The organism is Massilia sp. YIM B02763 (genome assembly GCF_030412015.1).
Taxonomy (GTDB): domain Bacteria; phylum Pseudomonadota; class Gammaproteobacteria; order Burkholderiales; family Burkholderiaceae_D; genus Telluria.
Genome location: NZ_JASNRD010000017.1, coordinates 55,133 through 111,044, shown reverse-complemented (window position 1 = coordinate 111,044; position 55,912 = coordinate 55,133). Strand labels below are relative to the sequence as shown.

Genomic DNA, 55,912 nt, shown 5'->3' with positions numbered 1-55,912 from the left:
TGACAATATTGCCCATGCGGCAGCAAAGCACTAGCGATGCATCGTGTCATTAAGTTACATTCCTCATGTAATCCTTACGCCTGACGCGGCACACGGTCCGGTACGATCAATGTGCGTGCCGGATCCGGAAGTAAGCTCGATGCGCGGTATCCACCGTTACCCATCAGGAGTCATCATGACGAGCATGAAACCGGAAGCAATCCTTTCCCTTGCACCCGTTCCGGCCCAGTGGGTCGATACCTGGTCCGGCGTCGCCTCCCTGTACCGGGACGCCATGCAGGCCAGCGTCCAGCAACTGGTGCTGAGCTCGGCAAGCATCATCCAGGAACAGACGATGCGTGCCTTCATGGCCGCATCGAACGCCTGCGCGGAGGCGCTGGCCAGGAATGCGATGTCGGTGCAGCAGCAATCGATGGTGCGTTTCGCCGACGCGCACCAGCAGGCGCTCGGCCTGATGGGACGGGCATGGACGGCGGGCTGGACGGGCAACGGCAAGAGCTAGCGCGTGCCCAGCTTGCGCGAGTTGGCATCGGTACGGAACAGGATCGGCTGTACGTCCTGAGGCAAGGCTTGCGCGCGTTGCGCATGCAGCACGATGGCGTGCACGTCGCCGTGGCTGGGCGATTTGGCGCAGACAGGATCGGCATTCTCCGCGTCCCCCGTCATCGCATAGGCCTGGCAGCGGCAACCGCCGAAGTCCCGCGCTTTCTCGCTGCAGTCGCGGCAGGGCGGCTTCATCCACGCGTCGCCACGGAAGCGGTTGAATGCGCCGCTGGCATACCAGATGTCCCGCAAGCTCGTGTCGCGCACATTGAGGAAGGCGATGCCCGGCAGCGAACGTGCCGCATGGCAGGGTAGGGCGGTGCCGTCCGGCGCAATGCCCAGGAAGACGGAGCCCCAGCCGTTCATGCAGGCCTTGGGACGCTCCTCGAAATAGTCGGGCACCACGAACAGGATGCGCATCCGGTTGCCGATGCGCGCGCGGCATGCAGCCACGGTGGCCTCGGCGCGCGCCAGCTGTTCGCGCGTCGGCATCAGCTGGGCCCGGTTGACGAGCGCCCAGCCGTAATACTGCGTATTGGCCAGCTCCAGGTATTCCACGCCCATGTCGAGCGCCATCTCGATGATGCGCTCCACGTGATCGAGATTGAAGCGGTGCAGCACGACGTTCAGGACCATCGGGTAGTCGTACTGCTTGATCAGGCGGGCGACGCGCGATTTCAGGTCGAAGGTCTTCGTGCTCGACAGGAAGTCGTTCATCTCCCGGGTCGAGTCCTGGAACGACAGCTGGATGTGGTCGAGGCCCAGTTCCTTCATGCGTGCCAGGCGCGCTTCGGTCAGGCCGATGCCGGACGTCAGCAGGTTCGTATAGAAGCCGAGCCGGCGCCCTTCGCCGATGAGCTCCTCGAGATCGTCGCGCATCAGGGGTTCGCCGCCCGAGAAACCGAGCTGGGCGGCGCCGAGCTGGCGCGCCTGGCGCATCACGTCGAACCATTGTGCCGTGTCCAGCTCGGCGCGCTCGTTCGCATAGCCGACGGGGTTGAAGCAGAACGGGCAGTGCAGCGGACAGCGGTAGGTCAGCTCGGCCAGCAGCCACAGCGGCGGCGCGATGGCCGGAGCGGCGGTCGAAGCGGCGGTCGGCGGCAGCGGTGCATTCATGGCCGCGGGCTCAGCGAATCCAGCCGCGCTCGCCGGCCGCGCGCAGGAATTCCTCGACGTCGCCCTGCAGGCCGCGCTGGTCGAACGCCTGTTCGAGCTCGGCGACCATGTCCGGCACGGAATGCTGGCCGTCGCAGCGCTTGAGGATCTCCGCCGCGCTCTGGTTCAGCTTCACCATGCCTTCGGGATACAGCAGCACGTAGCTGTTCTGCGCTTCTTCCCACTGCATGCGGAACAGGCGGGAAAGAGCGGGTTTGTCTGGGACGGTCATCATGGCATCTTCGGTCAGGGATAGGCGTTGTCGATGGCGTCGAGCATGGCCCACAGGATGTCGAGCTTGAACTGCAGGATCTCGAGTGCCCGCTCCTGCTGGGCGCGCGTGGTGAAATGGTCCAGCGTCACCTGCAGCCCATGTTCGACGTCGCGTTCGGCCAGCGAGATGCGGCTGCGGAAATACTGCAGGCCGGCAGGGTCGATCCAGCCGTAGTGGACGGGCCAGTTGGCCAGGCGGTCCTTGTGGATCTTGGGCGCGAACATTTCCGTCAGCGAGGAACACACGGCTTCCTGCCACGGCACCTGGCGCGCGAAATTCACATAGGCATCGACGGCGAAGCGTACGCCCGGCACCACGTGGCGCTGCGACCAGAGTTCGTCGCGGTCGAGCCCGACGGCCTCGCCGAGCCGCACCCAGGCTTCGATGCCGCCTTCGTCCTCGCCCATGCCGTCGTGGTCGAGGATGCGGCGCACCCACTTGCGCCGCGTCTCGCGGTCCGGGCAATTGGCGATGATGGCGCCATCCTTGCGCGGAATGTTGATCTGGTAATAGAAACGGTTGGCGACCCAGCCGCGAATCTGTTCGGGCCGCAACAGGCCCTCGTTCATCCTGACGTTGAACGGATGGTGGATGTGGTAGCCGGCGCCGCGGGCGCGCAATTGCGCTTCGAATTCCTCGCGGTTCCAGGGTGCTGCAAGCGTCATGGGACGATCTCCATGCCGTCGAACGCGACTTCGATGCCGTGGCGCGCCAGCAGCGCGCGTTCGGGCGAGTCGTTGTCCAGGATCGGATTGGTGTTGTTGATGTGGATAAGGATCTTGCGCCGGTCTCCGATGCGGTCGAGCACCTCGATCATGCCGCCGTCGCCCGACAGCGGCAGGTGGCCCATGTCGGCCGCCATTTTCTTCGACAGGCCCTGCGCGATCATCTCGTCCGCCGTCCACAGCGTGCCGTCGACCAGCACGCAGTCGGCGCGCCGCATCGCCGCTTCCACGTGCGGCTCGATGGCGCCGAGTCCCGGCGCATAGAAGACGGTGCGGCCGCTGTCGATATCCTCGATCAGCAGGCCGATATTGTCGCCCGGCTCGGGCCGCTCGCGGTGCTTCGAATAGGGTGGCGCCTTGCTGCGCAAGGCCAGCGGCGTGAAGCGGATGCCGTCGATGCCGGGCACCTGCGTCGCGGTGCTGCCGTCGATGGGCAAGGCGTGCCAATGCACGCCGCAGTAATGGGACAGGACGGAGGCCAGCGGCAGTCCGTTTTCGAGTTCTTGCCAGACCGGCGCGGTGCAATAGAGCGGCAAGGTTTTCCCCTCGCGCAGCATCAGGAGGCCGGTGACATGGTCGATCTGCGCATCCATCAGCATGACGGCGGCGATGCCGGAATCGCGCACGGCGCGTCCCGGCTGCAGGGCGGGCGTTGCGCGGATCTGGGTCAGGATGTCGGGCGAGGCATTGATCAGCACCCAGTCCTGCCCGTTGGACGACACGGCGATCGACGATTGCGTGCGCGCCGTGGCGCGGATGGTGCCGTTGCGCAGCCCGGCGCAATTACGACAGTTGCAATTCCACTGCGGGAAGCCGCCACCGGCGGCGGAGCCCAGGACGAGAATCTTCATCGGGCGCGCCAGCCGGTGTCGGACACGGCGTCATTGTTGCCGACACCGTGCATGTCAGCGATTCAGGATGTACATCGTGATTTCGAAACCGAAACGCAGGTCGATGAATTCAGGTTTGGCCCAGCTCATGATCGTTCTCCTTAAGCAGTTGATGAAGAATGCATCTACACGCAACTTTACTGGAAAGGCCCGAGCGATGCAGACGATGTGGAACATGCAATAACCATGCCACTTTGGAAGGGGCGTCCAAGGGCAGGGCAAGGCTTCACCTGTGGCAAAACTGAACAGGCAGTCAAGTGTAGTGCCACTTTTCTGGCACAGCTGAACGTGTTGAATGGTGAATTATGTACGCTTACAAACATTCGTGCAAATGTGTTTGATGTATCCTGCATGAAAGAAAAGCGAAAATATTTGCAAGATATGTAATAAATCGTGTTCCAGACGTGTTCCTGGGGCGAGGAGGAGGAGACCCGCTGTCTTGCGACAGTTCCGTCCACTAGCCAGAAGGATACGTATCGATGTCTACCACTACCACGTCGGCCGCCGTGACGGCGCCACCCGACAGCAAGGAAAACCGCTTCGTCTTCAAAGTCGCGATCGCCGCCACCATGGGCGCGCTCGCCTTCGGCTACGACACCGGCGTCATCTCGGGCGCGCTGCCCTTCATGAGCGCCCCCGTCTCCAATGGCGGCCTCGGCCTTACTCCCGTCACGGAAGGCATCGTGACCTCGGCCCTCGTGTTCGGCGCCGCGTTCGGCTCGCTGACGGCCGGCACGCTGTCCGACCGCTATGGCCGCCGCACGACGCTGCTGGGCCTGTCGCTCGTGTTCATGATCGGCGTGCTGGGCACGGCGCTGGCCCCCGTCGGTCGCCGTCATGGTCGCGATGCGCTTCGTGCTGGGCCTGGCCGTCGGCGGCGCCTCGTCGACGGTGCCCGTGTTCATCGGCGAGATGGCCGGCCCCAGCCACCGTGCCCGCCTCGTCAGCCAGAACGAATTGATGATCGTCAGCGGCCAATTGATCGCCTACATCCTCAATGCGCTACTGGCCTACCTGTCCGATTCCCCGCACGTGTGGCGTTACATGCTCGGCATCGCCGCGGTGCCGGCCGTCCTGCTGGGCGTGGGCATGCTGTTCGTGCCGGCGTCGCCGCGCTGGCTGGCCAGCAAGGGCCGCATGGAGGAAGCGCGCGCCGTGCTGGGACAGATCCGCGCGAGCGACAAGCAGATCGACAAGGAAATGGCCGACATGGTCAGGCTGAACGAAATCGAGCACGACCAGGCCGGCTGGTCGGCCGTGCTGGCCACGCCCTGGATCCGCAAGCTGCTGTGGATCGGCATCGGCCTGGGCTTCACGGCCCAGTTCACGGGAGTGAACGCCTTCATGTACTTCACGCCGATCATCCTGCAATCGACGGGCCTCGGCACGAACGCGGCGCTGACGGCCACCATCGGCAACGGTGTCGTGGCCGTGATCGCCACCTTCTTCGGCATCTGGCTGATCGGCAAGCACGGCCGCCGCCCGATGCTGCTGACCGGCCTCGGCTTCGTCGTCGCCTCCCAGGCCGCGCTGGGCGCCGTGCTGCTGTAGATGCCCGATGGCCTGGCGAAAAGCTACACGGCGCTGGCCTGCATCCTGTGCTTCCTGCTGTTCATGCAGATGCTGATCGCGCCCGTGTACTGGCTCTTGATGTCGGAACTGTTCCCGATGCACCTGCGCGGCGTGCTGACCGGCACCGCCGTCGCCTGCCAGTGGATCTTCAACGCCCTGGTGGCGCTGCTCTTCCCCATCGCCATGGCCCAGTTCGGCAGCGCCACGTTCTTTGTGTTCGCCGCCATCAACGTGGGATCGCTGATCTTCGTCGCGACCTGCCTGCCGGAGACCAAGGGGAAGTCGCTGGAGGGGCTGGAAAAATACCTGGAGAAGGAATTGACGGGCGCCTGACCTGCGTCTAGACGGCGGCGGTCCAGTCCCCCGACTTGCCGCCGTGCTTTTCCAGCACCCGCACATTGGTCATGACCATCCCGCGATCCACCGCCTTGCACATGTCGTAAATGGTCAGCAAGCCGACCTGCACGGCCGTCAGCGCTTCCATCTCCACGCCCGTCTTGCCGACCAGCTCGACCTGGGCGCGGCAGTGCACGCTGTCGTTCGCGTCGTCGATCTCGAAGTCGACCGCGACGCGGGTCAGCGCCAGCGGGTGGCACAGGGGGATCAGGTCGCTGGTGCGCTTGGCGGCCATGATGGCGGCGATGCGGGCGACGCCGAGGACGTCGCCCTTCTTGGCGCTGCCGCTCTTGACCAGTTCCAGGGTTGCCGGCTTCATGCGGATGGTGCCGGCGGCGACGGCGACGCGGTGGGTCTCGTTCTTGGCGCCGACATCCACCATATGGGCCTGGCCGGCGGCGTCGAAGTGCGTGAGATGGTCGGAGGCGGGCGTCGTCATGGTGTAGATGGTAGTGAGTGGAGTGTCGTATCAAAGTTTGGCCCGGCGGTAACACCGGCCGGGAAGCGGGTATCATAGCACCGTGAAACCGAACCCGATTCGAGCGATGTTGCAGCAATCACCATCCTGGCGGCGCCTGGCCACGGCCGCCTGCCTGGCCGCCGCCGCCGGCTTCGCCCTGGCCGCGCCCGCCACGTCTCCCACGCCGACGACCCCCGTCCTGCGCGGCGTCACCGATCTCAACAGCCTGCCGACGCTGGGCGATACGGCGCGCGCCGACCTGTCGCCGGTCTTCGAGCGCAAGATCGGCGAGGAGATCATGAACGACATCCGGCGCGACCGCGACTACCTCGACGACGACCCGACCCTCGAGTTCTTGAACAACTTCGGCGAGAACCTCGTGCAGGCGGCGCCCGGCGCGCGCGGCGAGACGAATGCGGATTTCTTCTTCTTCGCCGTGCGCGATCCGATGATCAATGCGTTCGCGCTGCCCGGCGGCTTCATCGGCGTGCACTCCCAGCTCCTGATCGCGGCCCAGAACGAATCCGAGCTCGCCTCCGTGCTGTCGCACGAGATCGGCCACGTGCAGCAGCGCCACATCGCGCGCATGATCGGCCAGCAGAAGCAGGATGCGCTGCTGCCGCTCGCCGCGCTGCTGCTGGCGGCGCTGGTCGGCAAGGCCGGCGGCGGGGCCGATGCGGCGATCGGCGTGGCGATGGGCGGGCAGGGCCTGGCGATCCAGCGCCAGCTCAATTTCAGCCGCGACGCCGAGCGCGAGGCCGACCGGGTCGGCTTCCAGACGATGCGCACGGCGGGCTACGACACGACCGGCATGGTCAATTTCTTCAAGCGCCTGCAGAGTACGACGCGGCTGTACGGCGAGGCGCCGGCCTGGCTGTCCAGCCACCCGCTGACGGGCGAGCGCATCGCCGACATCCAGGCGCGCATCCGCGACAATCCGAAACCGGGCCGCATCAAGCCCGACAGCATCGAATTCCACCTCGTGCGCGCCCGCGCCCGCGTGCTGCAGGACGAGAGCCAGAACGGGCGCGACGAGGCGCGTTCCACGTTCGAGGCCCAGATGGCCGAGCAGAACACCCAGCACCAGACGGCCGGCATGTACGGCATGGCCTTTCTATCGCTCAGGCAGGGCGACCTGAAGGCGGCCCAGTCCTGGCTCGACAAGGCCCGCGCCTCGACGAAGCCGAAGCCCGGCGTGCTGTCGGCGGAGCGTCCCGGGCCGAACGGCGAGGCGATGTTCGCCCAGCTCGACATCGACATCAAGATGGCGCCCGGCCAGCCGCCCGAGGTGGTGGCCCAGGCCGCCCAGGAAGCGGAACAGGTCTACCACCGTTATCCGCTGTCGCGCATGGCGGCGCGCCAGTATGCCGATGCGCTGATCGCGTCCGGCAAGCTGGAGCAGGCCGGCGCCTTCCTGCGCGAGCAGGTGCAGCAGTACCGCGAGGAGCCCAAGCTGTACGACAAGCTGGCCAAGACCTATGCGGCCCAGGGCAAGATCGCGCTGCAGCACATGGCGCTGGCCGAGTCCTACGTGCTGACGGGGGCGGTGCCGGCGGCGGTCGACCAGCTCGACCTGGCGCGCAAGGCGAAGGACGTGTCGTTCTACGACCAGTCGGTGATCGATGCGCGCGAGCGGGAGTTGAAGGAAAAGCAGAAGCAGGACAAGCAGGACAAGAAAGACGAATAGCGGAATAAACGTAATAAACGCGACGTCATCAGCACCGTCGTCCCTGCGCAGGCAGGGACCCAATTTGCGGGCGCAGCCGTAACACGAACAGAGCTTGGGTCCCTGCCTGCGCAGGGACGACGTGGTTTGTCGTTACGTGGTGCGGACAATGCTATTTCGGCGGGTTCAGCCGATCCGGCCTTTGCACGAACCCGAACCGCTGCGCCATCGCGTCCGCCCGGATCCGCTGCACGTTCACCAGCCCGCCCTTCCAGCGCAGCGCCAGTTCCCCGTCGCCGCCTTCCAGCCAGGCCAGCAATTCCTCGTCGCCCACCGTCTTGCCGTCGCGTTCCAGCGCATGCAGGAGGGTCGCCACGTCGCGGTCGTCGACCTGGGCGGTGATGTCTCCCGTGCGCAGCACGATCGCGCCCGTTTCGGTGATGAACACTTCTTCCGGCGCGGGCATGGCCTGGCCTGTCTGCAGCAGGAAGCCCTGGGCCGGGTCGGTGCGCGCGATGAAGGGCGTCGCCTCCAGGTTCACGTAGACCCGTTGCGGGCCGTTCTGGAAATACCAGCAGCCGCGTTCGTCGTGCAGGTAGTTGCGGTTGATAAAGCCGACCAGCGCCTCGTTGGTGAGCTTGTCGCCTGGACTGCCGGCTTGCTGGGCCGCTTCGTCGCGCATGCGCCAGGCGCCGCGTGCGTCGAGGGCCAGCCAGCCGTAACAGTGCGGCACGTTCGGCCACTTGGCCATTGCCTGTATTACGATGTCGTCCATGGGATCAAGCTTGGCATACCTTCGCCGGCACCGGCGCGCGCATCGGCGACCCCGCCAGCGTGTCGAAGAAATGCAGGATGCGTGTTGCCAGCCAGTCTAAGCGGCCGGGAAATGGTCCAGTGGAAAAGCCGACGTGGCCGCCTTGTTCCGGATACTCCAGCGTCACGGCGCGCGACGCCGCGGTCGGCAGGTGGCGGCCCGGCAGGAAGGGATCGTTGCGGGCGTTCAGCACCAGCGTGGGCACCGTGATGTCGGGCAGGACGTGCCTGGCGCTGGCGCGGTGCCAGTAGTCGTCGGTGTCGCGGTAGCCGTGCAGCGGCGCGGTGACGACATTGTCGAAGCTGTACAGGTCGTGCGCAGCCATCAGCCGGTCGCGGTCGAACAGGCCGGGATAGCGCTCCAGCTTGGCCAGCGCCTTGGGCTTCAGGGTTTCCAGGAACATGCACGTGTACAAGCGGTTGAAGCCGGTGGACAGCGCGGCGCCGCCGGCGGCCAGGTCGAGCGGGGCGGAGACGGCCACGGCGGCATCGACGATGGCCGCGCCGTGCCGCTGCTCGCCCAGCCAGCGCAGCAGGACATTGCCGCCCAGCGAGACGCCGGCCGCGTAGAACGGACCCGGATAGCGCGGCCGCAGGCGGCGGATGATCCAGTCGAGCTCCTCGGCGTCGCCGGAATGGTAGAAGCGCGGGGCCAGGTTCGCCTCGCCCGAGCAGCCGCGGAAATGCGGGATGACGCCGTGCCAGCCGCGCGCCTGGACGGCCGCCATGAGCGAGCGTGCGTAATGGCTGTCCGAAGAACCTTCGAGGCCATGGAACAGCAGCACGCAGGGGCTGCCGTCCTCGCCGTCGACATGGTCGACGTCGATGAAATCCTGGCCGCAGGGCGTGTCCCAGCGCTCGCGCCGGAACGCGACCGGCGGCTTGGCGATGCAGGTCGCCGGATAGATCGTCTGCAGGTGGCCGCCCGGCAGCCACCATGGCGCCCGGTATTCCTTCATGGCGCTACAGTAAAGGCCGGCAGGCGGCGGGGAGCTGGATCAGTGGTGGCCGACCGATACGCCTGCCGCCAGCTGGTACTGGGTGCCGCAGTACGGGCACTTGGCATGGCCGTGGTGATCGAAATCCAGGAAGACGCGCGGGTGGGACGACCACAGCGGCATGGCCGGGTTCGGGCAATAGGCCGGCAAATCCTTGGCTTGCAGTTCCACCACGGGGATGGTCTTCTCGTTCATCGACAACTCCATGAGTAATAAAAATCAACAAGGCCATGATTTTAACGGATTCAACCTCATTGGCGGCGGCCTTCGGTAGAATAGCGAGCCGATTACTGTCGAGTAGAGTTTCTATTTAGAAATTCACGCGAACTATCACAACGTTGTATGCCCGATCGCCTCTTGCTTGCCGCGCTGGATCATTGCTTTTGTTGCAGGAATGCGACATGAATTCGGCGCATCCGGACGCAGGCAAGCTCGACATCGCGGCATTCGACCGCCACGACCCCGTCGCCTGGCGCGACGGCTTCCAGACCGGCCTGCCGACGCTGTTCGGCATCGGCGCCTGGGGCCTCGTCATCGGCGTCGCCATGGTCAAGGGCGGCCTGACGGTCTGGCAGGCCACCGTCATGACGCTGACCGTGTTCGCCGGCTCGGCCCAGCTGGCCTCGCTGCCGCTGATCGTCGCCGGCGCGCCGCTGTGGGTGATCTTCGCGACGGCCCTCGTCGTGAACCTGCGCTTCGTGATCTTTTCCGTCCTGCTCGGCCCCCATTTCTCGCACTTGCCCTGGTTCCAGCGCTTTTATCTCGGCTATATCTCCGGCGACATTTCGATCGCCCTGTACCTGCAGCGTTACCCGAACCCGACGCCGGCGCCGGGCAAGCTGTCCTTCCTCAAGGGCCTGATGGTGCCGAACTGGGTGTCGTGGCAGATCGGTTCGCTGGCCGGCATCTTCCTGGGCAGCGCCGTGCCGAGCGAATGGCAGCTCGGCTTTGCCGGCACGCTGGCGATCCTGTGCGTGATGGTGCCCCTGACGGTGAACAGTGCCGCGCTGTGCGGGGTGGTGGTGTCCGGCATCGTCGCCGTGCTGGCCTGCGGCCTGCCGTACAAGCTGGGGCTGCTGCTGGCCGTGCTGGTCGGCATGGTGACCGCGATGGCGGTCGAGGAAAACATCCTGCGCAAGAGGGCAGGCCATGGCTGAGTGGGAAATCTGGCTCGTGATCCCCGTGCTGTGCGCGGCGACGGCGTGCACCCGCAGCGTGTTCTGGCTGGTCGGCCACCGCGTCAATATCCCCCCGCGCGTGCAGGAGATGCTGCGCTATGCGCCGGCCTGCGCGCTGGCGGCCATCGTCGGCCCCGACCTGGTACTCGGTACGCATGGCGAAGCGGAACTGACGCTGGCGAATCCGAAACTGCTGGCCGGCGTCGCATCGCTCCTGTATTACCTGTGGCGCCGTAGCATGCTGCAGACGATCGTGTTCGGCATGCTCGTGTTCACACTCTTGCGCATCTCTCATATTTTTGGCAACGTTAGCTAGAGTAGAATAGCGTTTTTTCACCAGACAAGACTGCTGACAATGGCCGTTCTCAATTTCACCCGCTTGCAAGACCTGATCGACCAAGGCGCGCTGAAAGGCAAGCGCGTCTTCATTCGCGCCGACCTGAACGTTCCGCAGGACGACGCCGGTAACATTACCGAAGACACGCGCGTGCGCGCTTCGGTTCCCGCGATCCGCGCCGCGCTTGATGCCGGTGCGGCCGTGATGGTCACGTCGCACCTGGGCCGTCCGACCGAAGGCGAGTTCAAGCCGGAAGACAGCCTGGCGCCCGTCGCCAAGCGCCTGTCCGAGCTGCTGGGCCAGGCGGTCGAACTGAAACAGGACTGGGTCGATGGCGTCGACGTCGCTCCGGGCCAGGTCGTGCTGCTGGAAAACTGCCGCGTCAACAAGGGTGAAAAGAAGAACGACGATGGCCTGGCCCAGAAGATGGCCAAGCTGTGCGACGTCTACGTGAACGACGCGTTCGGCACCGCCCACCGCGCCGAGGCGACCACCCACGGCATCGCGAAGTTCGCGCCGGTGGTGGCGGCCGGTCCGCTGCTGGCGGCAGAGCTCGACGCGCTGGGCAAGGCGCTGGGCGCGCCCCAGCGTCCGCTGCTGGCCATCGTCGCCGGCTCCAAGGTGTCGACCAAGCTGTCGATCCTGCAGAGCCTGGCCGACAAGGTCGACAACCTGATCGTCGGCGGCGGCATCGCCAATACCTTCATGAAGGCCGTGGGCCTGAACATCGGCAAGTCGCTGGCCGAGGCCGACCTGGTGAACGAAGCCAAGGCCATCATCGACAAGATGGCCGCGCGCGGCGCGCAGGTGCCGATTCCCGTCGACGTCGTGTGCGCCAAGGAATTCGCGCCGACGGCCGCCGCGACGGTCAAGGACGTCAAGGACGTGGCGGACGACGACATGATCCTGGACATCGGCCCGAAGACGGCCGCCCATCTGGCCGAGCAGATCGGCCAGGCCGGCACCATCGTGTGGAACGGCCCCGTCGGCGTGTTCGAGTTCGACCAGTTCGCCGAGGGCACCAAGACGCTGGCACACGCCATTGCGCGCTCCAAAGGATTCTCGATTGCAGGTGGAGGAGACACCCTGGCTGCGATCGCCAAATACCAAATTGCCGACCAGATCGGCTATATCTCGACCGGCGGTGGCGCCTTCCTCGAGTTCCTCGAAGGGAAGACGCTGCCGGCAGTGGAGATCCTGCTGCAGCGCAGTGCTGCAAAATAATATAAACGGTATCGGCGCAGCTTCGGGCTGCGCTTTTCTTTCAAGGATAGATCAATGTCTCGTGGTACCAAGATCGTCGCCACCATCGGCCCTGCTTCCCAGGATTTCGACACCCTCGTCCGCATGATTCGTGCCGGCGTCGACGTCGTGCGCTTGAACTTCTCGCACGGCAAGGCCCAGGACCATATCGACCGCGCCGCCCTCGTGCGCCGTGCCGCCGCCGAGTGCGGCCGCGAAGTCGCCATCATGGCCGACATGCAGGGGCCGAAGATCCGCGTCGGCAAGTTCGAGGAAGGCAAGATCTTCCTGAACAATGGCGACCAGTTCATCCTGGATGCGAAATGGGGCGATAACGGCGAGCTGGGCAACCAGGAACGCGTCGGCCTGGACTACAAGGCCTTGCCGCGCGACGTCAAGCCGGGCGACCGCCTGCTACTGAACGACGGCCTGATCGTGCTGGTCGTCGACCGTGTCGTGGGCCATGAGATCTATACCGTCGTCAAGGTCGGCGGCGAGCTGTCGAACAACAAGGGCATCAACCGCCAGGGCGGCGGCCTGACCGCGCCGGCGCTGACCTCGAAGGACATGGAAGACATCCGCACCGCGGTCAGCTTCCAGTGCGATTACCTGGCGATCTCGTTCCCGAAGAGCGCGACCGACATGGAAATGGCGCGCCAGCTGGCCAATATCGCGGGCGAGCCGTTCGGCCACAAGCCGATGATGATCGCCAAGATCGAGCGTGCCGAGGCGATTCCCGTGCTGCAGGAAATCCTGGACGCGTCGGACGGCATCATGGTCGCCCGCGGCGACCTGGCCGTCGAGGTGGGCAATGCGGCCGTGCCGGCACTGCAGAAGCGCATGATCCGCATGGCGCGCGAATCGAACAAGCTGGCCATTACCGCGACCCAGATGATGGAGTCGATGATCGTCAACGCCGTGCCGACCCGCGCCGAAGTCTCGGACGTGGCCAACGCCGTGCTGGACGGCACCGACGCCGTGATGACCTCGGCCGAGACCGCTTCGGGCAAGTATCCGGTCGAGACCGTCGAGATGATGTCGGCGATCTGCGTGGAAGCCGAGCGTTCCGAGTACAACAAGCTGGAAGCGGACTTCCTGAACGTGCAGTTCACCCGCATCGACCAGTCGATCGCCTACGGCACGCTGTTCACGGCGCACCACCTGCGCGTGAAGGCGATCGTGGCGCTGACCGAGTCGGGCTCGACCGCACTGTGGATGAGCCGCCACTCGATCGACACCCCGATCTACGCGCTGACCCCGTCCCAGACGACGCAGCGCAAGGCATCGCTGTATCGTAACGTGCAGGCTTTCCACCTGCTGCAGGAAGGCGGCAGCCACGCCGTGCTGCGCAAGGCCGAGGAACTGCTGATGCGCGAAGGCGTCGTACGCAAGGGCGACCTGATCGTCGTGACCTGGGGTTCCCCGATGGGCCAGGCCGGCGGTACCAATGCACTGAAGATCGTCCGTGTCGGCGATCTGGATCAAACGGGAGCTTGAACAAACCGTAGCGAGCACCGCATGCATCCTGGCTGAAGGTGCCAGGATGTGAGCGCAGCAGGTTTGATTGGCTCCCGTAAAAGTAGTACTCAAACAACGTCGTCCCTGCGAAGGCAGGGACCCAATTTTGCGAGCGCAGCCGTAACGCCGGCAAATTGGGCCCCTGCCTTCGCAGGGGCGACGGTGAGCATTGCTTTCGCACCGTTTTCTTTATTGTATGGAGCTTAAACCATGGCACTCGTATCAATGCGTCAACTGCTGGACCACGCCGCCGAATTCGGCTACGGCCTGCCGGCGTTCAACGTCAACAACCTGGAACAGGTCCAGGCCATCATGGCCGCGGCCGACGCCACCGGCAGCCCGGTGATCATGCAGGCCTCGGCCGGCGCCCGCAAGTATGCCGGCGAAGCCTTCCTGCGCCACCTGATCGATGCCGCCGTCGAGGCCTATCCGCACATCCCGGTCGTCATGCACCAGGACCACGGCCAGTCGCCGGCCGTCTGCATGGCCGCGATCCGCTCGGGCTTCACCTCGGTGATGATGGACGGCTCGCTGGAAGCGGACGGCAAGTCGGTCGCTTCGTACGAATACAACGTCGAAGTGTCGAAGGAAGTCGTGAAATTCGCGCACTCGATCGGCGTGACCGTCGAAGCCGAACTGGGCGTGCTCGGTTCGCTGGAGACGATGAAGGGCGACAAGGAAGACGGCCACGGCGCGGACCGCACCATGACCCGCGAAGAGCTGCTGACCGACGTGGCCCAGGCTGCCGACTTCGTCGCGAAAACCCAGTGCGACGCGCTGGCCATCGCCATCGGCACCTCGCACGGCGCCTATAAATTCACGCGCAAGCCGACCGGCGACATCCTGGCCATCGACCGCATCAAGGAAATCCACGCGCGCATCCCGAACACCCACCTGGTGATGCACGGTTCCTCGTCGGTGCCGCAGGAACTGCTGGCCATCATCCGCGAATTCGGCGGCGACATGAAGGAAACCTACGGCGTGCCCGTCGAGGAGATCCAGGAAGGCATCAAGCACGGCGTCCGCAAGATCAACATCGACACCGACATCCGCCTGGCGATGACGGCCGCGGTGCGCAAGTACCTGTTCGAGAACCCGTCCAAGTTCGACCCGCGCGACTACCTGAAGCCGGCCCGCGAAGCGGCGACGGAAGTCTGCAAGGCGCGCTACCTGGCCTTCGGCTGCGAAGGCATGGCGGCCAAGATCAAGCCGATCCCGCTGGACAAGATGGCCGAGCGCTACAAGAAGGGCGAGCTGGCGCAGATCGTTCAATAACAGCCGAACGGGCCGACATGTAGGGTGGGCACCACGTGCCCACCATGCGTCGCCATGACGCATGCATCTGGTGGGCACATGGTGCCCACCCTACATACCCCACGTTGTTTTGACGGTAGCGGTATGGAATGACGTAAAATATCGCTTTGGCACGGATCAAATCATCGTTCCGCCCCGTCCACCGGCACCCAACGCCGGTTTCGCTTTATCAAGACACCCCCTCTATGAAAAGCCTTTACCAGTCCACTATTTCCTCCCTGCCGCTGCTCGGCCACGGCAAGGTCCGCGACAACTATGCCGTCGGCGACGACAAGATCCTGATCGTCACCACCGACCGCCTGTCGGCCTTCGACGTCGTGATGAACGAGCCGATCCCCGGCAAGGGCATGGTGCTGAACCAGATGAGCGATTTCTGGTTCGAGAAGCTCGGCCATATCGTGCCGAACCACCTGACCGGCGTGGCGCCGGAATCCGTGGTCGCCCCGGAGGAAGTGGAGCAGGTGAAGGGCCGCGCCGTCGTGGCCAAGCGCCTCAAGCCGATCCTCGTCGAGGCGGTCGTGCGCGGTTACATCATCGGTTCGGGCTGGAAGGATTACCAGGCCACCGGGTCCATCTGCGGCATCGAACTGCCGGCCGGCCTGCGCCAGGCCGACAAGCTGCCGCAGCCGCTGTTCACCCCGGCCGCCAAGGCCGACCTGGGCGAGCACGACGAGAACATCAGCTTCGCCGAGATGGAACAGCGCATCGGTGCGGAACTCGCGAACAAGATCCGCGACGTGAGCATCCAGCTGTACACGGCCGCCGCCGACTACGCGGCTACCCGCGGCATCATCATCGCCGATACCAAGTTCGAATTCGGCCTGGACGAGAACGGCGTGCTGCACCTGATGGACGAAGTCCTGACCGCCGATTCCTCGCGCTTCTGGCCGGCCGACTCGTACGCGCCGGACATGTCGCCGCCGTCGTTCGACAAGCAGTTCGTGCGCGACTACCTGGAAACGCTGAAGGACTGGAACAAGGCCCCGCCGGCGCCGGCGCTGCCGCCGGAAGTCATCGAAAAGACCCAGGCCAAGTACTTCGAAGCCATCGAACGCCTGACCGGCGAGAAGCTGAAGGTATAAGCGATGGCGGAGCAGAACAAGCCGCTGGTCGGCGTGATCATGGGTTCGTCCTCGGACTGGGACGTGATGCAGCACGCCTGCGCCATGCTCGAACAGTTCGGCGTGCCGTTCGAGGCGCAGGTGATCTCGGCGCACCGCATGCCGGACGAGATGTTCGCGTATGCGGAAACCGCGCGTAGCCGCGGCCTGCGCGCCATCATCGCCGGGGCCGGCGGCGCCGCCCACCTGCCGGGCATGGTGGCGGCCAAGACCGTCGTGCCGGTGCTGGGCGTGCCCGTGCCGTCGAAATACCTGCGCGGCGAGGATTCGCTGCTGTCGATCGTGCAGATGCCGAAGGGCGTGCCGGTCTCGACCTTCGCCATCGGCGAGGCGGGCGCCGCGAACGCCGCGCTGACGGCGATCGCCATCATCGCCACCGTCGACGATGCGCTGGCCGGCAAGCTGGAAGCGTTCCGCGCGCAACAGACGGCGGCCGCCAAGGCCATGGTCCTGCCGGTGAACGAAAAGCGATGAGCGGCACGACCCTGACCCCGGCGCTGCCGGCAGCTGCCGAGCCGGCCTGGCTCGGCGTGATGGGCGGCGGCCAGCTGGGCCGCATGTTCGCGCACGCGGCGCAGTCCATGGGCTACCGCGTGGCCGTGCTGGAGCCGTCCGGCGATTGCCCGGCCGGGCAGGTCGCCGAGCGCCTCGTCGAGGCGGGCTACGAGGACGCGGCCGGCCTCGATGCGCTGGCGGCCCAATGCGTGGCCGTGACCACCGAATTCGAGAACGTGCCGGCCGCGAGCCTGTCGCGCCTGGCCGAACGCGTGTTCGTGGCGCCTGGCGCCCACGGCGTCTCGGTCGCCCAGGACCGCATCGCGGAAAAGGCCTTCTTCGTGTCGTGCGCGCCCAAGTCGGGCGTGCTGCCGGCGCCGCACAAGACGATCGCTTCGGAAGCGGACATCGACGCCATCGGCGACGACCTGCTGCCGGGCATCCTGAAGACCGTGCGCATGGGCTACGACGGCAAGGGCCAGGTGCGCGTGCAGTCGCGCGACGACGTGCGCGCCGCCTTCGCCTCGATGGGCGGCGTCACCTGCCTGCTCGAGAAGATGCTGCCGCTGGCGTATGAGGTGTCGGTGCTGACGGCGCGCGGCGCGGACGGCGAATCCGTCGTCTACCCGATCGCGGAAAACGTGCACCGCGACGGCATCCTGTTCACCACCACCGTGCCGGGACCGAACGTATCCGAGGAACGCGCGGTCAAGGCCCAGGAAGCGGCGCGCGCCATCGTCGCCGAACTGGGCTACGTCGGCGTGCTGTGCATCGAATTCTTCGTGCTGCAGGACGGTTCGCTGGTCGTCAACGAGATGGCCCCGCGTCCGCACAACAGCGGCCACTACACGATCGACGCCTGCGTCACGAGCCAGTTCGCCCAGCAGGTGCGCGCGATGGCGCGGCTGCCGTTGGGCGACGTGCGCCAGCATTCGCCGGCCGTCATGCTCAACATCCTGGGCGACGTCTGGTTCGAAGGCGACGGCAACGTCGCGCGCGAGCCGGCCTGGGACGAGGTGCTGGCGCTGCCCGGCGCCAACTTGCACCTGTACGGCAAGACCGACCCGCGCCGCGGCCGCAAGATGGGCCACGTGACCTTCGTCGCGCCCACGCTGGCGCAGGCCCAGGCCAGCTTCGAAGCCGCTTGCGCCATCCTGGGCATCGAGGTGTGAGCATGGTGTTTGCGCAGGAAGCCGGCCAGGCCGACATCGGCGCGGCGGCACGAGCGCTCGAAGCGGGTGCGCTGGTCGCTTTCCCCACCGAGACCGTGTACGGCCTCGGCGCCGATGCCGAGAATCCGGCGGCCGTCGCCGCCATTTACACGGCCAAGGGCCGTCCGCAGGACCATCCGGTGATCGTGCACGTGGCGTCCGCCGCCGCGCTCGACCATTGGACCACGGACATCCCCGAGGAAGCGCGCCTGCTGGCCGCCGCCTTCTGGCCCGGCCCGCTGACGATGATCCTCAAGCGCGCGCCGCAGATTCCGGACGCCGTCTCCGGCGGCCAGGACACGGTCGGCATCCGCTGCCCGTCGCATCCCGTCGCGCTGCGCCTGCTGCAGGCGTTCAAGGGCGGGCAGGGCGGCCTGGCGGCGCCGTCCGCCAACAAGTTCGGCCACGTCAGCCCGACCACCGCCGCCCACGTGCGCGCCGAGTTCGGCGACGAGCCCTTGCTGGCCGCCGTGCTGGAAGGCGGCCAGAGCGAGGTCGGCATCGAATCGACGATCGTCGACCTCTCGCGCCTGGCCACGCACGGCCCCGTGCTGCTGCGCCCGGGCCACGTCTCGGCCGGGCAGATCGCGGACGTGATCGGACGCCTGCCGGCGCAGCCCGACGTGGCGGCGCCGCGCGCGTCCGGCACGCTCGAATCGCATTACGCGCCGCGCACGCCGGTGGCGCTGCTGGATGGGATCGAACTCGCACACGCAGTGCAGCGCCTGCACGCTTCCGGCCACCGCGTCGCCGTCATCCATTACGGCGCGGTGCCGGTCGTGCACGCGGCCACGCAGCTGCCGTTCGACCCGGCCGGCTATGCCCACGGCCTGTACGCGGCCCTGCGCAGCATGGACGAGACGGGCGCGAGCCTGATCCTCGTCGAAGCGCCGCCGCAGGACGATGCCTGGCTCGGCGTCAATGACCGCCTGCGCCGCGCGGCCCATGGCTCCAGCGGCATCGTCGAACGTCTCGCCGGCGCCACGTCCCAGCCATAAAAGCTGCCGGGAAACTTCCCAAAAGCTTATGCGCGGTGCATCCTTGGCGGATGTGCCGGGCAGGGCGGTCATTCGTCCCCTTCGTATTGACGCTGTTCGCAGCACACATGTCGTCCCTGCGAAGGCAGGGACCCAATTTCCGTATGTGCAGCAGGAACGCGTGCAAATTGGGCCCCTGCCTTCGCAGGGGCGACGGTGCAGAGTCAATCGAAGGAAAACAATGCGTTCGTTCTCTACCTTGGGCCTGAGCATGGGCCTGGCCGCCCTGCTCGCCGCTTGCGGCGGCGGCGGCGGCACGACCACCGGCGGCACCCCGCAAGGTGTCGGCAATCCCGCCCCGCTGCCGGGCATCGTCCGCGGCAGCCTCGTCGGCCAGGCCAGCCCGGTTGCCCTTACCGTCGCGGGGTCCAGCGTGACCACGCTGTCGCCGTCCGTGCTGGCCGGCTTCCTGGAATCGGCCCAGAAGGGCACCACCGTCGTGGCCGGCGAGCCGCAATGCGCGGTCTCCGTCTACCGCGTGCGCTACAACACGGTCGGCGGCGCGGGCGAGAGCACCGAGGCCAGCGCGGCGATCTTCGTGCCCTCGGGCAGCGGCGCCTCGTGCGGCAATTCGCGTCCCGTGCTGCTGTACGCGCACGGCACCTCGCTGCAGAAGTCCTATGACATGGCCGACATCGCCGGCAACACGGAAGCGCGCCTGGCGGCGGCCGTGTTCGCCGCCCAGGGCTTCGTCGTGGTCGCGCCGAACTATGCGGGATATGCCGGATCGTCGCTCGGCTACCACGCCTACCTCGACCGCGTGCAGCAGGGCGCCGACATGGTCGATGCGCTGCGCGCCGCGCGCTCGTCGTTCACGGCAATCGGCGTGCGCGATTCCGGCAAGCTGCTGGTGTCCGGCTACTCGCAGGGCGGCTACGTCGCGCTGGCCGCGCAGCGCGCGATGCAGGAAGCGGGCAATGCGGAATTCACTGTAACGGCGGTGGCCGGCCTGTCCGGCCCGTATGCGCTGGCCCGCTTCGGCGACGAACTGTTCGGCGGCGCGCCGCGCAACGGCGCCACCGTGATCGTGCCGATGATCGTCAACGCCGGCCAGCACGCGAGCGCCGCGTTGTACACGAATCCCGCCGAGATCTACGAGGCGCCGTACGCCGCGACGATCGCGGACCTGGTGCCGGGCACGCTGGGCACGGGCGCGCTCGTCGACCAGGGCAAGCTGCCGGCGAGCGCGCTGTTCGCGGCCGATTCGATGCCGCAGACGGCCGGCTACACGCAGTACTTCGGCGCCGGCAACCTGATCAGGAGCGACTACCGCGCCGCCTACCTGGCCGACCTGGCGGCGCATCCGTGCGACACCAGCGCCACGGCGCCGCTGTCGTGCGCGCCGGCGCAGGCGCTGCGCAAATGGCTGGTGCGCAACGACCTGCGCAGCTACCAGCCTGCCGCGCCCACGCTGCTGTGCGCGGGCCACGACGATCCGGTCGTCCCTTACTTCAATACGAGCACGGCGGCGGCCTATTTCCGCGGACGCGGCGCCAACGTCACCGAGCTCGACATCGACGATACGCCCAGCCTGAACGACCCCTACCGGACGGCCAAGGCCGGCTTCGTGGCGGCACGCTCGATCCTGAAGGCGGCGGAAGGCGATGCTGCAGTGGCAACGAATTACCACGCCGGCTTGGTGGCGCCGTTTTGCATGATTGCGGCGCGCGATTATTTCCAGAAAACCCTCGCCTTTTGATAGGGGCAAGGACTATTGCATGGTTATAATCCGGTGCCGCCGGGCACTTTCTGGCCTTGCATTTTTGCTGTTGTTACGGGTGCACGGCCGGAAACGTTTTCGCTATACAACCGTTCTGAACGCTGGCATATTAATCAGGACACGAATAGCACGGCCGTTCGTTTCATACAAAAATTTTTATATCAGGAGACACAATGCGTAAGACCACTTATGCGCTCGCGCTGATGACCGCGGCCGTCCTGGCCGCGTGCGGCGGCAGCAGCACCAGCCCGCGCGCCGGCGACCAGACCCCGAAAACCCAGTTCAGCAACCAGGTGTCGTTCGGCGACAGCCTGTCCGACGTGGGCAGCTACAACGTCGGCGCGGTTGCGGCCCTCAAGGGCGGCAAGTTCACGATCAACGGCAACAACACGTCGATCAATGCCGAACTGACCGGCAAGAACTGGACCGAATACGTGGCAGCACAGCTCAACCTGCCGGCGCCGTGCTCGGCGCAGACCGGCCTGGAAGGCGACGCCAGCAAGGGCTTCAACGTCCCCGTCACCAGGAACGCCAACTGCTTCAACTACGCCCAGGGCGGCGCGCGCGTGACCAACCCGGTCGGCCCGAACAACAAGCTCCTGAACCCGACGCTGGGCCTGACCACCGTGCCGGTGGTGACCCAGATCGCCAACCACCTGGCCAAGACCGGCGGCAAGTTCAGCGGCACCGAACTGGTGACCGTGATGGCCGGCGGTAACGACATCCTGTTCCTGCTGGGCGACTTGTCGGCCAAGGCCACCGCCGCCGGTACCGCCGCCGGCAATACCGCCTTCGCCACCTCGCTGGTGAGCCAGCTGGCGGCCGGCGCGACCAACCCGCAAACCGCCGCCCAGACCATCGGCTTGGCCGTGTAGACCGAAGCCGCGCGCAGCGGCAGCACGCCGCAGACGATCGTCCAGGCCGGCGTCGCCGCCGCCGTCCAGGCCGGCAACACGGGCGCGCCGTCGCAGGCGGCAACGATCGCCGCCACGGCCCAGGCCGCTGCTACGGCCGCCGGTGCCAAGGCCGGCGCCGACTACGCCGCCGCCAACGGCCCGGCCATCGTGCAGGCCATGGGCACCGCCGGCGCCGAACTGGCCAACCTGGTCAAGACCCAGATCGTCGCCAAGGGCGCCAACTACGTCCTCGTGAACAACCTGCCGGACGTCGCCTCGACGCCGGCGGGCAAGTCGAAGAGCGAAGCGATCCAGGGCCTGATCAAGACCGCCGTCGATACCTTCAACACCCAGCTGAAGAACGGCGTCGCCAGCGAAGCCAAGGTGCTGTACGTCGACCTGTGGTCGGTCAGCCACGACCAGGTCATCAACCCGGGTCCCTACGGCCTCACCAATACCTCGACGCCGGCCTGCGGCGACAACGCCCTCGCCGCGTCCTCGCTGGTCTGCAACGCCAGCAACGTGATCGCCGGCGACGTCAGCCACTACATGTTCGCCGACGAAGTCCACCCGACCCCGTTCGAAAACGCCCTGGTGGCGCGCTACGTCCTGCTGCAGATGAGCGGCAAGGGCTGGCTGTGATTCACGACATATAAACATCAGGAGACCTCATGAAATTCAATCACAACGTCGTGAAACTGCTGGTCGCGGCCGGCGCGCTAGCCGCCGCCGGCGGCGCCGCCGCGCAATCGAAGGGCCAGTGGACCGTGTCGGCAGGCGCTACGCAGATCAGGCCGGACGTGACCAGCGGCGCGATCTCGGCACCGGCGCTGCCGAATTCCTTCGGTGACGTCGAGAAGGACACGCAGCCGATGGTGCTGATCAATTACGGCTTGACCGATAATATTTCGGTGGAAACTGCGATCGGCACGCCGTACAAGCACAAGATCTACGGCGCCGGCGCGATCGCCGCAGGCGGCGAACTGGGCAGCACCAAGTCGCTGCCGGCCATCGCGCTGCTGCAGTACCGCTTCTTCGAGCCGAATGCGCGCTTCCGTCCATACGTCGGCCTGGGCGTGACGTATGCGATGTTCCTGAAGGAGACCGGTTCGTTCAAGATGACGGCCCTGACCAATCCGGGCGGCTCTCCGACCACGTTCAGCATCGACAACAAGTGGACCGTGTCCGGCCAGGTCGGCACGACGTTCGCCTTGAACGAAAAGTGGTTCCTCAACGCCGCCTACGTCAAGACCCGCCTGCGCACCGACGTGCATTTCTCGACGGGCCAGAACCAGCGCATGAAGCTGGATCCGGATTCGTACATCTTCACGGTCGGCTATCGCTTCTGACGTCCATCCGCATGGCCATCGAAACCCGCTTCGGCGGGTTTTTTCATGTGGCCAGCGGCACCCGCCGTCCCAGCGTCAGGCAGCGCCACACCCATTCGAACGGTCCCGTGCCGAAGCGGGAAAACCACAGCGTCGACCAGCACAGCTGCAGCACCCAGACCGCGCCCACGATCGCGAACAGGGCGGGGCGGTCGACCTGTCCCATCAGCGCGCCGCGCCCGCCGTAGAAGATCGACGTCATGACGATCGACTGCGTCAGGTAGTTGGTGAAGGCCATGCGGCCCGCCGCGGCGAACGGCGCGAGCACCCGGCCCGCGCCGGCGCGCAGCAGCAGGATCAGGACCGAGGCATAGGCCAGCGACACGAGGGGCGCGAGCAGTTCCTCCGCGGTGTGGCCGCCCAGCACCGGCATGCCGATGACGTCCTTGCGCCAGCACAGCCAGGCGATGACGGCGGCCGCGCAGGCGCCGGCCGCGATCGTCGCGGCGTAGCGCCGCGTGCTGGACCGGCCCGTGAAGAAGCCGGACTTGAACAGCGACAGGCCGATCATCATGAGGCCCAGCGTCGACGGGATGATGGAAGGGTAGCCGGACAGCAGGCGCAGGTACTGGCGCGTGTTCACGCGCCACGCACCCGTCCACGATCCCCGGGCTTCTTCCAGCGTCGCGGCGGCGGCGGCCTTGCGTCGTTCGATGGCCCGCGGCGACGGCACCAGGTGGGCGCTCGCCTCGGCGCGCGCCTGCGGCGACGCGCCCGGCAGCGCGCCGACGGGCAGGCGGGCCAGCGGCAGGGCGACGAACAGCGCGATGCCGGCGACCAGCAGCGTCCTGGGCTTCCAGGAGCGGCAAAAGAACATGATGGCGCCGGCCGCCGCGTACAGCGACAGGATGTCGCCCCACCAGATGCCGAAGCCGTGCAGCATCCCGAACAGGAACAGGAAAACCAGGCGCCGCCGCAGGATCCGGCCGCGTTCCTTGTCCGTCCGCTCGCCTCCGACGAGGAACAGCGACATCCCGAACAGCATCGAAAACAGCGTGACGAATTTCTCGTGAAAGAAGGCATCCATCAGCCAGTACGACAGCGCGGTCCAGCCTTCGTTGGGAAACGGCCAGGTGAGCGGGTTCATCGCCGCCTCCATGGGCACGGCGAAGCCGTCCGCATTGACGGCGAGGATGCCGAGGATGGACACGCCGCGGATGACGTCGAGGGACTGGATGCGCGCCCTCCCGGTGGAGGCGGACAGGGTCGAACCGGTGTGCGGCGCTGGGGAAACGGCGGACGGCTGGTGCAATTGGCACTCCTTGGAAAATGCGTCGATGTCGTGTGTCGACTTGCACGAAGCATGCCACCCGCTTGCCAGCGCTGACGTGGGCAGGAGCGCTGCCACCCGTGTCCGAACTGTCCGCTGGCGCCTGTCCGCATGGACAACGGACAGTCTCCGGGTGCCTGTCGACGAGAAGGGCTGACGGGCTCGGCGGACAGGCGGGTTTCAATGACCGGCGGCAGCGCTGCGGGCAGCGGTGGAGGCAGCGCGGGGACCGGGACGGAATCCGTGCGCCCTCGCTGACCAGGCGATGGCGAACGCCAGGGCCAGCAGCACGAGCAGCGCCCAGGCAAACGACGGGGCGCCCCAACGGTCGAGCAGGATGCCGCCCAGCACGCCGCCGCCGGCAATGGCGCTGTTCCAGGCGACGACGTTGATCGACAGGGCGGTGTCGGCGCCATGTCCGGCTGCATCGGCGAGCGCCGTCTGGAGGAAGGTGGCCGCGCCGCCAAAGCTCAGTCCCCATAGTGCGACGCCGGCATGGACGACGACGGGAAGGTGGCCCAGCCAGGCGAACAGCAGCGCGACGCAGGCAAACAGGGCCAGGCTGGCAAGGACGGCCGCGCGCAAATGGCGGTCGACCAGGCGGCCGGCAAGCCAGATGCCGGCCAGCGCCGCCGCGCCGAAGACGAGCAGCACGGCATCCACGTGCGCACCCAGTCCCGCGCGGGCTGCGAACGGTGCGATATAGGTGTACAGGATGTTATGCGCGAGCATCCAGGCGACGACGGTACCGAGCACGGACGGTACGCCGGGTGTCATGAATACCTTGCGCAGTGCCATCCGTTCGCGGCCGTTGTCGCCGGGATAGTCGGGCACCTTCAGCACGACCCAGGCGATCAGCGCGATCGTCAATGCGGACATGATGCCGAACGCGCCGCGCCATCCCAGCGTGGTCCCGAACCATGTGCCGAGCGGCACCCCCAGCGAGAGGGCGATGGGCGTGCCCACCATGGCGATGGCCATCGCACGGCCTTGTTGATGCACGGCCACCATGCGGCGCGCGTAGCCCGCCAGCAGGCTCCATGCCAGGCCGGCCGACATGCCGGCAAGAAAGCGTGCCGCCAGCAGCGTCCACAGGTTCGGCGCCAGGGCGGTCATCGAATTGAAGGCCAGGAAACCGGCGATGGTCAGCAGCAGCACGGCACGGCGGCGCCAGTGCCGGGTGGCGATGGTCAAGGGGATGGCCGCCAGCAGCGAACCCGCGGCGTAGGCCGTCACGGCTTGCCCCGCCAGCGCGGGCGTGACGGCCAGGCTGCCCGCGATATGCGGCAGCAGGCCCGCCGGCAGGGTCTCCGTGACGATGCAGATGAAGCCGGTCATGGCCAGTGCCAGCAGGGCGGCGACGGGCAAGCGCTCCTGCGCGACGAGGTCTGGCGTGGTAGTGGATGAGCTCATGGGGTTCCTGGTTCGCGGCGGCGCATAGGGGATGGTTCGCCGACATATGTATTAATCGGTATATATGTGGGCGAGGCAGGACGAACCTGGCATCGCCTTCGGCATCTTCTGTACCGATCGATACAAATATAGCCGGGCGTGCATCGGCTTGTCAATGACTTATGTACCAAGTAGTATTGAAGTCTTTCCGGGAGCGCACGATGGCACAGATGGGCAGGCCGCGCACGTTCGACCGCGATGCGGCGGTCGGGCAGGCATTGAATTTGTTTTGGGAACAGGGTTACGAGGCGACGTCCTTGAGCCAGCTGAAAGCAGCGATCGGCGGCGGCATCTCGGCGCCCAGTTTCTATGCGGCGTTCGGATCGAAGGAAGCGTTGTACCAGGAATGCGTGGAGCGCTACCTGGCCACGCATGCGCGCGTGACCGAATGTCTGTGGGATACGAGCCTGCCTCCGCGGCAGGCCGTCGAGCAGGCCTTGCGCGGCTCGGCCAGGATGCAATGCGAAGAGGGCCATCCCAAGGGCTGCATGGTGACCCTGGGCGTCATGAGTGCGCCTTCACCCGGGCACGCGGCCGTCGTCCAGCCGCTCGCGCGCTCGCGTGCGCGTACCAGGGCGGGCATCGTCGCCTGCGTCGAGCGCGCCGTGGCAAGCGGCGAGTTGCGCCGGGATGTCGACGCCCGGGCGCTTGCCACGGTCTTCGACAGCTTCCTGTCGGGCGTGTCCATCCTGGCCAGGGATGGCGTTTCGCTCGACATCGTCGAGAACGCCATCACCCAGGTCATGACGAATTGGGATGCCGCGGCCGCGACGGGCGGCTGACCCGGGCGGGGCGGCGCGTCAGAACGCCGCGATGCCCGTCTGCGCGCGTCCCAGGATCAGCGCGTGGATGTCGTGCGTCCCTTCGTAGGTATTGACCACTTCCAGGTTGACCATGTGGCGGATGATGCCGAACTCGTCCGAGATGCCGTTACCGCCGAGCATGTCGCGCGCCGTGCGGGCGATGTCCAGCGCCTTGCCGCAGGAATTGCGCTTCATGATCGAGGTGATCTCGACGGCGGCCGTGCCTTCGTCCTTCATGCGGCCCAGGCGCAGCACGCCCTGCAGGCCCAGCGTGATCTCGGTCTGCATGTCGGCCAGTTTCTTCTGCACGAGCTGGTTGGCGGCGAGCGGCTTGCCGAATTGCTGGCGGTCGAGCACGTACTGGCGCGCCGTGTGCCAGCAGGCTTCCGCCGCGCCCAGCGCGCCCCAGGCGATGCCGTAGCGGGCCGAGTTCAGGCAGGTGAACGGGCCCTTCAGGCCGCGCACGTCGGGGAAGGCGTTTTCTTCCGGGCAGAACACGTCGTCCATCACGATTTCGCCCGTGATCGAGGCGCGCAGGCCGAACTTGCCGTGGATGGCGGGCGCCGACAAGCCGGTCCAGCCCTTTTCCAGCACGAAGCCGCGGATCTCGCCTTCGTCGTCCTTGGCCCAGACGACGAACACGTCGGCGACGGGCGAGTTGGTGATCCACATCTTCGATCCGGTCAGGCGGTAGCCGCCGTCGACCTTGCGCGCGCGCGTGACCATCGAGCCGGGATCGGAACCGTGGTTTGGCTCGGTCAGGCCGAAGCAGCCGATCCATTCGCCGGTGGCCAGCCTGGGCAGGTATTTCTGCTTCGTTGCCTCGTTGCCGAACTCGTGGATCGGCACCATCACCAGCGAGGATTGCACGCTCATCATGGAGCGGTAGCCGGAATCGACGCGTTCCACCTCGCGCGCGATCAGGCCGTAGGCCACGTAGTTCAGGCCCGGGCCGCCGTACTGTTCGGGGATGGTCGGGCCCAGGAGGCCCAGCTCGCCCATCTCGCGGAACACGGACGTGTCCATGGTTTCGTGGCGGAAGGCTTCCAGGATGCGTGGCTGCAGCTTGTCCTGGCAATACGCGCTGGCGGCGTCGCGCACCATGCGCTCGTCGTCATGCAGCTGCTCGTTCAGCAGCAGCGGGTCGTCCCAGTGGAATTGGGCCTTGCGGGTGGCGGAACTGCTCATGGGAATTCTGTCTCCAAAGTGTTTTGGATCATTATAGAAATCCCGACCGGCCGCATCTTTTCAAACTGCGACAGGCATTTTCATTTTCGCCATCGGCGCCGGGTCAGCGCAAGCCCGTCGTCCCGAATTTGCCGCCGTGGAACAGCAACGCCGGCTGCGCATGCACGGCGCATTCCTCGACCTCGCCGACGAAGATCACGTGGTCGCCCTCCGGATAGCGGCTGCGGTTGTGGCATTCGAACCAGGCCACCGCGCCCTTCAGGATCGGCTGGCCCGTGCGCGACAGTTCGTACTCGGCCGTGAGGAACGGGTCTTCGCCGCGGCGCGAGAAACGTCGCGCCAGGTCTTCCTGGCCGGCCGCCAGCACATTGATCACGTAGTGGGAATTTCCCGTGAAGATGGGCAGGCTGTTGGCGCCGTTGGACAGGCTCCACAGCACCAACGGCGGCTCCAGCGAGACCGAATTGAAGGAACTGGCCGTCAGGCCGCGGAAGCTGCCGTCGGCCAGGCGCGTGGTGATCACGGTGACGCCGGTCGCGAATTGCGACAGGGCTTGCCGGAAATGGGCGGAATCGAAACCGCGTTCGGTGGCGCGGGGAGAGCGGGTGTTCATGAACGCATTATGCCATCAATACCCAAGCCGCCCGGCGCCCGCCGTGCGGCGGCGGTTTCTGCACAGGCGTGCGCTTTGCGTTAGAGTGAAGCCATCGACAACATTCCATTCCCAACGAAGGAGCTGTTATGAGCCAGCAATCCGCAACCGAAGTGGCAATCCTGGGCGGCGGGTGTTTCTGGTGCACTGAAGCCGTGTACCTCGAGGCCCGTGGCATCACCCGCGTCGAGTCCGGCTACATGGGCGGCGAGACCGTCAGCCCGACCTACGAACAGGTGTGTTCCGGCACGACCGGCCATGCCGAGGTGGTCCGCCTGGAGTTCGACCCGGCCGTGATCGCTTATCGCGACATCCTCGAGATCTTCTTCACGATCCACGACCCGACCACCCTGAACCGCCAGGGCAACGACGTCGGCACCCAATACCGGTCCGTGATCTTCACCACCTCGCCCGAACAGGACGCGACGGCGCGCCAGGTGATGGCCGAGATGGCCGCCGTGTGGGATGCCCCGATCGTGACCCAGGTGCTGCCGGCCGAGCAATGGTACAAGGCCGAGGATTACCACCAGAATTATTTCGCCCAGCATCCGCTGCAGGGCTATTGCGCCTTCGTGGTGGCGCCCAAGGTGGCGAAGTTCCGCAAGGTTTTTGCGGAACGTAGCCGGTAGGGTGGACGGCTCCGCCGTCCACGCGTTCACATAGCGTTCGCGTCGACGGGAGCGTGCCTTGGACGCGTCGACACGAGCGTGCCTTGGACGCGTGGACGCGACGTGCCTTGAACGCGTCGACGCGAGCGTGCCTTGAACGCGTGGACGGGGAACCCGTCCACCCTACGGGTACATATAGCCGCGCGACCACGGGATCTGCGCCGGATCCTGGCCGGCCTTGCCGCCCACGATCTGGTACAGGCTGATCCAGTCGTGCGTGAACGCGTACGCGCAGCCGGCCAGGTACACGTGCCAGATGCGGAAGGTCTTCGGATCGGCGGTCTGGCGGATGCGCTCGGCGTTGCGCTCGAAGTTCTCGGTCCAGAGCGCGCAGGTACGGGCATAGTGGCGGCGCAGGTTCTCCACGTCGCGTACTTCCAGGCCGCCTTCCTGCATCGTGCGGATCACGGTCGACAGGTGGGCGAGCTCGCCGTGCGGGAACACGTACTTGTCGATGAAGTTGCCGGCACCATAAGGGCTGCTACGCTCGCCGACGTCGGTCGTGGTGATGCCGTGGTTCATGACCACGCCGCCCGGCGCCAGCAGCCGGTTGATCTGGCCGAAATACTCCGGCAGGTGCTGCACGCCCACGTGCTCGAACATGCCCACGCTGGTGATGCGGTCGAACTGGCCGTCGATGTCGCGGTAGTCCTGGATGCGGATCTCGATCCGGTCTTCCAGTCCGGCACGCTTGACGCGCTCGCGCGCCAGCTCGTACTGGCGCTCGGACAGCGTGACGCCGACGCAGCGCGCGCCGAACTTCTGCGCGGCGCGGATGACGAGGGCGCCCCAGCCGCAGCCGATGTCGAGCAGCGTATGGCCCGGCTGGACGCCGATCTTGGTCAGGATGTGGTCGATCTTCTTGACCTGCGCCGTTTCCAGGTCTTCGTCGCCGTTCTCGAAATAGGCGCAGGAATACACCATGGCCGGATCGAGGAAGTTGCTGTAGAACTCGTTGGAGACGTCGTAGTGGTAGCGGATCGCTTCCGCATCCTTCTCGCGCGTGTGCGGCGAGAGCAGGCTCAATACCTTGGACACGCGTGCCGGCTTGCCGCTGTTCTCCGCGAGCGCGCTGCCGATCTGGATCATGTCGGCCGCGCGTCCCTCGATCTCGAGGTTGCCTTCGACGTAGGCCTCGCCCAGGCTGTCCAGCGTGGGCGAGAGCAGGTAGCGCAGATTGCCCGCGCTCGGCACCCGGATCTTGACGCGCGGCTGCTCGGCCGAGAGGTCGACGTGATCGCCATTCCACAATTCCACACGCAGCGGCAGGTTAAGTTTGTTACGGATGCCTGTGCTCCAGGCGGACAGCTTCAGTTGATCGAACACGTGTATTCCTCCGGCTTGTCTGGCCGGATGCTGCTTCCCGGCTCAGGGTTGCAAACGTTGCCGCGTCCAGCTGCCGTCCTCCGATCGCGTATAGACGATGCGGTCGTGGAAGCGCGAACGCCGCCCCTGCCAGAACTCGATCCGTTCCGGCACCAAGCGATAGCCGCCCCAGTGCGATGGCCGTGACGGCGACTCGCCGTATTGCCGCGCGACCTCCTCGTAGTTGCGTTCGAGGTCCGCACGGCCGGCGATCGGCGCACTCTGTTCCGACGCGATCGCCGACAGCCGGCTTTTCAGTGGCCGGCTGTTGAAATACTTGTCGCTTTCCTCCGCGGATGTACGCACGACCTTGCCTTCGATGCGCACCTGCCGTTCCAATTCACTCCAAAAGAATAGCAGAGCAGCAAAAGGTTTGCTGGCGAGCTGCTGGCCCTTCTGGCTGTCGTAATTCGTGTACCAGGTAAAGCCGCGCTCGTCGAACTGCTTGACCAGCACGATGCGCGAACTCGGCCGGCCATCCTCGCCGACCGTCGACACGCCCATCGCATTGGGCTCGTTGACCTCGGCCTTCAACGCTTCCTCGAACCAGCGCGTGAACTGGGCGATGGGGTCGTCGGCCACGTCGCCCTCGTCCAGGCTGGCCTGGCCATAGTCCTTGCGCAGGTCGGCCACGCGCTCGCCGATGCCGGCCGCGGCCGGCTCGCACGGGGACGCCGTCGCGGCGTTGCCTATGCTCACATCATTATTAACGGAAATACCGCGTCGCTGCCGCATCGCCTGGCCCAGCCTGGCCATCTGGCCTGTGTCGAAAATGCGAAGCGCCATCGGCGCCATCGTGCCTTCCTCGCGTTCCATATGCTGTCGGTAGCATTGCACGAAACGGCCTACCGTGCTGGCGGACAGGTGCGTGCCGCTGCCGTCGGCGATCAGGCTCAGCTGCTCGTGCAGGTCCTGCCACATCGCATCCATGTCCTTGTGCTCCTGCAGGATCTGCGGCGCCAGCGCGGCCAGCGTGGCCGCGTCCTCGCCGGTGGCGGTGGCGTGCAGCATCGGGATCAGGTCCTGTTCCTCGTCCTCGTGGTGCAGCTGGGCGCCCTTGTCGAAGTACTTCATGACGGCGGCCGCCGCCTGGCGGGCCTGCTCGTCGGCACCGTGCGCGGGCAGGTGGGCCAGCAGTTTTTCGAGGGTGTCGAGCTGCTTGCGGATGCGGCCGTGGCAATGCTTGAGGACGGCGATCGGCTGGTCGAAATCGGGAGCGGTATCGTGGAGGGGCTGGTTCATGATGGGCTGTTGTGGATGCGCAAAAAGACGGGCGAACTTTGATTATCTGAAAGTTATTTTAGAGCAAGGGAAGGGATTCCGTCCGGTAAAATGGGGGGCTATGACTACCACTCCCATTTCCATCACCGCGCTGGCCGGTACCGATGCCAGCATCGTCGACGCGGCCAGCGAGGTCGACTTCGAGCGCCGCTTCGGCGGCATCGCGCGACTCTACGGCGAGCGTGCGCTGGAACGCTTCCGCGCGGCGCACGTTTGCGTCGTGGGCGTCGGCGGCGTCGGTTCCTGGATCGTCGAGGCGCTGGCGCGCAGCGCCGTCGGCCGCCTCACGCTGATCGACCTGGACGACGTGGCCGAGTCGAACATCAACCGCCAGATCCAGGCGCTGTCGTCGACGGTCGGCATGGCCAAGATCGAGGCGCTCAAGCAGCGTATCGCCCTGATCAACCCGTATTGCGAGGTCGAGCTCGTCGAGGACTTCGTCGATCCGGACAATATCCCGCGACTGATCGGCACCGATCGCTACGACTACGTGGTCGACGCCATCGACAGCGTCAAGGACAAGGCCGCGCTGATCGCCTGGTGCAGCCAGCATGCGATCCCGCTGGTCGTGATCGGCGGCGCCGGCGGCCAGACTGACCCGACGCGGATCGAGGTGCGCGACCTGGCCCGCACGGAGCAGGAACCGCTGCTCAAGAAGGTGCGCAAGATCCTGCGCGCGCGCTACGGCTTCGCCAAGGGCGAGAAGAACAAGTACCACATCGACGCCGTGTTCTCGATGGAACCGCTGCGCTACCCGGACGCGGGCGACGCCTGCGCCATCGATGCGAACAGCATCACGGGCCTCAATTGCGCGGGCTTCGGTTCCAGCATGGTCGTCACCGCGACCTTCGGCATGGTGGCGGCCGGGCACATCCTGCGCAAGCTGGCCGATGCGGCCAATGTATCCGCGGCGGCCGATGCGGCCGCGGCGCCCGCCATGCCGCAGCGGATGACGGTTCCGGCAGAAACTGTGCAAGCCGAGGAGGCCTTGCTATCATAGATCGGTTAATCACTGATCCATGAAAGAGGTTCCATGATCCGTCGTATCGCCTTCGCAGGCCTGTTGCTGGCGGCCGCTGCCGCCAGCGCCCAGGATTCCACCCAGACCGCTCCCGCTCCCGCGGCCGACCAGGCCCAGCCCGCGGCTCAATCGGGCACCGCACTGACCGATCCGAAGGACCCCGCGAGCGCCACCGCCACCGCCGCGACTCCGTCGAATCCGACCAACCCGGTCGGCGACGCCCCGGCCCAGCAGGGTCCGCAGATCCAGATCATCGATCACGTGATCGGCAAGGGCGCCGAGGCGCAGGTGGGCAATTCCGTGCTGGTCAACTACACGGGCTGGCTGTACAAGCCGCTGGCGCTGAAGCAGCGCGGCAAGAAATTCGACTCCTCGCTCGACGCCGGCCGCGAGCCGCTCGAGTTCCGCCTCGGCGCGCGCCAGGTCATCAAGGGCTGGGACCAGGGCGTGGTCGGCATGAAGGTGGGCGGCAAGCGCACCCTGATCATCCCGAGCGAACTGGCCTATGGGTCGCGCGGCGCCCCGGGCGGCATGATTCCGCCGAACGCGGACCTGATCTTCGACGTCGAATTGGTCAAGGTCAAGTAGGGTGGACGGCTTCGCCGTCCACGCGTTCAACTCCGCTCGCATGGACGGTAATTCGCCGGCTACCTATCAATTCCGCTCGCATGGACGGTAATTCACCGGCTACCTATCAATTCCGCTCGCATGGACGGTAATTCACCGGCTACCTATCAATTCCGCTCGCATGGACGGTAATTCGCCGGCTACCTATCACCGCGTGGACGGCGGAGCCGTCCACCCTACGGCTTAATGGGCATGAGCGTGGCCATGATGAGCATGATCGTGCTCGTGCCCGTCATGCGCCTCCTGCAGGCAGCAGCTGCTGTGCTTGGTCGTGCCCTGCTCGACCTGCAGCGTGCAGTGGTGGATGGCGAAGTCCTCGCGCAGGTGGGTGACGACCTCGTCGATGAACGCGTCGCCCGGATAGCCGTCCGGGATCACCAGGTGGGCGGTGAGGGCCGTTTCCGTCGTGCTCATCGGCCAGATGTGCACGTCGTGCACCTCGGTCACGCCCGGCTGGGCCGCGAGGAAGCCGGTGACGGCCGTCGCATCGACGCCGGCCGGCACGCCCGCCAGCGCCATCTGGATCGATTCCTTCAGCAGCGACCAGGTGCCGGCCACGATGATCACGACGATCACGAGGCTCACGGCCGGGTCGAGCCAGCTCCAGCCCGTATACATCACCAGCAGGCCCGACACCACGACGCCCAGCGACAGCGCGGCATCGGCCGCCATGTGCTGGTAGGCGCCGCGCACGTTGATGTCGTTCTTGCTGCCGGCCATGAACAGCCAGGCCGAGAAGCCGTTGATGAGCACGCCGATCGCGGCCACGATCGATACCGTCGTGCCGGCCACCGGTTCCGGATGCGCGAAGCGCTGGCACGCTTCCCAGGCGATGGCGCCGCAGGCCACCATCAGCAGCAGGGCATTGCCCAGCGCCGCCAGGATCGAGGTGCCGCGCAGGCCGTAGGTGAAGCGCCGCGTCGGCGCGCTTTTCGCCAGCAGCGCCGCGCCCCAGGCCAGCACCAGGCCCAGCACGTCGGACAGGTTGTGGCCGGCGTCGGCCGTCAGCGCCGTCGAGTTGGCGATGAAGCCGTAGATGAATTCGATGGCGACGAAGGCCGTGTTCAGGCCGATCGCGAGCACGAAGGCGCGGCCGGCGTCGGCCGGCGGCGCGTGGTGGTGGTGTCCATGCCCGTGGCCATGGTCGTGGGAATGCGCGTGGCTCATGCGTCCAGTCCTGTCGTGTGTTCGGTGATGGGTTCGGCGATGTGTTCGAACATATTGGCGAGCAAGCCGCTGATGTGGGCGTCGGCGGCCGCATAGAACACCTGCTTGCCCTGGCGCTCGGCCTTGACGATGCGCGCGGCGCGCAGCAGGCGCAGGTGGTGGCTGACCAGCGAGCTGGACAGGTCGAGCGCGGCGGCGATGTCGCCCACGGCGGTCGGCTGCGCCAGGCAGGCGAGCACGATGCGCAGGCGCGTGGGGTCGCCCAGCAGGTGGAACAGGTCGGCGAGTTCGTCGACGGCGTGGTCGGTATCGTGCGGAATCATCAGCTCGGCAATTGCTTAACATGTGAAGAACTGTTCACATGTTAAGCGTACTGCGGGCCGGATGCAAGCGTCATCCCGCAGTACCGCGGATTATTCGAGGAAGCGCAGCATGCCGGACAGGGCGTGCGCCACGGTCCGCAGGCGCACCTCGTGGCGGTCGCCGGGGAACACGATGCGCTCGGTATGGGTGACCCCGTCCTTCGACCAGCCGAAGCACACGGTGCCGACCGGCTTGCCCGGCACGGCGCCCGTGGGGCCGGCGATGCCGGTCGTGGACACCGCGACATGGGCATTGCTGTTGGCGACGGCGCCTTCGGCCATCGCCGCCGCCACTTCCTCGCTGACGGCGCCGAATTGCGCGATGACGGCGGCGGGCACGTCCAGCATCTCGGTCTTGGCGGCGTTCGAATAGGTCACGAAGCCGCAGTCGAACCAGTCGCCCGAACCGGGGATCTCGGTGATGAAATAGGCAATGCCGCCGCCCGTGCAGGACTCGGCGGTGGCCATCAGGAGGCCCTTGGCTTCGAGGGCCTGGCCGACCCGGGTGGCAAGGTCAAGAATATCGTTCGTCACTGATGTCTCCTCTGTATGCGGCACGGGAATGGGGGCGGCCGCGGCGCGCCGGCGGGGCGGTCCCGGCTTCATTCTAGCGCGACGCGGGCGCGCACGGCACTGGATCGTTACCTGAAAGCCATGTTGCAAGACATGCCTCCAGCGTGCATACGCCGTAGCATATAGGTACCATCGTTGCCGGCCCGTGCCGTTCCGTGCGACATCGCGCGAAACCGTACTGCTATCCTGCTCGTCTGCGGGCTCGCTCGCAGCCATCCACCGATTGAACGATGTAGGACTGACATGCTGCTCGAACGTTTCACGCATGACCGCCATGACCCGGGGCCGGCATGCCGTTGACGGCGTTGGCACGCCTGCCGGCGGAGGCCCCGTGACGCCGCGCCGCTCGATCCGCCAGAAGCTCGTCATGATCGTGATGTCGACGACGCTCGCCGCGTCGGCCGTGTCGGTCGGCACCGTGGTGGCCTACGACCTGCGCGCCTACCAGCGTGCGCTGCGCAACGACCTCTCCACGCAGGCCGAGCTGGTGGGCCACATGACCTCCGCGGCGCTGTCCTTCGACGATGCGCGGCTGGCGCGCGAGAACCTGGAACTGCTGCGCACCCGGCCCTCGGTGCGCGCGGCCGCGCTGTACGACGAACGCGGCGCGCTGTTCGCCTGGTACATGGCGCCGGGCGAGGACGTGGCCTTTCCCGCGCGACCCGGCAAGGATGGCTACGTGAAAGACGGCGACGACCTGGTGCTGTACCAGCCCATCCGCGAGAACGGCGAGGCGCTCGGCACCATCTACATGCGTTCGCAGAACCAGCTGCTCGAGCGCGTGCGCGACTACCTGCTGATCGGCATGGGCGTGACGCTGCTGGCGTTGATGACGGCCTGGCTGCTGGTGCGGCGCCTGGGCCACACGATCACGACGCCGATCGACGCCATCACCAACATCGCGCGCGAAGTGGTCGAGAAGCGCGATTATTCGCGCCGCGCGCCGCGCATCAGCCAGGACGAGGCGGCCGACCTGGTCGATTCGTTCAACGCCATGCTGAGCGAGATCGAGCAGCGCACCCGCGCGCTGGAGGGATCGAACCGCGAGATCGCGCGCGAAGCCCAGGAACGGGCCCGGGCCCAGCAGGAAGTGATGCGCCTGAACGAGGAGCTCGAGCAGCGCGTGCACGAGCGCACCATGCAGCTGGAATTGGCCAATGCCGAGCTGGAGATGGCGATCGAGGAGGCGCGCGCGGCCAACCAGGCCAAGTCCGCCTTCCTGTCCTCGATGAGCCACGAACTGCGCACGCCGCTCAACGCCATCCTCGGCTTTGCCCAGATCCTGGCATCGAACGACATGCCCACCACGCCGGAGCAGAAGAAGGAGTTCTCCGGCCACATCCTGAAGTCGGGGCGCCACCTGCTCACGCTGATCAACGAAATCCTCGACCTGGCCAAGGTCGAGGCGGGCGCGCTGCAGCTGTCGATGGAGGCGGTGGCGCTGGACGAGATCCTGCTGGAGTGCCGCGGCATGATCGCGCCGCTGGCGGCCGCGCGCGGCGTGCAGGTGCGCTTCCCGGACCACGTGCGCGCCATCGTGCAGGCCGACCGCACGCGCCTGAAACAGGTGCTGCTGAACCTGTTGTCGAACGCCGTCAAGTACAACCGCGACGGCGGCGTCGTGATGGTCGACTGCGCGCCGGCCGCGCCCGCGCGGCTGCGCCTGACGGTGCAGGACACGGGCATGGGCATGACGCCGGACCAGCTGGCCGCGCTGTTCCAGCCGTTCAACCGCCTGGGCCAGGAAAACGGCCCGCATGAGGGAACGGGCATCGGCCTGGTGGTGACGCGCCGCCTCGTCGAAATGATGGGGGGCGAGATGGGCGTGACCAGCAGTCCCGGCGTGGGCAGTGTATTCTGGATCGAGCTGGCGGGTGCCGAAGGTCAGGCCGGGGCGGCGGCCGCCGCGGTCCAGGCCGGCCCGGCGCCGCAGGCGGCCGCCGACGGCGTCGTGCCGCATACGCTGCTGTACGTGGAAGACAATCCGGCCAACCTGCGCCTGGTGCAGGAGATCGTGCGCTTTCGCGCCGGCCTGCGCCTGTTGTCGGCGGCGGACGGTCCGGCCGGACTGGCGCTGGCGCGCGAGGAGTGTCCGGACGTGGTGCTGATGGACTTGAACCTGCCGGGCATGAGCGGTTTCGAGGTGCTGGCGCAGCTGCGGCGCGACCCGGCCACCGCGGGCATTCCCGTCGTCGCGCTGTCGGCCAACGCCATGCAGCAGGACATCGAGCGCGGCCTCGCGGCCGGGTTCGCGCGTTATCTCACCAAGCCGATCGACATCGACAGGTTCAATGAGGCCATCGACGGCGTGCTGGCCCAGCGCGCCAACGCAGAAAGGACAGCCCCATGATTTCGCCATCCGACATCCGCCGCGCGCGCATCCTGATCGTCGACGACGAACCCGTGAACGTGCAGCTGCTCGAATTCCTGCTCAAGACGAGCGGCTACGAGAACGTATCGAGCACCACCGATCCGCGCCAGGTGGCGGCGCTGCACCTGCAGCACCGCTACGACCTGATCATCCTCGACCTGCAGATGCCGCACATGGACGGCTTCCAGGTCATGGAGGCCTTGAAGCCGCTGGAGCGCGAGTCCTGGCTGCCGGTGCTGGTCGTGACGGCCGAGCCGGACAAGAAGCTGGCCGCCCTGGAGGCGGGCGCGCGCGACTTCATCGGCAAGCCCTTCGACACCGTCGAGGTGCTCACGCGTATCCGCAACCTGCTCGAGGTGCGCCTGTTCCACAAGGAGTCGCGCGACCATGGCGCGCGCATGGAGCGCAAGGTGCGCGAGCGCACCGCCGAGCTGCAGCGCTTCCGCGGCGCGATGGATGCCACCGCCGACGCCATCTTCCTGGTCGACGCGCACAATATGTCGATGATCGACGTCAGCGACGGCGCCTGCCGCATGCTGGGCTTTTCGCGCGAGGCGCTGCTGCGCATCGACCCGGTGGCGCTGGGCCTGGCCGAACGCGCCCAGCTGGAGCGCCATGCCGATCCGGTGGCCCACGGCCGCGAGCACGACATCGTCGAGACGGAATTGCTGCGCTCGGACGGCCAGGGCGCCGTGCCCGTCGAGATCAGCTGGCAGCTGCAGCAGCGCAGCGAAGAGGACGGGCAAACCCGCATGCTGATCGCGGTGGCGCGCGACATCAGCGAGCGCCTGCACGCGGCCGAGCGCCTGAAGCACGTCTCGAACTACGACAGCCTGACCGGCCTGCCGAACCGCAACCTGTTCTTCCAGACGCTGCGCGACGCCATCGAGCTGGCCCAGGACAAGAACTGGCGCATCGCCGTGCTGTTCATCACGCTGGACCGCTTCAAGATCGTCAACGATTCGCTCGGCCCCGCGCTGGGCGACGAATTGCTGCGCCAGTTCAGCACCCGCCTGGTGCGCTGCGTGCGCCTGCGCGACACCATCGGGCGCCTGGGCGGCGACGAGTTCGCGCTGATGCTGACCATGACGCGCGAGCAGGGCGAGGAGGATGCTGTCGCCGTCGCCAACGAGGTGCGCGAGGCGCTGCGCGCGCCGTTCGACCTGGGCGAACAGAAGGCCGTGCTGACGGCCAGCATCGGCATCGCCATGTACCCGGACGACGCGCGCGACCCCGGCACGCTGGTCAAGTACGCCGACGTGGCCATGGTGCGCGCCAAGGAAGCGGGGCGCGACGGCTACCGCTTCTTCACCTCGGGCATGAACGTGCAGGTGCTGGCGCGCCTCGACCTGGAACTGGCGCTGCGCGGCGCCATCGACGGCGGCCAGTTCGAGCTGCACTACCAGCCCAAGCTGGACCTGAACACGGGCCGCATCAGCGGCGTCGAGGCGCTGCTGCGCTGGCGCCGTCCTGGCTTCGGCCTCGTCTATCCGGCCGAATTCGTGCCCGTCATGGAAGAGACGGGCATGGTGGTCAGGGTCGGCGCCTGGATCATCGACGAGGCCTGCCGCCAGATCGCGGCGTGGAACGCGGACGGGGTGGAGGGCGTGCGCGTGGCCGTCAACGTGTCGAGCCGCCAGTTCGTCGAGGGCGACCTGGAGGGCGATATCCGCGCCGCCCTGGCGCGCCACCGCGTCGACCCGAGCCTGCTGGAGCTGGAGCTGACCGAGAGCGCGCTGATGTCGAACGCAGAGCACACCATCGAGGTGCTGGAAAGCCTGAAGCGCCTGGGCATCCGCATCGCCATCGACGACTTCGGCACCGGCTATTCCTCGCTGGCCTACCTGAAGCGCTTCCCGATCGACAAGCTGAAGATCGACATCGCCTTCGTGCGCGACATCACGACCAACCCGGACGACGCGGCCATCGCGCTGGCCATCATCAGCATGGCGCACAGCCTGCACATGCAGGTGATCGCGGAAGGGGTCGAATCGCGCGCCCAGATGGCGCTGCTGCGCCGCCACCGCTGCGACGAGATCCAGGGTTTCCACCTGTCGCGCGCGCTCGTGCCGGCCGACCTGGGCAAGCTGGTGCTGGAGAACCGCGCCCAGCCCTCGCGCCCGGCCGCAGACGACCGCAACGTGCAGACCCTGCTCATCGTCGACGACGACCCCAACGTGCTGGGCGCGCTGCACCGCCTGTTCCGGCGCGACACCTACCGCGTGCTGACCGCCGGCTCGCCGGCCGAGGGCTTCGAACTGCTGGCGCTGCACCGCGTGCAGGTGATCCTGTGCGACCAGCGCATGCCCGTCATGAACGGCACCGAATTCCTCAGCAAGGTCAAGGAGATGTACCCGGACACGATCCGCATCATCCTGTCCGGCTATACGGGCGTGGAATCGGTGCTCGACTCGATCAACCGCGGGGCGATCTACCGCTTCTACACCAAGCCCTGGAACGACGCGGAACTGCGCGACAACGTGCGGCTGGCGTTCCGCCAGTACTGGCTGACGCACGGGCCGTACGACGACCGCAAGACGCCGCGCGGGGAACAGGCCGCATAGCGGTCCACGCCATGGTGGGCATGTGATGCCCACCCTGCGCGTCACCCGTTCGTGAAATGGTCCCAACCCTGCAACGCGAGGTCGAGCGGGGCCCCGTCCGCATCGACCCAGCGCAAGCCCGGCTCCGCCGTGATGGCCCCGACCCGCGTCACCGGCACGCCGCATTGCGCGCCCGCCGCCACGATCGCAGCGCGCCGCGCCGCCGGCGCCGTGAAGCACAATTCGTAGTCGTCGCCGCCGGCCGCCGCGAAGCGCCGCCGCAGCGCCTGCGGCTGCCGGGCCAGCACCGGCCCGGCCGGCAGCGCATCGACGTCGAGCACGGCGCCGACGCGGGACGCCGCCAGGATGTGCCCGATGTCGCCCGCCAGTCCGTCCGAGATGTCGAGCGCCGCGTGCGCCAGGCCCCCGTCCGCCAGCAGGCGGCCCAGCGCCACGCGCGGGGTCGGCGCATGCATGCGCGGCGCGGCCAGCGCCAGGGCCGGCGCATCGAGCCGGACTTCATCGAGATAATGGGCCAGCGCCAGGCGCGCATCGCCCAGCGTGCCGGAAATCCAGACGTCGTCGCCAGCGCGCGCCGCGTCGCGCCGCAGCGCGCGGCCCGGCGCGACGTCGCCGAAGATCGTGATGCAGACGTTGAGCGGGCCCTTGGTCGTGTCGCCGCCCACCAGCTCGCAGCCGTGCGCGTCGGCCAGCGCGAACAGGCCGCGCGAGAAACCGGCGAGCCAGTCCGGGTCGGCCGCCGGCAGTGCCAGCGCCAGCGTGAAGCCGAGCGGCGCCGCGCCCATCGCGGCCAGGTCGGACAGGTTCACGGCCAGGCATTTGTGGCCGAGCGTGAACGGGTCGGCGCCGGCGAAGAAGTGGCGGCCCTCGACCAGCATGTCGGACGAGACGGCGAGCTGGCGGCCGGGCGCGGGCGCCAGCAGCGCGCAGTCGTCGCCGATGCCGAGGACGGCGCGGCCCGGCGGCGAGTTTGGCGGCAAGTTCGGCGGGCGCCGCACGAAGTACTGCTTGATGAGGTCGAATTCGGAGAGCATCCCGGAATTGTAATCCGGGCTGGCCTCAAGCGACGGCGACCGCCCGGTCGAGCTGGGCCATCAGCGCGCGGCGCAGGGCCGGCGCGGGGCGCGTGAGGGCGAAGCCGCGCAGCACGCCGCCATCGTCGACGAAGCGGGCGATGCTGCGCTGGTCTTCGTGCGCGAGCTGCCATTCGCCGTGGGTGCCGGGCGCCGGCGCGCAGACGGCGATCGGGCACAGCGGGCTTTTCAGCGTCAGCACGGGTTCGTCCTCGATCGGCGTGAGCGTGCCGCACAAGGTCGCCGCGAGCGCGCGCGCCGCCGCCTGCAGGGCGGCCACGCCGGGGCGCAGCAGCGTGCCCGCGCCGCTCTCGTATTCCGCGCAGTCGCCCAGCGCATACACGCCCGGCGCGCTGGCGCGGCCGTAGCCGTCGACGAGGATGCCGCGCGCGGTGGCGAGGCCCGCCTCGCGCGCCAGCGCCGCGTTGGGGCGGCTGCCGATGGCGGCCAGTACCAGGTCGGCGTCGAGCATGCTGCCGTCGTCCAGTTGCAGGCGCAGCAGGTCGCCTGCGCGCTGCACGGCCTGCGCATGGCCCTGGCGCACGGCGATCGGCAGCGCGCGCCAGGCGCGCAGCAGCGCGAGCGACAGCGGCGGCGGCACCAGCTGCGCCAGCAGCCGTCGTGCCGGGTCGACCAGCGTCACGCGGTGGCCGGCGGCGGCGAAGTCCTCGGCGAATTCGCAGCCGGCCAGGCCGGCGCCCAGGATGGCGATGTGCGCCGGACGCCCCAGGGCGTCGAGACGCCGGCGCAGCAGGGCATAGTCGTCCAGGTGGCCGACGGCGATGACGTCGTGCGCCGCATCGCCTTGCAGTTGCGGACGGCGCGCGCCGGCGCCCAGGGCCAGCACCAGGCGGCCGTAGCCGATGCGTCCCTGCGTGGTGTCGATGGCGCACGCGGCGGTGTCGATGCCGGTGACGCGGGTATGGGACAGGATCGTGATGTCCAGCACGGCGGCCATCTCGGCGGCGCCGGCGCTGGCCAGCTGCCCGGCGTCGCGGCCCGCCGCCAGCGCGTTCGACAGCAGAGGCTTCGCATACACGGTGCCGGCATCGGCCGTCACCAGCAGCAGCGGGGTGTCGCGGTCGCGCTTGCGCAGTTCGCGCGCCAGCGCATAGGCGGCCATGCCGGCGCCCACGATCACGATGGGGAAGTCGCGCGCCGATGGGCGTGCCGGGCTGTGCTGGATGGTCATCATGATTCCTCGTGGTCGCGATCGCCCGTATGGCGCATCGAATCAGAAAAAATGATACCTAAGTCTAGCCCAGCAGTAAAATTATTTGTTTAAAAGAAACCGATAGATTCCGTCTTTTACAACAGTGATCGCGTGCATTGTTGATGCAAGCGTTGTTGAACGCGTGGACGACGAAGCCGGTTACCCTACGCCGCTTCGGGCTGGGCCTGGCCGCGCTGGGCGCGGCGGTACCCGCCCGGGCCCATGCCGTAGTGGCGCTTGAACACGCGGTTGAACGCGGCCTCCGACTGGTAGCCGACGGCCAGCGCGACGTCGCCCACGGCCCGTTCGCCGTGCGCCAATGCGGTCGCCGCCCGCGCCATGCGCAGCTGGGTCAGCACGTCGGCCGGGGTCATGCCGGACAGCTGGGCGAACAGGCGCGCGAAGGTGGCGCGCGACATGAAGCAGGCCGCCGCCAGGTCGGCCACGGTCCAGGGAAGTTCGGGCGACTCCAGCATCTTCTGCATCGCATTGCCCAGGCGCCGGTCGGCCAGCACGGCGAACAGGCCGGGCCGGGTGGCGTTCTGGGCCAGCCAGGCGCGCATCAGCAGGGCGAACAGGGCGCCGGACAGCTGGGTCACGACGACGCCGCTGCCCGGGCGGGTGTCGGCGGTCTCCTGCTGCAACAGGCGCACCAGCGCGTGCAGGCCAGGGAAGTCGGCCTCGCGGCTGGCGTGCACGATCATGACCTCGGGCAGGGCGCCGAGCATGGCGCGGCGCGCGCTCTCGTCGAACACGAAGCTGCCGCACAGGATGCCGGTGGCGGGACCGTCTCCTTCGTTGGCCTTGCGCTGCAGCGGGCCGTCGGACGCCTGTGTCGAGACCGGCGTGGCCTGCTGCGCGGGCCCCGCGTGCAGGCGGTGCGCGCCGCCGCCGGGGAAGACGACGATGTCGCCGGCCTGCAGCGCGATCTCTCCCAGTGCCGCCGTATCGAGGAGCGCGCTGCCCTCGACGACCACGTGGAACGGCGCGGTGCCGGGCGTGGTGACGGCCGGTTCGTCGAGGACCCAGGGCGAGGCCAGTTCGCAGCGGGTGTCGAGCGAGGTCGTGACGGTGAACAGGGAAAGCAGGCGGCTGAGAGTATCCATGTGGTTCGAAAGACGGGGCAACGGGATGAGACGAACGGACAAATTATCGCAGCAAACCGGCATTCATTGTCCACCTCATTCGGCCTAGACTTCTTTCCATGCCACACGGCATTTGATACCGACAACAACACTGAAAGGAAAGACCATGAGCCGCTTGTCCACCCAGGGCGCCAACGCCACCGGCCGTACCGCCGAACTGTTCGCCGCCATCAAATCGAAACTGGGCAAAGTCCCCAACGCCTACGACACCATCGGCAGCAACAGCCCGGTCGCCCTCGAGGCCCTGCTGAACTTCGATGCCGCGCTCGCCAACACGAGCCTGTCGAAACAGGAGATCGAAGTCGTCAAGCTGGCCGTCAGCGAAGTCGCCGGCTGCGACTACTGCCTGGCCGCCCACACGCTGATGGGCAAGATGGCCGGCCTGTCGCCGGAAGCGATCCTGGCGGCGCGCCGCGGCACCGCCACCGGCAACGCCAAGCTGGATGCGCTGTCGACCTTCGTGCGCACCGTGGTCGGCACCACCGGCACCGTGCCGCAACCGGTGGTCGATGCCGTCAAGGCCGCCGGCTATACGGATGCGCAGGTGGTGGACACGATCTATGCGATCTCCAGCATCACGTTCACGAACCTGGTCAACCGCATCAACGACACCGCGGTCGACTTCCCGAAAGCGCCTGCATGAGCAGTTGAGCATATAGGCTCTTTACCTGCGGGGATATGCAGGAGGATGGCCGGGCGTGTGGAGCGTCGCGGCCAATTCACGTTGTTTATGGCGTTTTGCTCTTCCATTCGTGGGGGCGATTAATGCTGCCGTCGGTAAAAATACCTAGTTTGCCGGGCGTGTCACTCTGCTAGAATCGTAAGCCTCTTGTCAGTTCAGGAAGGCAGCAAAGCATGGAATCGTCAATCGACAAAAAAGAAGAACTCCGCCAACAACTGCGTGCTGCAGCGCTCGAATACCATCAGTATCCCACCCCCGGCAAGATCAGCGTCACCCCGACCAAGTCGGTGCTGAACCAGCGCGACCTGGCCCTGGCCTACTCCCCCGGCGTGGCGGCGCCCTGCGAAGAAATCGTCAAGGATCCGGCTGCTTCCTTCAAGTACACGGCGCGCGGCAACCTGGTCGCCGTCATCTCGAACGGCACCGCCGTGCTCGGCCTGGGCAATATCGGCCCGCTGGCCTCCAAGCCCGTCATGGAAGGCAAGGGCGTCCTGTTCAAGAAATTCGCGGGCATCGACGTGTTCGACATCGAGATCGCCGAGACCGATCCCGACAAGCTGATCGACGTGATCGCCGCGCTCGAGCCGACCTTCGGCGGCGTCAACCTGGAAGACATCAAGGCGCCGGAATGCTTCTACATCGAGCGCAAGCTGCGCGAGCGCATGAAGATCCCCGTCTTCCACGACGACCAGCACGGCACCGCGATCATCGTCGGCGCCGCCATCCTCAACGGCCTGAAGGTCGTCAATAAAGACCTGAAGAACTGCAAGCTGGTCGTGTCGGGCGCGGGCGCCGCGGCGCTGGCCTGCCTGGACCTGATCGTCGACCTCGGCTTCCCGATCGAGAACATCTTCGTCACCGACCTGGCCGGCGTGGTCTACAAGGGCCGCACCGAGCTGATGGACCCTGACAAGGAACGCTTCGCGCAGGACACGCCGCACCGCACGCTGGCCGAGGTGATCCCGGGCGCCGACATCTTCCTGGGCCTGTCGGCCGGCGGCGTCCTGAAGCCGGAGATGGTGTCGGCCATGGCCGCCAACCCGCTGATCCTGGCGCTGGCCAACCCGAACCCGGAAATCCTGCCGGAAGACGCCAAGGCCGTGCGCGGCGACGTCATCATCGCGACGGGCCGTTCGGACTACCCGAACCAGGTCAACAACGTGCTGTGCTTCCCGTACATGTTCCGCGGCGCGCTGGACTGCGGCGCGACCACGATCACGCGCGAGATGGAAATCGCCGTCGTGCACGCGATCGCCGACCTGGCCCACGCCGAGCAGTCCGACATCGTCGCCTCGGCCTACGGCATCTCGAACCTGTCGTTCGGTCCGGAATACCTGATCCCGATGCCGTTCGACCCGCGCCTCCTGACCCACATCGCGCCGGCCGTGGCCAAGGCCGCGATGGACGGCGGCGTCGCCACCCGCCCGATCGCCGACCTGGCCGCCTACGCCGAGAGCCTGCAGCAGTTCGTGTACCGCAGCGGCAGCTTCATGAAGCCGCTGTTCCAGGTCGCCAAGGACGCGCCGCCGGAACTCAAGCGCATCGTCTACGCCGAGGGCGAGGAAGAGCGCGTGCTGCGCGCCGTGCAGGTCGTGGTCGACGAGCGCCTGGCCCGTCCGATCCTGGTGGGCCGTCCGGCCGTGCTGCAGCAGCGCATCGAAAAGTTCGGCCTGCGCCTGAAGCTGGGCCAGCACTTCGACGTGATCAACCCGGACTTCGACGAGCGCTATCGCGACTACTGGCACACCTACTACCAGATGGTCATGCGCAAGGGCATCACCGAAGACCTGGCCAAGCTGGCCATGCGCCGCCGCCACACCCTGATCGGCGCGATGATGATCCACAAGGGCGACGCCGACGGCATGATCTGCGGCACCTACGGCACCACCCAGATGCACCTGGAGTACATCGACCAGGTGCTGGGCAAGCGCGCCGGCGCCAACGTGTATGCGGCGATGAACTTCATCATCACCCAGGAACGCCAGCTGGCGATGGTCGACACCCACGTCAACGAGAACCCGACGGCGGAAGAACTGGCCGACATCACCATCATGGCGTCGGAAGAGCTGGAGCGCTTCGGCATCACCCCGCGCGTGGCCCTGCTGTCGCACTCGAACTTCGGCACCTCGAACAGCGAGTCGGCCCGCAAGATGCGCGCCACGCTGGCGCTGGTGCAGCAGAAGGCCCCCGGCCTGGAAGTCGACGGCGAGATGCACGGCGACGCGGCGCTCGACTCGAAGATCCGCAACAAGATCATGCCGCAGTCGACCCTCAAGGGCGACGCCAACCTGGTCGTCATGCCGAACATCGAGTCGGCCAACATCGCCTACAACCTGGTCAAGACGGCGGCCGGCAACGGCATCGCCATCGGCCCGGTGCTGCTGGGCTGCGCGCGTCCGGTCCACATCCTGACCCCGTCGGCGACGGTGCGCCGCATCGTCAACATGACGGCGCTGTGCGTGGTGGACGCGGTCTCGCAACGCTGAGGCATTCAGGCGTGGCGGAAGGGGCCCTTGCGGGCCCCTTTTTGCGTTTCGCCATAAAAGTCGTCATTGTGTCGTGAACCTGTAATGAAGCTTGATGGAGTCGTAACATTGCGTAATCCCGCGCGGTCGTTTTGCGGTTTCAGGCGATAATAGACGAGCAGGCATTGCAAATTCTGCATGATTTCTTTCATGCAACGATTAAGCAGCTCGCTCTGGTACAATGCGAGGTTGTCGAAAATTTATCTGGTCCGTTCCCTCCCGACACGCCCGGCGTCGTCGCGGCGGCCTACCTTAGACCATCACCTGGAATCACCAAGAACATGCAAGCAACGAAAAAAGCCCTGATCACCGGCATTACCGGCCAGGATGGCGCCTACCTCGCGCAACTGCTCCTGGAAAAGGGTTATCACGTCACCGGTACTTTCCGCCGCTCCAGTTCGGTCAACTTCTGGCGTATCGCCGAACTGGGCATCGACAAACACCCGAACCTGTCGCTGGTCGAGTACGACCTGACCGACCTGTCGTCGAGCATCCGCCTGGTCGAGACCACCCGCCCGGACGAGGTGTACAACCTGGCGGCGCAGAGCTTCGTCGGCGTGTCGTTCGAGCAGCCCGTCACGACCGCGTCGATCACCGGCATCGGCGCCGTCAACCTGCTCGAGGCCATCCGCATCGTGCATCCGAAGGCGCGCTTCTACCAGGCGTCGACCTCGGAAATGTTCGGCAAGGTACAGGCCGTGCCCCAGATCGAGAGCACGCCGTTCTACCCGCGCAGCCCGTACGGTGTCGCCAAGCTGTATGCGCACTGGATGACCGTCAATTACCGCGAGTCCTACGACATCTTCGGCAGCTCGGGCATCCTGTTCAACCACGAGTCGCCGCTGCGCGGCCGCGAGTTCGTCACCCGCAAGATCACGGACTCCGTCGCCAAGATCGTGTTGAACAAGCTCGACGTGCTGGAACTGGGCAACCTGGACGCCAAGCGCGACTGGGGCTTCGCCAAGGAATACGTCGAAGGCATGTGGCGCATCCTGCAGGCCGACAAGCCGGAAACCTATGTGCTGGCGACCAACCGCACCGAGACCGTGCGCGACTTCGTCACCATGGCGTTCAAGGGCGCCGGCATGGACATCGAGTTCAAGGGCCAGGGCGAGCAGGAAACCGGCCATTGCGCCCGTACCGGCAAGCTGCTGGTGCGCATCTCGCCGAAGTTCTACCGTCCGGCCGAAGTCGACCTGCTGATCGGCGACGCGTCCAAGGCGCAGCGCGAGCTGGGCTGGAAGCCGCAGACCACGCTCGAACAGCTGTGCCAGATGATGGTCGATGCCGACCTGCGCCGCAACGAACAGGGATTCTCGTTCTGACATGAGTCGTTCGGTCACGGAAGGCCGCGCCCGCGCGGCAAGCCCGCGCGAAGGCGAAGGCAAGCGGGCCCTCATCACGGGCCTGCGCGGCTTTACCGGCCACTACATGGCGCAGGAGCTGACCGCGGCCGGCTACGAGGTCTACGGCACCGTCCTGCCGGGCCACGCACCGGGACCGAACATCTTCACCGTCGACCTGCTCGATCGCGCCGGCCTCGCCGCCGTGATCGAGGAAGTGCGGCCCGACGTGGTGGCCCACCTGGCCGCCATCGCCTTCGTGGCCCACACGGACACCGACCAGATCTACCGCGTCAACGTGACCGGCACCCGCAACCTGCTGGAAACGCTGTCGAAGGCCACGCACAAGCCGTCCTGCGTGCTGCTGGCCTCGTCGGCCAATATCTACGGCAATGCCGACGTGGACGTGATCGACGAAAGCATACCGCCATCGCCGGCCAACGACTACGCGGTCAGCAAGCTGGCCATGGAATACATGGCGCGCCTGTGGATGGACAAGCTGCCGATCGTGATCGCGCGTCCGTTCAACTACACGGGCGTGGGGCAGGGCGAGAACTTCCTGCTGCCCAAGATCGTGTCCCACTTCCGCAAGGGCGCGCGCCACATCGAGCTGGGCAACCTGGCCATCGCGCGCGACTTTTCCGACGTGCGCATGGTCGCCAACTGCTACCGCCGCCTGCTGGCCGCGGCGCCCGCCGGCGAAGCCTTCAATGTCTGCTCGGGCCGTTCGACCTCGCTCGAGAGCCTGATCGACATGATGAGCGATATCGCCGGCTACCGCATCGAAGTGCACGTCAACCCGGCCTTCGTGCGCGCCAACGACGTGCTCACGCTCACCGGCAGCAACGCCAAGCTGGCAGGCGTGATCGGACCCATCGCGCCGCCGCCGCTGGTCGAGACGCTGCGCTGGATGTACCAGGCTTGACGCGATGGCAGCCATTCTCGACACGACCATGAATGCCCAGGATGCGACCACGCCGGTGCGCGTCGGCATCGGCACGAGCATGATCGAGCCGGCGCTGACGGGCGGCCACCTGGACGGCATCGGCGTCTACACCCAGGCCTTGCTGCGCCACCTGCCGCAGGCCGGCTGCGCGATCTCCACGTATTCCTGGCCGCGCGGCGGGGCGCCGCTGACGATGGGGCAGGCCATGCCGCAATCCTTCGAGCGCGCCTCGCTGCTCGACCTCGTCACGCCCGGCGCGCACCGCGTGCACATGCCCGTCGACGTGTTCCACGTGACCGACTACCGCGTCGTGCGCATGGATTGCCCGGTGGTGGCGAGCCTGCACGATGCGCTGCCGATCAAGCATCCCGAGTGGTGCAATCCGCGCCTGCGGGGCCTCAAGAACTGGCTGCAGCGCAAGGCCGCGCAAAAGGCCGACCGCGTGATCGCGCTGTCGCACTATGCGATCGACGAGCTGGTCGAATGCTTCGGCGTCGACGAGCGCCGCATCACCGTGGTGCCGTGCGGCGTCGACGACGACTGGTTCGATCCGCCCGCTGCCGGCGACGTGGCCGCCACGCTGGCCGCCAACGGCCTGCATCCCGGCTACTTCCTGTTCGTCGGCACGCTGCAGCCGCGCAAGAACGTGGGACGCCTGCTGGATGCCTACCTGGCGCTGCCGGCGGCCGTGCGCGCCGAGCGCCAGCTCGTGATCGTCGGCCATGCCGGCGCCCGCTCCGAGGACGTGCTGCGCCGTATCGCCGCGGCGAAGCAGGACGGCGCCAACGTGGTCTGGCTGAACAAGCTCACCGACAACGGCGCGCTGCGCCACATCTATGCCGGCGCCGGTGTGTTCGTGTTCGCCTCGCTGTACGAAGGCTTCGGCATCCCCGTCGTGGAAGCCTTCGCCTCCGGCGTGCCGGTGGTGTCGGCGAACACGACCTCGCTGCCGGAGGTGTCGCAGGGCGCCGCGCTCGAGGTCGACCCGCTCGACAGCGGCGCGATCGCCGACGCCATGCTGGCCCTGGCGCGCGAGCCGCTGCTGCGCGCGCGCTGCATCACGGCCGGGCGCGCCCGCGCCGCCCAGCTGACCTGGGACGCCACGGCCCGCATGACGGCCGCCGTCTACCGCTCGCTCCTCTGATTCCCAACCGCCGTACCGAGTCAAGCACGATGTCCAAGCCCATGCGCGTCCTCCACTTCTACAAGACCTATTTCCCCGATTCCGTCGGCGGTGTGGAACAGGTCATCCGCCAGATGTGCGTGGGGACGGGGCGGCTGGGCGTGACGAACCAGGTGCTGTCGCTGTCGCGCGATGCCGACCTGGCCCCGTTCGCCTTCGAAGGCCACGAGGTGCACCGGGCGCCGCTGAACTTCGAGGTGGCGTCGAACGCCGTGTCGATCCAGTCGATCGGCATGCTGGCGCGCATGGCGCGCGCGGCGGACGTCGTGCACTACCACTTCCCGTGGCCGTTCATGGACCTGGCCCACTTCATGGCGCGCGTCGACAAGCCGACGGTGGTCACCTACCACTCCGACATCGTGCGCCAGAAAGCGCTGCTGCGCCTGTACCAGCCGCTGAAGCACCGCTTCCTGGCCGACGTCGACACCATCGTCGCGACCTCGCCGAACTACCTGGCCTCGTCGGCCGTCCTGGACCGCTACCGCGACAAGACGCGCGTGATCACCTTCGGCCTGGACAAGGAAAGCTATCCCGAGCCGGACCAGGCGCGCCTGGAAGCATGGCGCGCGCGCGTAGGCCCGAAATTCTTCCTGTTCGTCGGCGTGCTGCGCTACTACAAGGGCCTGCACATCCTGCTGGACGCCGTCGCCGGTACCGGCTACCCGGTCGTGATCGTGGGCGCCGGCCCGATCGAGGACGAACTGAAGGCCCATGCGCAGCGCCTGGGCCTGAAGAACGTGATGTTCGTCGGCGCCGTCGACGACCTGGACAAGGCCGCGCTGCTCAAGCTCAGCTACGCCGCCGCCTTCCCCTCGCACCTGCGCTCGGAAGCCTTCGGCATCTCGCTGCTGGAAGGGGCGATGTACGGCAAGCCGATGATCTCGAGCGAGATCGGCACCGGCACCACCTACATCAACGTGCACGGCGAGACGGGCCTGGTGGTGCCGCCCTCGGACCACGAGGCGCTGCGCGCCGCGATGAAGACGCTGTGGGACAACCCGGAGATGGCGGCCGCGATGGGACGCCGGGCGGAAGAGCGCTACTGGCGCCTGTTCACGTCGGCGCAGATGGCGCAGAGCTATGCGGATCTATACGAGGAACTGGTGGCGCGCCGGTCGGCCGTCAAGTTGTCGGCCACGCCGCGTCTCGGTTGAATCGACGTGCGTCGAACGCGTGGACGGCAGAGCCGTCCACCCTACGTTGGAACATCGGCAAACGCATGCGATATCGTAGGGTGGGCACCACGTGCCCACCGTGCATGCGGACCGGCTACGCGGCCGCCAGCTCCGGCACCACTTCCTCCGCCCAGCGCTGCCGGATCGCGCGAATGGCCGGCAGCTGCGTGATGAACAGGTCCACCAGCGCCGGGTCGAAATGCTTGCCCTTCTGGCGCACCATGAAGTCCACCGCTTCCTCTTCCGTCCACGCTTTCTTGTACGGCCGCACCGAGGTCAGCGCGTCGAACACGTCGGCGATCGCGCAGATGCGCCCGGCCAGCGGGATCCGTTCGCCGGCCAGGCCGTTGGGGTAGCCGCTGCCGTCCCATTTCTCGTGGTGGGTGAGGGCGATCTGGCGCGCCAGCGCCAGCACGCCGCGCTCGTGCTCGCCGATGATCTCGGCGCCGATCGTGGCGTGGCTCTGCATGATCTTCCATTCGTCCGGATCGAGCGGACCCGGTTTCTGCAGGATGGAGTCGGGGATGCCGATCTTGCCGACGTCGTGCATCGGCGCGGCATGCAGCAGGTCGTCGGCTTCTGCTTCCGTCATGCCGGCGGCCAGGCCCAGGATGCGCGAGAAGTGGCTCATGCGGATCACGTGCAGGCCGGTCTCGTTGTCCTTGTATTCGGCCGCCAGGCCCAGGCGCTGGACGATCTCCAGGCGCGACGCGCGCAGCTCTTCCATGCGCACCAGCGACAGGTGGGTGCGCACGCGCGCACGCACGATCGGCGGGCTGACCGGCTTGGTGATGTAGTCGACGGCGCCGGCCTCGAAGCCTTCCAGCTCGTCGTCGGTCTCGGTCAGCGCGGTCACGAAGATCACGGGGATCGAAGCCAGGTCCGGATCGGCCTTGAGGGCGGCGCAGACTTCGTAGCCGCTCATGCCCGGCATCATGACGTCCAGCAGGATCAGGTTGGGGCGTTCCTCGCGCGCCAGCTCGAGGGCGCGCTGGCCGTCCTTGGCGAAGCGCAGGCGGTAGTGGTCCTGCAGGATCTGGCGCAGCAGCTGCAGGTTGCTGGCCTCGTCGTCGACCGCGAGGATCAGCGGCTGGTGGACGTTGCTCATGAAAGGATCTCCTGGGTCATGTCGTCGATGGCGCCGAGCGCCGCGTCGAGCTGCTGCAGGGCCAGTTCAAAGTCGAAATCGGAAAGGGCGGCATGGACTTGCGCCACGCGGCTGGCCAGCGCATGGCCGGTCAGCGCGGCGGCCAGCGCGGCCAGCGCGGCGTCGTCGAGGGCGCCGCGGCGCAGCGCCGTGCGCAGTGTCTCGCCGGCCTCGCGCGCCCGCGCGAGGTCGACGCCGGGACGCCGGGGTGGCGCCTGAAGCGGTGCCTGGGCGGTCTGGACGGACGCCGGCTGGGCCGCGCGGATCGCCGCCAGCGTACCGGACAGGAGCGGCGCCAGGGCCGCGAGGGTGTCGCGCAGCGTGTCCTCGGCGCCGGGGAACAGGCGGCCGCTGTCGCCGTCGACCAGGCCCTCGACGGCGCCGAGCGAACCGGCCAGCTGTTCCAGGCCGAGGTTGGCGGCCACGCCGCGCACCTTGTGCGCCAGCATGCGCAGCGCGCGGTAGTCGGCGGCGGTGGCCTGCGCCGCCAGCGTCGCGGCCAGGCCCGCATGCTGCACCTCGAACAGGGCCAGCGCCTCGCGGTAGGCATCTTCCCTGCCGCTCCAGCGGCGCAGGCCGGCGTGGCGGTTCCACAGCTGGCGTTCCTGCGCCGGCAGCTCGGCCGCCAGCTGGCCCGGCCCCAGGCCCAGCACGCGCGCGATCTCGTGCGACAGCGTGAACCAGTCGACCGGCTTGGTGGCGAAGCCGTCCATGCCGGCGGCGACGCTGGCGCGGCGGTGCTCGTCCAGCACGCTGGCGGTCATGGCGATGATCGGCACGCGCGTGCGCCCCGTGGCCTCCTCCTGCTGGCGGATCAGGCGCGTGGCCGACAGGCCGTCGATGGTCGGCATCTGGAAGTCCATCAGGATCACGTCGTAGTGCTCGCGCGCGGCCAGGTCGACCACCGCGGCGCCGTCGCCGACGGCCGTCATGGTGTGGCCGCGGCGCGCCATCAGCAGCTGCAGCAGTTCCAGGTTCTGCGGCACGTCGTCGGCCACCAGCACGTTCAGGGGCGGCAGGGCGGCGGCGGTGCGCACGCGCGGCTGCTGCGGCGCGAAACGCGCCAGCATCAGCGGCAGCAGCACGTGGAAGGTGGTGCCCTGGCCCGGCGTGCTCTCGGCCCAGATGCTGCCGCCCATCAGTTCCACCAGCTGCTTGCAGATGGTGGTGCCCAGGCCCGTGCCGCCGAAGCGGCGCGTCATCGAGGCGTCGGCCTGGGTGAACGGTTCGAAGATCGCGGCCAGGCGTTCCGGCGCGATGCCGATGCCGGTGTCGCTGACCGTCACGTGCATCTGCTCGCCCTGCAGTTCGGCGCGCAGCGTGACGCTGCCGCGCTCGGTGAACTTTATCGCGTTGTCGAGCAGGTTGGTCAGCACCTGGCGCACGCGCAGCTCGTCGCCGCGCAGGCAGGTCGGCAGGGCCGGATCGTACTGGATGTCCACGTGCAGGCCCTTGGCGCGCGCGTTCGCCGCCAGCGTCGAGGACAGCTCGTCGATCAGCGACAGCAGGTTGTAGTCGTTCTGTTCGAGTTCGACGGCGCCCTTTTCGAGCTTGGCCGTGTCGAGGATCTCGTTGAGCAGGCGCAGCAGGGCGCGGCCGGCGCTGCGGATCGTGTCCAGGTGGCGCCGCTGGTCGGTATTCAGTTCGCCGTCCAGCAGCACGTCGGTGAAGCCGAGGATCGAATTCATCGGCGTGCGGATCTCGTGGCTCATGTTGGCCACGAAGCTGGCGCGCGCGGCGGCGGCCTGCTCGGCCTTTTCCTTGGCGTCGCGCAGCGCTTCTTCCATCTCGCGGCGCTCGGTGATGTCGACGATGACGCCGTCCAGCCACTCCAGCTGGCCGGCGTCGTTGCGCACCCCGGTGCCGTTTTCCCACAGCCAGCGGGTGCTTCCGTCGGCATGCAGCAGGCGGTACTCGACCAGGTAGGGACGCTCGTCGCGCAGCGCCTGGGCGATGGTCTCGGACACGCGCACGCGGTCGGCCGCGTGGATCAGCGTGCCGAAGTTGCGCTTCGGCGCGGCGCCCAGGAAGTCGGCGCAGGGATAGCCGGTGACGCGTTCGACGGCGTCGCTGATGAACACCATCGGCTGTTCGCCCTCGACCAGGCTGCGGTAGGAAATGCCGGGGATATTGCCGATCAGGGAACGGAACTGCTGTTCGCTGGCGCGCAGCGCCTGTTCCATCGCGCGCCGTTCGCTGATGTCGGTGATGAAGCAGACGAACAGCTCCTCGCCGTCCAGCTGCGCGTGGCCGATGGCGCGGCGCAGCGGCACGATGCTGCCGTCCTTGTGGCGCCCGGCCACGTCGGCCGCGCCGGCCGTCGCCCCGATCTCGCCGGTCGCCAGCACGCGCAGCAGGCCGGCGCGCTCGGACAGCTCCTCGTTGCACATCAGGAGACGGATGCTCTGGCCGATGATCTCGTCGCGCTTCCAGCCGTAGATGCGTTCGGCCGAGGCATTGAATTCGACGATGATGCCGTTGCGGTTGATGGTGATGACGCCGTCCACCGTGGTGGTGAGCAGGGCGCGCATCCACGCCTCGCTGCGCGACAGGTCGCGGAACAGCTGGCGGTAGCGCAGCAGGCCGTTCGCGCCCAGCACCACCATCGTGAAGACCACCGTGATCATCGTGATGACCAGCGCCAGGAAGGTGCTGCTGCCGCTCTGCGGATCGGCGGCCGCCGGATGGCCGATGAAGCGCGCCGCAGCCATGCCCGTATAGTGCATGCCGGCGATCGCGCAGCCCATCACGATGCCCGCCAGCAGCAATCGCCAGTGGTGGCCCAGCCGGCGCAGGTTCGACAGCCCGAAGCGCACCCACAGCGCCAGCGTCGCGAGCACCACGGCCACGACGATCGACAGACCGAACATCAGCGGGTCGTAGCGCAATTCCAGGTCCATGCGCATGCCTTCCATGCCGGCGTAGTGCATGGCGCCGATGCCGGCGCCGACCAGCGTCCCGCCGAGCAGCATGGTCCACGCGCCCAGGCGCTCGCGCGCGATCAGGTTCAGCGCGACGAACGAGGCGGCGATGCTGGGCACGCCTGACAGGATCGTGATGGCGGGGTCGTAGTCGACGTCGGTGCACAGGTCGAAGGCGAGCATGCCGATGAAATGCATGGCCCATACGCCGGTGCCGAGCGCCAGGCTGCCGGTGCCGAGCACGAT

51 protein-coding genes and 2 pseudogenes (1 of these 53 only partly in view) are annotated in these 55,912 nt (G+C 67.1%); 29 read left to right on the top strand and 24 right to left on the bottom strand.

Annotation, left to right across the window (positions count from 1 at the left end):
• Nucleotides 1–175: 175 nt before the first annotated feature.
• Nucleotides 176–502 (top strand): hypothetical protein, encoded by a 327-nt coding sequence (locus tag QPK32_RS19890; protein ID WP_290414534.1) that lies wholly within the window; start codon nucleotides 176–178, stop codon nucleotides 500–502.
• Here the strand turns inward: QPK32_RS19890 and pqqE are convergent.
• The 5 genes from pqqE to pqqA are packed head-to-tail and all read right to left on the bottom strand — an operon-like array spanning nucleotide 499 to nucleotide 3,764.
• The gene (pqqE, locus tag QPK32_RS19885; protein WP_290414533.1) at nucleotides 499–1,659 is read right to left on the bottom strand and encodes a pyrroloquinoline quinone biosynthesis protein PqqE; all 1,161 of its coding nucleotides are present in this window, start codon (nucleotides 1,657–1,659) and stop codon (nucleotides 499–501) included. The genes QPK32_RS19890 and pqqE overlap by 4 nt on opposite strands.
• A 10-nt stretch (nucleotides 1,660–1,669) precedes the next feature.
• Entirely contained in the window at nucleotides 1,670–1,930 is a 261-nt protein-coding gene (gene pqqD, locus QPK32_RS19880) for a pyrroloquinoline quinone biosynthesis peptide chaperone PqqD (protein WP_374046771.1), read from the bottom strand.
• A gap of 14 nt (nucleotides 1,931–1,944) precedes the next feature.
• Nucleotides 1,945–2,637 (bottom strand): pyrroloquinoline-quinone synthase PqqC, encoded by a 693-nt coding sequence (pqqC, locus tag QPK32_RS19875; RefSeq protein WP_290414531.1) that lies wholly within the window; start codon nucleotides 2,635–2,637, stop codon nucleotides 1,945–1,947.
• Nucleotides 2,634–3,548, bottom strand: coding sequence for a pyrroloquinoline quinone biosynthesis protein PqqB (gene pqqB, locus QPK32_RS19870; protein ID WP_290414530.1), 915 nt, complete (start codon nucleotides 3,546–3,548; stop codon nucleotides 2,634–2,636). The genes pqqC and pqqB overlap by 4 nt, the downstream gene beginning before the upstream one ends.
• A 54-nt stretch (nucleotides 3,549–3,602) precedes the next feature.
• A complete protein-coding gene (pqqA, locus tag QPK32_RS19865) occupies nucleotides 3,603–3,764 on the bottom strand; it encodes a pyrroloquinoline quinone precursor peptide PqqA (protein ID WP_290414529.1) in 162 nt (53 codons plus the stop codon).
• Between the two features lie 302 nt (nucleotides 3,765–4,066).
• On the opposite strand from pqqA, the pseudogene QPK32_RS19860 reads away from it, so the two are divergent.
• Together QPK32_RS19860 and QPK32_RS19855 are read left to right on the top strand one after the other, a co-directional pair.
• Nucleotides 4,067–4,351: pseudogene (locus QPK32_RS19860) on the top strand (MFS transporter); the annotation flags it as partial.
• Nucleotides 4,352–4,424: 73 nt separating this feature from the next.
• Nucleotides 4,425–5,492 (top strand): annotated as a pseudogene (locus tag QPK32_RS19855) (sugar porter family MFS transporter).
• Nucleotides 5,493–5,499: 7 nt separating this feature from the next.
• On the opposite strand, the gene moaC reads toward QPK32_RS19855, so the two are convergent.
• Nucleotides 5,500–5,994, bottom strand: a complete 495-nt coding sequence (gene moaC / locus QPK32_RS19850; RefSeq protein WP_290414528.1) for a cyclic pyranopterin monophosphate synthase MoaC — start codon at nucleotides 5,992–5,994, stop codon at nucleotides 5,500–5,502.
• A gap of 106 nt (nucleotides 5,995–6,100) precedes the next feature.
• On the opposite strand from moaC, the gene QPK32_RS19845 reads away from it, so the two are divergent.
• Entirely contained in the window at nucleotides 6,101–7,702 is a 1,602-nt protein-coding gene (locus QPK32_RS19845; RefSeq protein WP_290414527.1) for a M48 family metalloprotease, read from the top strand.
• A gap of 151 nt (nucleotides 7,703–7,853) precedes the next feature.
• Here QPK32_RS19845 and QPK32_RS19840 read toward each other — a convergent pair whose 3' ends face one another.
• Genes QPK32_RS19840 through QPK32_RS19830 form a run of 3 tightly spaced genes read right to left on the bottom strand, consistent with a single transcriptional unit; the run spans nucleotide 7,854 to nucleotide 9,687 of the window.
• Nucleotides 7,854–8,456 (bottom strand): DUF2946 family protein, encoded by a 603-nt coding sequence (locus QPK32_RS19840; protein ID WP_290414526.1) that lies wholly within the window; start codon nucleotides 8,454–8,456, stop codon nucleotides 7,854–7,856.
• Between the two features lie 4 nt (nucleotides 8,457–8,460).
• A complete protein-coding gene (locus QPK32_RS19835; RefSeq protein ID WP_290414525.1) occupies nucleotides 8,461–9,453 on the bottom strand; it encodes a YheT family hydrolase in 993 nt (330 codons plus the stop codon).
• A gap of 39 nt (nucleotides 9,454–9,492) precedes the next feature.
• A complete protein-coding gene (locus QPK32_RS19830; RefSeq protein ID WP_290414524.1) occupies nucleotides 9,493–9,687 on the bottom strand; it encodes a zinc-finger domain-containing protein in 195 nt (64 codons plus the stop codon).
• A 206-nt stretch (nucleotides 9,688–9,893) separates the two neighbouring features.
• On the opposite strand from QPK32_RS19830, the gene QPK32_RS19825 reads away from it, so the two are divergent.
• The 13 genes from QPK32_RS19825 (at nucleotide 9,894) to QPK32_RS19770 (ending at nucleotide 22,910) form a co-directional block, all read left to right on the top strand.
• Nucleotides 9,894–10,649, top strand: a complete 756-nt coding sequence (locus QPK32_RS19825; RefSeq protein WP_290414523.1) for an AzlC family ABC transporter permease — start codon at nucleotides 9,894–9,896, stop codon at nucleotides 10,647–10,649.
• Entirely contained in the window at nucleotides 10,642–10,986 is a 345-nt protein-coding gene (locus tag QPK32_RS19820; protein WP_290414522.1) for an AzlD domain-containing protein, read from the top strand. Before QPK32_RS19825 ends, QPK32_RS19820 begins: the two co-directional genes overlap by 8 nt.
• A gap of 39 nt (nucleotides 10,987–11,025) precedes the next feature.
• Complete coding sequence (locus tag QPK32_RS19815; protein WP_290414521.1) at nucleotides 11,026–12,231, top strand: phosphoglycerate kinase; 1,206 nt, start codon at nucleotides 11,026–11,028, stop codon at nucleotides 12,229–12,231.
• 54 nt (nucleotides 12,232–12,285) lie between these two features.
• A complete protein-coding gene (pyk, locus tag QPK32_RS19810; protein WP_290414520.1) occupies nucleotides 12,286–13,746 on the top strand; it encodes a pyruvate kinase in 1,461 nt (486 codons plus the stop codon).
• Between the two features lie 231 nt (nucleotides 13,747–13,977).
• Nucleotides 13,978–15,042, top strand: a complete 1,065-nt coding sequence (gene fba, locus QPK32_RS19805; RefSeq protein ID WP_290414519.1) for a class II fructose-bisphosphate aldolase — start codon at nucleotides 13,978–13,980, stop codon at nucleotides 15,040–15,042.
• Between the two features lie 224 nt (nucleotides 15,043–15,266).
• Nucleotides 15,267–16,163 (top strand): phosphoribosylaminoimidazolesuccinocarboxamide synthase, encoded by an 897-nt coding sequence (locus QPK32_RS19800; RefSeq protein ID WP_290414518.1) that lies wholly within the window; start codon nucleotides 15,267–15,269, stop codon nucleotides 16,161–16,163.
• A 3-nt stretch (nucleotides 16,164–16,166) separates the two neighbouring features.
• Nucleotides 16,167–16,676 (top strand): 5-(carboxyamino)imidazole ribonucleotide mutase, encoded by a 510-nt coding sequence (purE, locus tag QPK32_RS19795; RefSeq protein ID WP_290414517.1) that lies wholly within the window; start codon nucleotides 16,167–16,169, stop codon nucleotides 16,674–16,676.
• On the top strand, nucleotides 16,673–17,869 hold the full coding sequence (locus QPK32_RS19790) for a 5-(carboxyamino)imidazole ribonucleotide synthase (RefSeq protein WP_290414516.1): 1,197 nt from the start codon (nucleotides 16,673–16,675) through the stop codon (nucleotides 17,867–17,869). The genes purE and QPK32_RS19790 overlap by 4 nt, the downstream gene beginning before the upstream one ends.
• A 2-nt stretch (nucleotides 17,870–17,871) precedes the next feature.
• Complete coding sequence (locus tag QPK32_RS19785; RefSeq protein WP_290414515.1) at nucleotides 17,872–18,906, top strand: L-threonylcarbamoyladenylate synthase; 1,035 nt, start codon at nucleotides 17,872–17,874, stop codon at nucleotides 18,904–18,906.
• A 220-nt stretch (nucleotides 18,907–19,126) separates the two neighbouring features.
• Entirely contained in the window at nucleotides 19,127–20,644 is a 1,518-nt protein-coding gene (locus QPK32_RS19780; protein WP_290414514.1) for a S9 family peptidase, read from the top strand.
• A gap of 194 nt (nucleotides 20,645–20,838) precedes the next feature.
• Nucleotides 20,839–21,540, top strand: a complete 702-nt coding sequence (locus QPK32_RS26580; RefSeq protein ID WP_308632615.1) for an SGNH/GDSL hydrolase family protein — start codon at nucleotides 20,839–20,841, stop codon at nucleotides 21,538–21,540.
• A gap of 198 nt (nucleotides 21,541–21,738) precedes the next feature.
• The gene (locus QPK32_RS26575; RefSeq protein WP_308632614.1) at nucleotides 21,739–22,203 is read left to right on the top strand and encodes an SGNH/GDSL hydrolase family protein; all 465 of its coding nucleotides are present in this window, start codon (nucleotides 21,739–21,741) and stop codon (nucleotides 22,201–22,203) included.
• Nucleotides 22,204–22,232: 29 nt separating this feature from the next.
• A complete protein-coding gene (locus QPK32_RS19770) occupies nucleotides 22,233–22,910 on the top strand; it encodes an OmpW family protein (protein WP_290414513.1) in 678 nt (225 codons plus the stop codon).
• Nucleotides 22,911–22,953: 43 nt separating this feature from the next.
• Here QPK32_RS19770 and QPK32_RS19765 read toward each other — a convergent pair whose 3' ends face one another.
• Together QPK32_RS19765 and QPK32_RS19760 are read right to left on the bottom strand one after the other, a co-directional pair.
• Nucleotides 22,954–24,201: a DUF418 domain-containing protein gene (locus QPK32_RS19765; RefSeq protein WP_290414512.1), complete on the bottom strand. Its 1,248-nt coding sequence runs from the start codon at nucleotides 24,199–24,201 to the stop codon at nucleotides 22,954–22,956.
• Nucleotides 24,202–24,399: 198 nt separating this feature from the next.
• Entirely contained in the window at nucleotides 24,400–25,632 is a 1,233-nt protein-coding gene (locus QPK32_RS19760) for an MFS transporter (RefSeq protein WP_290414511.1), read from the bottom strand.
• A gap of 161 nt (nucleotides 25,633–25,793) precedes the next feature.
• Between QPK32_RS19760 and QPK32_RS19755 the strand changes: the two genes are divergently transcribed.
• Nucleotides 25,794–26,453 (top strand): TetR/AcrR family transcriptional regulator, encoded by a 660-nt coding sequence (locus QPK32_RS19755; RefSeq protein ID WP_308632613.1) that lies wholly within the window; start codon nucleotides 25,794–25,796, stop codon nucleotides 26,451–26,453.
• An 18-nt stretch (nucleotides 26,454–26,471) separates the two neighbouring features.
• Here QPK32_RS19755 and QPK32_RS19750 read toward each other — a convergent pair whose 3' ends face one another.
• Nucleotides 26,472–27,662, bottom strand: a complete 1,191-nt coding sequence (locus tag QPK32_RS19750) for an acyl-CoA dehydrogenase (RefSeq protein ID WP_290414509.1) — start codon at nucleotides 27,660–27,662, stop codon at nucleotides 26,472–26,474.
• Between the two features lie 103 nt (nucleotides 27,663–27,765).
• A complete protein-coding gene (locus QPK32_RS19745; RefSeq protein WP_290414508.1) occupies nucleotides 27,766–28,275 on the bottom strand; it encodes a flavin reductase family protein in 510 nt (169 codons plus the stop codon).
• 128 nt (nucleotides 28,276–28,403) lie between these two features.
• Between QPK32_RS19745 and msrA the strand changes: the two genes are divergently transcribed.
• Nucleotides 28,404–28,943: a peptide-methionine (S)-S-oxide reductase MsrA gene (msrA, locus tag QPK32_RS19740; protein ID WP_290414507.1), complete on the top strand. Its 540-nt coding sequence runs from the start codon at nucleotides 28,404–28,406 to the stop codon at nucleotides 28,941–28,943.
• A gap of 162 nt (nucleotides 28,944–29,105) precedes the next feature.
• Here msrA and QPK32_RS19735 read toward each other — a convergent pair whose 3' ends face one another.
• Nucleotides 29,106–30,308: a cyclopropane-fatty-acyl-phospholipid synthase family protein gene (locus QPK32_RS19735; RefSeq protein WP_290414506.1), complete on the bottom strand. Its 1,203-nt coding sequence runs from the start codon at nucleotides 30,306–30,308 to the stop codon at nucleotides 29,106–29,108.
• 42 nt (nucleotides 30,309–30,350) lie between these two features.
• On the bottom strand, nucleotides 30,351–31,589 hold the full coding sequence (gene pdxH / locus QPK32_RS19730) for a pyridoxamine 5'-phosphate oxidase (protein WP_290414505.1): 1,239 nt from the start codon (nucleotides 31,587–31,589) through the stop codon (nucleotides 30,351–30,353).
• 100 nt (nucleotides 31,590–31,689) lie between these two features.
• Between pdxH and tcdA the strand changes: the two genes are divergently transcribed.
• Together tcdA and QPK32_RS19720 are read left to right on the top strand one after the other, a co-directional pair.
• Complete coding sequence (gene tcdA / locus QPK32_RS19725) at nucleotides 31,690–32,628, top strand: tRNA cyclic N6-threonylcarbamoyladenosine(37) synthase TcdA (RefSeq protein ID WP_290414504.1); 939 nt, start codon at nucleotides 31,690–31,692, stop codon at nucleotides 32,626–32,628.
• A gap of 33 nt (nucleotides 32,629–32,661) precedes the next feature.
• Complete coding sequence (locus QPK32_RS19720; protein WP_290414503.1) at nucleotides 32,662–33,237, top strand: FKBP-type peptidyl-prolyl cis-trans isomerase; 576 nt, start codon at nucleotides 32,662–32,664, stop codon at nucleotides 33,235–33,237.
• Between the two features lie 222 nt (nucleotides 33,238–33,459).
• On the opposite strand, the gene QPK32_RS19715 is transcribed toward QPK32_RS19720, so the two are convergent.
• The 3 genes from QPK32_RS19715 to QPK32_RS19705 form a co-directional block, all read right to left on the bottom strand.
• The gene (locus QPK32_RS19715; protein ID WP_290414502.1) at nucleotides 33,460–34,443 is read right to left on the bottom strand and encodes a cation diffusion facilitator family transporter; all 984 of its coding nucleotides are present in this window, start codon (nucleotides 34,441–34,443) and stop codon (nucleotides 33,460–33,462) included.
• Nucleotides 34,440–34,766, bottom strand: a complete 327-nt coding sequence (locus QPK32_RS19710; protein ID WP_290414501.1) for a helix-turn-helix transcriptional regulator — start codon at nucleotides 34,764–34,766, stop codon at nucleotides 34,440–34,442. The genes QPK32_RS19715 and QPK32_RS19710 overlap by 4 nt, the downstream gene beginning before the upstream one ends.
• 90 nt (nucleotides 34,767–34,856) lie before the next feature.
• Nucleotides 34,857–35,339 (bottom strand): CinA family protein, encoded by a 483-nt coding sequence (locus QPK32_RS19705; RefSeq protein WP_290414500.1) that lies wholly within the window; start codon nucleotides 35,337–35,339, stop codon nucleotides 34,857–34,859.
• A gap of 370 nt (nucleotides 35,340–35,709) precedes the next feature.
• Between QPK32_RS19705 and QPK32_RS19700 the strand changes: the two genes are divergently transcribed.
• Together QPK32_RS19700 and QPK32_RS19695 are read left to right on the top strand one after the other, a co-directional pair.
• Nucleotides 35,710–37,728 carry an ATP-binding protein gene (locus QPK32_RS19700; protein WP_290414499.1) on the top strand — a complete coding sequence of 673 codons (2,019 nt, stop codon included), beginning with the start codon at nucleotides 35,710–35,712 and terminating at the stop codon, nucleotides 37,726–37,728.
• Nucleotides 37,725–40,313, top strand: coding sequence for an EAL domain-containing protein (locus QPK32_RS19695; RefSeq protein WP_290414498.1), 2,589 nt, complete (start codon nucleotides 37,725–37,727; stop codon nucleotides 40,311–40,313). The genes QPK32_RS19700 and QPK32_RS19695 overlap by 4 nt, the downstream gene beginning before the upstream one ends.
• Nucleotides 40,314–40,354: 41 nt before the next feature.
• Here the strand turns inward: QPK32_RS19695 and thiL are convergent, their stop codons facing one another.
• The 3 genes from thiL to QPK32_RS19680 all read right to left on the bottom strand — a co-directional run bounded on the left by thiL (nucleotide 40,355) and on the right by QPK32_RS19680 (nucleotide 43,705).
• Nucleotides 40,355–41,347, bottom strand: coding sequence for a thiamine-phosphate kinase (gene thiL, locus QPK32_RS19690; protein WP_290414497.1), 993 nt, complete (start codon nucleotides 41,345–41,347; stop codon nucleotides 40,355–40,357).
• 25 nt (nucleotides 41,348–41,372) lie between these two features.
• Nucleotides 41,373–42,581 (bottom strand): NAD(P)/FAD-dependent oxidoreductase, encoded by a 1,209-nt coding sequence (locus tag QPK32_RS19685; RefSeq protein WP_290414496.1) that lies wholly within the window; start codon nucleotides 42,579–42,581, stop codon nucleotides 41,373–41,375.
• 182 nt (nucleotides 42,582–42,763) lie between these two features.
• Complete coding sequence (locus tag QPK32_RS19680; RefSeq protein WP_290414495.1) at nucleotides 42,764–43,705, bottom strand: AraC family transcriptional regulator; 942 nt, start codon at nucleotides 43,703–43,705, stop codon at nucleotides 42,764–42,766.
• A gap of 145 nt (nucleotides 43,706–43,850) precedes the next feature.
• Between QPK32_RS19680 and QPK32_RS19675 the strand changes: the two genes are divergently transcribed.
• Nucleotides 43,851–44,387, top strand: a complete 537-nt coding sequence (locus QPK32_RS19675; RefSeq protein WP_290414494.1) for a carboxymuconolactone decarboxylase family protein — start codon at nucleotides 43,851–43,853, stop codon at nucleotides 44,385–44,387.
• A 212-nt stretch (nucleotides 44,388–44,599) separates the two neighbouring features.
• Nucleotides 44,600–46,912, top strand: a complete 2,313-nt coding sequence (locus QPK32_RS19670; protein WP_290414493.1) for an NADP-dependent malic enzyme — start codon at nucleotides 44,600–44,602, stop codon at nucleotides 46,910–46,912.
• Between the two features lie 5 nt (nucleotides 46,913–46,917).
• Here QPK32_RS19670 and QPK32_RS19665 read toward each other — a convergent pair whose 3' ends face one another.
• Nucleotides 46,918–47,103 (bottom strand): hypothetical protein, encoded by a 186-nt coding sequence (locus QPK32_RS19665; RefSeq protein WP_290414492.1) that lies wholly within the window; start codon nucleotides 47,101–47,103, stop codon nucleotides 46,918–46,920.
• Between the two features lie 129 nt (nucleotides 47,104–47,232).
• Here QPK32_RS19665 and gmd point away from each other — a divergent pair, with 129 nt between their 5' ends.
• Genes gmd through QPK32_RS19645 form a run of 4 tightly spaced genes read left to right on the top strand, consistent with a single transcriptional unit; the run spans nucleotide 47,233 to nucleotide 51,577 of the window.
• On the top strand, nucleotides 47,233–48,276 hold the full coding sequence (gene gmd, locus QPK32_RS19660) for a GDP-mannose 4,6-dehydratase (protein ID WP_290414491.1): 1,044 nt from the start codon (nucleotides 47,233–47,235) through the stop codon (nucleotides 48,274–48,276).
• A gap of 1 nt (nucleotide 48,277) precedes the next feature.
• Complete coding sequence (locus QPK32_RS19655) at nucleotides 48,278–49,219, top strand: GDP-mannose 4,6-dehydratase (RefSeq protein ID WP_290414490.1); 942 nt, start codon at nucleotides 48,278–48,280, stop codon at nucleotides 49,217–49,219.
• 4 nt (nucleotides 49,220–49,223) lie between these two features.
• Entirely contained in the window at nucleotides 49,224–50,384 is a 1,161-nt protein-coding gene (locus QPK32_RS19650) for a glycosyltransferase family 1 protein (RefSeq protein ID WP_290414489.1), read from the top strand.
• Between the two features lie 41 nt (nucleotides 50,385–50,425).
• Nucleotides 50,426–51,577 (top strand): glycosyltransferase family 4 protein, encoded by a 1,152-nt coding sequence (locus QPK32_RS19645; RefSeq protein ID WP_290414488.1) that lies wholly within the window; start codon nucleotides 50,426–50,428, stop codon nucleotides 51,575–51,577.
• Nucleotides 51,578–51,692: 115 nt separating this feature from the next.
• Here the strand turns inward: QPK32_RS19645 and QPK32_RS19640 are convergent, their stop codons facing one another.
• The gene (locus tag QPK32_RS19640; RefSeq protein WP_290414487.1) at nucleotides 51,693–52,706 is read right to left on the bottom strand and encodes a two-component system response regulator; all 1,014 of its coding nucleotides are present in this window, start codon (nucleotides 52,704–52,706) and stop codon (nucleotides 51,693–51,695) included.
• Nucleotides 52,703–55,912, bottom strand: partial view of an MHYT domain-containing protein gene (locus QPK32_RS19635; RefSeq protein WP_290414486.1) — the 3' portion only. It continues 159 nt past the right edge of the window; only the last 3,210 of its 3,369 coding nucleotides appear in the window; the start codon falls outside the window, past its right edge — the gene reads right to left on this strand; the stop codon is at nucleotides 52,703–52,705. The genes QPK32_RS19640 and QPK32_RS19635 overlap by 4 nt, the downstream gene beginning before the upstream one ends.

Excerpts from the sequence above, each read along its gene's own strand:
- QPK32_RS19890 (WP_290414534.1), top strand. The coding sequence starts at position 176 with ATGACGAGCATGAAACCGGAAGCAATCCTTTCCCTTGCACCCGTTCCG.
- pqqE (WP_290414533.1), bottom strand. The coding sequence starts at position 1,659 with ATGAATGCACCGCTGCCGCCGACCGCCGCTTCGACCGCCGCTCCGGCC.
- pqqD (WP_374046771.1), bottom strand. The coding sequence starts at position 1,930 with ATGACCGTCCCAGACAAACCCGCTCTTTCCCGCCTGTTCCGCATGCAG.
- pqqC (WP_290414531.1), bottom strand. The coding sequence starts at position 2,637 with ATGACGCTTGCAGCACCCTGGAACCGCGAGGAATTCGAAGCGCAATTG.
- pqqB (WP_290414530.1), bottom strand. The coding sequence starts at position 3,548 with ATGAAGATTCTCGTCCTGGGCTCCGCCGCCGGTGGCGGCTTCCCGCAG.
- pqqA (WP_290414529.1), bottom strand. The coding sequence starts at position 3,764 with ATGTTCCACATCGTCTGCATCGCTCGGGCCTTTCCAGTAAAGTTGCGT.
- moaC (WP_290414528.1), bottom strand. The coding sequence starts at position 5,994 with ATGACGACGCCCGCCTCCGACCATCTCACGCACTTCGACGCCGCCGGC.
- QPK32_RS19845 (WP_290414527.1), top strand. The coding sequence starts at position 6,101 with ATGTTGCAGCAATCACCATCCTGGCGGCGCCTGGCCACGGCCGCCTGC.
- QPK32_RS19840 (WP_290414526.1), bottom strand. The coding sequence starts at position 8,456 with ATGGACGACATCGTAATACAGGCAATGGCCAAGTGGCCGAACGTGCCG.
- QPK32_RS19835 (WP_290414525.1), bottom strand. The coding sequence starts at position 9,453 with ATGAAGGAATACCGGGCGCCATGGTGGCTGCCGGGCGGCCACCTGCAG.
- QPK32_RS19830 (WP_290414524.1), bottom strand. The coding sequence starts at position 9,687 with ATGAACGAGAAGACCATCCCCGTGGTGGAACTGCAAGCCAAGGATTTG.
- QPK32_RS19825 (WP_290414523.1), top strand. The coding sequence starts at position 9,894 with ATGAATTCGGCGCATCCGGACGCAGGCAAGCTCGACATCGCGGCATTC.
- QPK32_RS19820 (WP_290414522.1), top strand. The coding sequence starts at position 10,642 with ATGGCTGAGTGGGAAATCTGGCTCGTGATCCCCGTGCTGTGCGCGGCG.
- QPK32_RS19815 (WP_290414521.1), top strand. The coding sequence starts at position 11,026 with ATGGCCGTTCTCAATTTCACCCGCTTGCAAGACCTGATCGACCAAGGC.
- pyk (WP_290414520.1), top strand. The coding sequence starts at position 12,286 with ATGTCTCGTGGTACCAAGATCGTCGCCACCATCGGCCCTGCTTCCCAG.
- fba (WP_290414519.1), top strand. The coding sequence starts at position 13,978 with ATGGCACTCGTATCAATGCGTCAACTGCTGGACCACGCCGCCGAATTC.
- QPK32_RS19800 (WP_290414518.1), top strand. The coding sequence starts at position 15,267 with ATGAAAAGCCTTTACCAGTCCACTATTTCCTCCCTGCCGCTGCTCGGC.
- purE (WP_290414517.1), top strand. The coding sequence starts at position 16,167 with ATGGCGGAGCAGAACAAGCCGCTGGTCGGCGTGATCATGGGTTCGTCC.
- QPK32_RS19790 (WP_290414516.1), top strand. The coding sequence starts at position 16,673 with ATGAGCGGCACGACCCTGACCCCGGCGCTGCCGGCAGCTGCCGAGCCG.
- QPK32_RS19785 (WP_290414515.1), top strand. The coding sequence starts at position 17,872 with ATGGTGTTTGCGCAGGAAGCCGGCCAGGCCGACATCGGCGCGGCGGCA.
- QPK32_RS19780 (WP_290414514.1), top strand. The coding sequence starts at position 19,127 with ATGCGTTCGTTCTCTACCTTGGGCCTGAGCATGGGCCTGGCCGCCCTG.
- QPK32_RS26580 (WP_308632615.1), top strand. The coding sequence starts at position 20,839 with ATGCGTAAGACCACTTATGCGCTCGCGCTGATGACCGCGGCCGTCCTG.
- QPK32_RS26575 (WP_308632614.1), top strand. The coding sequence starts at position 21,739 with ATGGGCACCGCCGGCGCCGAACTGGCCAACCTGGTCAAGACCCAGATC.
- QPK32_RS19770 (WP_290414513.1), top strand. The coding sequence starts at position 22,233 with ATGAAATTCAATCACAACGTCGTGAAACTGCTGGTCGCGGCCGGCGCG.
- QPK32_RS19760 (WP_290414511.1), bottom strand. The coding sequence starts at position 25,632 with ATGAGCTCATCCACTACCACGCCAGACCTCGTCGCGCAGGAGCGCTTG.
- QPK32_RS19755 (WP_308632613.1), top strand. The coding sequence starts at position 25,794 with ATGTACCAAGTAGTATTGAAGTCTTTCCGGGAGCGCACGATGGCACAG.
- QPK32_RS19750 (WP_290414509.1), bottom strand. The coding sequence starts at position 27,662 with ATGAGCAGTTCCGCCACCCGCAAGGCCCAATTCCACTGGGACGACCCG.
- QPK32_RS19745 (WP_290414508.1), bottom strand. The coding sequence starts at position 28,275 with ATGAACACCCGCTCTCCCCGCGCCACCGAACGCGGTTTCGATTCCGCC.
- msrA (WP_290414507.1), top strand. The coding sequence starts at position 28,404 with ATGAGCCAGCAATCCGCAACCGAAGTGGCAATCCTGGGCGGCGGGTGT.
- pdxH (WP_290414505.1), bottom strand. The coding sequence starts at position 31,589 with ATGAACCAGCCCCTCCACGATACCGCTCCCGATTTCGACCAGCCGATC.
- tcdA (WP_290414504.1), top strand. The coding sequence starts at position 31,690 with ATGACTACCACTCCCATTTCCATCACCGCGCTGGCCGGTACCGATGCC.
- QPK32_RS19720 (WP_290414503.1), top strand. The coding sequence starts at position 32,662 with ATGATCCGTCGTATCGCCTTCGCAGGCCTGTTGCTGGCGGCCGCTGCC.
- QPK32_RS19715 (WP_290414502.1), bottom strand. The coding sequence starts at position 34,443 with ATGAGCCACGCGCATTCCCACGACCATGGCCACGGGCATGGACACCAC.
- QPK32_RS19710 (WP_290414501.1), bottom strand. The coding sequence starts at position 34,766 with ATGATTCCGCACGATACCGACCACGCCGTCGACGAACTCGCCGACCTG.
- QPK32_RS19695 (WP_290414498.1), top strand. The coding sequence starts at position 37,725 with ATGATTTCGCCATCCGACATCCGCCGCGCGCGCATCCTGATCGTCGAC.
- thiL (WP_290414497.1), bottom strand. The coding sequence starts at position 41,347 with ATGCTCTCCGAATTCGACCTCATCAAGCAGTACTTCGTGCGGCGCCCG.
- QPK32_RS19685 (WP_290414496.1), bottom strand. The coding sequence starts at position 42,581 with ATGATGACCATCCAGCACAGCCCGGCACGCCCATCGGCGCGCGACTTC.
- QPK32_RS19680 (WP_290414495.1), bottom strand. The coding sequence starts at position 43,705 with ATGGATACTCTCAGCCGCCTGCTTTCCCTGTTCACCGTCACGACCTCG.
- QPK32_RS19675 (WP_290414494.1), top strand. The coding sequence starts at position 43,851 with ATGAGCCGCTTGTCCACCCAGGGCGCCAACGCCACCGGCCGTACCGCC.
- QPK32_RS19670 (WP_290414493.1), top strand. The coding sequence starts at position 44,600 with ATGGAATCGTCAATCGACAAAAAAGAAGAACTCCGCCAACAACTGCGT.
- QPK32_RS19665 (WP_290414492.1), bottom strand. The coding sequence starts at position 47,103 with ATGAAAGAAATCATGCAGAATTTGCAATGCCTGCTCGTCTATTATCGC.
- gmd (WP_290414491.1), top strand. The coding sequence starts at position 47,233 with ATGCAAGCAACGAAAAAAGCCCTGATCACCGGCATTACCGGCCAGGAT.
- QPK32_RS19655 (WP_290414490.1), top strand. The coding sequence starts at position 48,278 with ATGAGTCGTTCGGTCACGGAAGGCCGCGCCCGCGCGGCAAGCCCGCGC.
- QPK32_RS19650 (WP_290414489.1), top strand. The coding sequence starts at position 49,224 with ATGGCAGCCATTCTCGACACGACCATGAATGCCCAGGATGCGACCACG.
- QPK32_RS19645 (WP_290414488.1), top strand. The coding sequence starts at position 50,426 with ATGCGCGTCCTCCACTTCTACAAGACCTATTTCCCCGATTCCGTCGGC.
- QPK32_RS19640 (WP_290414487.1), bottom strand. The coding sequence starts at position 52,706 with ATGAGCAACGTCCACCAGCCGCTGATCCTCGCGGTCGACGACGAGGCC.